At 39.8% G+C, this 57,671-nt stretch carries 52 protein-coding genes and 2 tRNA genes (2 of these 54 only partly in view); 42 read left to right on the top strand and 12 right to left on the bottom strand.

The window, feature by feature from the left end; genetic code table 11:
* The 3 genes in view from AOM43_RS05555 to menA are tightly spaced (at most 53 nt apart) and all read left to right on the top strand, a layout consistent with a single transcriptional unit that may run on beyond the window.
* Positions 1-421, top strand: partial view of an alpha/beta fold hydrolase gene (locus tag AOM43_RS05555; RefSeq protein WP_013925312.1) — the 3' portion only. Its footprint begins 305 nt before the window's first position; 421 of the gene's 726 nt are visible here — the last part of the coding sequence; its start codon lies off the left edge, out of view; its stop codon occupies positions 419-421.
* 13 nt (positions 422-434) lie between these two features.
* On the top strand, positions 435-1,265 hold the full coding sequence (gene menB, locus AOM43_RS05550; RefSeq protein ID WP_059359352.1) for a 1,4-dihydroxy-2-naphthoyl-CoA synthase: 831 nt from the start codon (positions 435-437) through the stop codon (positions 1,263-1,265).
* A 53-nt stretch (positions 1,266-1,318) separates the two neighbouring features.
* Positions 1,319-2,227: a 1,4-dihydroxy-2-naphthoate octaprenyltransferase gene (gene menA, locus AOM43_RS05545; RefSeq protein ID WP_059359349.1), complete on the top strand. Its 909-nt coding sequence runs from the start codon at positions 1,319-1,321 to the stop codon at positions 2,225-2,227.
* Here the strand turns inward: menA and AOM43_RS05540 are convergent.
* Positions 2,224-3,675 (bottom strand): sodium/proline symporter, encoded by a 1,452-nt coding sequence (locus AOM43_RS05540; RefSeq protein WP_013925310.1) that lies wholly within the window; start codon positions 3,673-3,675, stop codon positions 2,224-2,226. The genes menA and AOM43_RS05540 overlap by 4 nt on opposite strands.
* A gap of 441 nt (positions 3,676-4,116) precedes the next feature.
* Here AOM43_RS05540 and AOM43_RS05535 point away from each other — a divergent pair, with 441 nt between their 5' ends.
* From AOM43_RS05535 to AOM43_RS05525, 3 genes are all read left to right on the top strand, one after another.
* Entirely contained in the window at positions 4,117-4,572 is a 456-nt protein-coding gene (locus tag AOM43_RS05535; RefSeq protein WP_006340031.1) for a hypothetical protein, read from the top strand.
* A 326-nt stretch (positions 4,573-4,898) separates the two neighbouring features.
* Positions 4,899-5,849, top strand: coding sequence for a thioredoxin-disulfide reductase (trxB, locus tag AOM43_RS05530; RefSeq protein WP_013925309.1), 951 nt, complete (start codon positions 4,899-4,901; stop codon positions 5,847-5,849).
* A 2-nt stretch (positions 5,850-5,851) separates the two neighbouring features.
* Entirely contained in the window at positions 5,852-6,676 is an 825-nt protein-coding gene (locus AOM43_RS05525; protein WP_006340034.1) for a hypothetical protein, read from the top strand.
* A gap of 5 nt (positions 6,677-6,681) precedes the next feature.
* Here AOM43_RS05525 and acpS read toward each other — a convergent pair whose 3' ends face one another.
* Together acpS and AOM43_RS05515 are read right to left on the bottom strand one after the other, a co-directional pair.
* Positions 6,682-7,086 carry a holo-ACP synthase gene (gene acpS / locus AOM43_RS05520; RefSeq protein ID WP_006340035.1) on the bottom strand — a complete coding sequence of 135 codons (405 nt, stop codon included), beginning with the start codon at positions 7,084-7,086 and terminating at the stop codon, positions 6,682-6,684.
* Positions 7,087-7,112: 26 nt separating this feature from the next.
* Positions 7,113-8,204 (bottom strand): PIN/TRAM domain-containing protein, encoded by a 1,092-nt coding sequence (locus tag AOM43_RS05515; RefSeq protein WP_006340036.1) that lies wholly within the window; start codon positions 8,202-8,204, stop codon positions 7,113-7,115.
* Between the two features lie 574 nt (positions 8,205-8,778).
* Here AOM43_RS05515 and AOM43_RS05510 point away from each other — a divergent pair.
* Positions 8,779-9,270, top strand: a complete 492-nt coding sequence (locus AOM43_RS05510; protein WP_006340037.1) for a hypothetical protein — start codon at positions 8,779-8,781, stop codon at positions 9,268-9,270.
* Here AOM43_RS05510 and AOM43_RS05505 read toward each other — a convergent pair whose 3' ends face one another.
* Both AOM43_RS05505 and smpB read right to left on the bottom strand, forming a co-directional pair.
* Positions 9,271-9,774, bottom strand: coding sequence for a 23S rRNA (pseudouridine(1915)-N(3))-methyltransferase RlmH (locus AOM43_RS05505; RefSeq protein ID WP_226987410.1), 504 nt, complete (start codon positions 9,772-9,774; stop codon positions 9,271-9,273).
* Complete coding sequence (gene smpB / locus AOM43_RS05500; RefSeq protein ID WP_006340039.1) at positions 9,701-10,159, bottom strand: SsrA-binding protein SmpB; 459 nt, start codon at positions 10,157-10,159, stop codon at positions 9,701-9,703. The genes AOM43_RS05505 and smpB overlap by 74 nt, the downstream gene beginning before the upstream one ends.
* A 241-nt stretch (positions 10,160-10,400) precedes the next feature.
* On the opposite strand from smpB, the gene dnaN reads away from it, so the two are divergent.
* Both dnaN and recF read left to right on the top strand, forming a co-directional pair.
* The gene (dnaN, locus tag AOM43_RS05495) at positions 10,401-11,531 is read left to right on the top strand and encodes a DNA polymerase III subunit beta (protein WP_006340040.1); all 1,131 of its coding nucleotides are present in this window, start codon (positions 10,401-10,403) and stop codon (positions 11,529-11,531) included.
* A gap of 5 nt (positions 11,532-11,536) precedes the next feature.
* Positions 11,537-12,607 (top strand): DNA replication/repair protein RecF, encoded by a 1,071-nt coding sequence (recF, locus tag AOM43_RS05490; protein WP_013925308.1) that lies wholly within the window; start codon positions 11,537-11,539, stop codon positions 12,605-12,607.
* Here the strand turns inward: recF and AOM43_RS05485 are convergent.
* Entirely contained in the window at positions 12,604-13,998 is a 1,395-nt protein-coding gene (locus AOM43_RS05485) for a hypothetical protein (protein WP_006340043.1), read from the bottom strand. The genes recF and AOM43_RS05485 overlap by 4 nt on opposite strands.
* Before the next feature lie 389 nt (positions 13,999-14,387).
* Between AOM43_RS05485 and AOM43_RS05480 the strand changes: the two genes are divergently transcribed.
* A complete protein-coding gene (locus AOM43_RS05480; RefSeq protein ID WP_006340044.1) occupies positions 14,388-14,633 on the top strand; it encodes a hypothetical protein in 246 nt (81 codons plus the stop codon).
* Positions 14,634-14,653: 20 nt separating this feature from the next.
* Complete coding sequence (locus AOM43_RS05475; RefSeq protein ID WP_006340045.1) at positions 14,654-15,148, top strand: SycD/LcrH family type III secretion system chaperone; 495 nt, start codon at positions 14,654-14,656, stop codon at positions 15,146-15,148.
* Here the strand turns inward: AOM43_RS05475 and AOM43_RS05470 are convergent.
* The gene (locus tag AOM43_RS05470; RefSeq protein ID WP_059359345.1) at positions 15,140-17,101 is read right to left on the bottom strand and encodes a cytochrome c biogenesis protein; all 1,962 of its coding nucleotides are present in this window, start codon (positions 17,099-17,101) and stop codon (positions 15,140-15,142) included. The genes AOM43_RS05475 and AOM43_RS05470 overlap by 9 nt on opposite strands.
* 127 nt (positions 17,102-17,228) lie before the next feature.
* On the opposite strand from AOM43_RS05470, the gene AOM43_RS05465 reads away from it, so the two are divergent.
* From AOM43_RS05465 to AOM43_RS05385, 16 genes are all read left to right on the top strand, one after another.
* Positions 17,229-17,492 carry a hypothetical protein gene (locus AOM43_RS05465; RefSeq protein WP_006340047.1) on the top strand — a complete coding sequence of 88 codons (264 nt, stop codon included), beginning with the start codon at positions 17,229-17,231 and terminating at the stop codon, positions 17,490-17,492.
* 255 nt (positions 17,493-17,747) lie between these two features.
* Complete coding sequence (locus tag AOM43_RS05460; protein WP_059359343.1) at positions 17,748-20,009, top strand: NfeD family protein; 2,262 nt, start codon at positions 17,748-17,750, stop codon at positions 20,007-20,009.
* Entirely contained in the window at positions 20,006-20,506 is a 501-nt protein-coding gene (locus AOM43_RS05455; RefSeq protein ID WP_006340050.1) for an NfeD family protein, read from the top strand. Before AOM43_RS05460 ends, AOM43_RS05455 begins: the two co-directional genes overlap by 4 nt.
* Entirely contained in the window at positions 20,503-21,528 is a 1,026-nt protein-coding gene (gene floA, locus AOM43_RS05450; protein ID WP_006340051.1) for a flotillin-like protein FloA, read from the top strand. The genes AOM43_RS05455 and floA overlap by 4 nt, the downstream gene beginning before the upstream one ends.
* A 3-nt stretch (positions 21,529-21,531) precedes the next feature.
* A complete protein-coding gene (locus tag AOM43_RS05445) occupies positions 21,532-21,948 on the top strand; it encodes a hypothetical protein (protein ID WP_006340052.1) in 417 nt (138 codons plus the stop codon).
* Between the two features lie 90 nt (positions 21,949-22,038).
* Complete coding sequence (locus tag AOM43_RS05440; RefSeq protein ID WP_013925303.1) at positions 22,039-22,779, top strand: hypothetical protein; 741 nt, start codon at positions 22,039-22,041, stop codon at positions 22,777-22,779.
* A gap of 176 nt (positions 22,780-22,955) precedes the next feature.
* Complete coding sequence (locus AOM43_RS05435; RefSeq protein ID WP_059359341.1) at positions 22,956-23,633, top strand: YggS family pyridoxal phosphate-dependent enzyme; 678 nt, start codon at positions 22,956-22,958, stop codon at positions 23,631-23,633.
* A 30-nt stretch (positions 23,634-23,663) separates the two neighbouring features.
* A complete protein-coding gene (locus tag AOM43_RS05430; protein WP_059359339.1) occupies positions 23,664-24,233 on the top strand; it encodes a phosphatase PAP2 family protein in 570 nt (189 codons plus the stop codon).
* Positions 24,234-24,237: 4 nt separating this feature from the next.
* Positions 24,238-24,489, top strand: a complete 252-nt coding sequence (locus AOM43_RS05425; protein WP_006340056.1) for a DUF1653 domain-containing protein — start codon at positions 24,238-24,240, stop codon at positions 24,487-24,489.
* Between the two features lie 960 nt (positions 24,490-25,449).
* Positions 25,450-26,703, top strand: a complete 1,254-nt coding sequence (locus AOM43_RS05415; RefSeq protein ID WP_006340058.1) for a dicarboxylate/amino acid:cation symporter — start codon at positions 25,450-25,452, stop codon at positions 26,701-26,703.
* A 123-nt stretch (positions 26,704-26,826) separates the two neighbouring features.
* Positions 26,827-27,858 carry a pyruvate dehydrogenase (acetyl-transferring) E1 component subunit alpha gene (pdhA, locus tag AOM43_RS05410; RefSeq protein WP_006340059.1) on the top strand — a complete coding sequence of 344 codons (1,032 nt, stop codon included), beginning with the start codon at positions 26,827-26,829 and terminating at the stop codon, positions 27,856-27,858.
* Between the two features lie 24 nt (positions 27,859-27,882).
* Positions 27,883-28,875: a pyruvate dehydrogenase complex E1 component subunit beta gene (locus AOM43_RS05405; RefSeq protein ID WP_013925299.1), complete on the top strand. Its 993-nt coding sequence runs from the start codon at positions 27,883-27,885 to the stop codon at positions 28,873-28,875.
* A gap of 14 nt (positions 28,876-28,889) precedes the next feature.
* Positions 28,890-30,182, top strand: coding sequence for a pyruvate dehydrogenase complex dihydrolipoamide acetyltransferase (locus AOM43_RS05400; RefSeq protein WP_059359337.1), 1,293 nt, complete (start codon positions 28,890-28,892; stop codon positions 30,180-30,182).
* 101 nt (positions 30,183-30,283) lie between these two features.
* Positions 30,284-31,303: an alcohol dehydrogenase gene (locus tag AOM43_RS05395; protein ID WP_006340062.1), complete on the top strand. Its 1,020-nt coding sequence runs from the start codon at positions 30,284-30,286 to the stop codon at positions 31,301-31,303.
* A gap of 255 nt (positions 31,304-31,558) precedes the next feature.
* Positions 31,559-32,089, top strand: a complete 531-nt coding sequence (locus AOM43_RS05390; protein WP_059359335.1) for a FliO/MopB family protein — start codon at positions 31,559-31,561, stop codon at positions 32,087-32,089.
* Positions 32,090-32,200: 111 nt separating this feature from the next.
* Positions 32,201-32,371 (top strand): hypothetical protein, encoded by a 171-nt coding sequence (locus AOM43_RS05385; protein WP_161792755.1) that lies wholly within the window; start codon positions 32,201-32,203, stop codon positions 32,369-32,371.
* A 99-nt stretch (positions 32,372-32,470) separates the two neighbouring features.
* Here the strand turns inward: AOM43_RS05385 and AOM43_RS05380 are convergent, their stop codons facing one another.
* A complete protein-coding gene (locus AOM43_RS05380; RefSeq protein WP_006340066.1) occupies positions 32,471-32,818 on the bottom strand; it encodes a hypothetical protein in 348 nt (115 codons plus the stop codon).
* A gap of 175 nt (positions 32,819-32,993) precedes the next feature.
* On the opposite strand from AOM43_RS05380, the gene infA reads away from it, so the two are divergent.
* The 12 genes from infA to rpoC all read left to right on the top strand — a co-directional run bounded on the left by infA (position 32,994) and on the right by rpoC (position 46,351).
* Complete coding sequence (infA, locus tag AOM43_RS05375) at positions 32,994-33,212, top strand: translation initiation factor IF-1 (protein ID WP_006340067.1); 219 nt, start codon at positions 32,994-32,996, stop codon at positions 33,210-33,212.
* A 99-nt stretch (positions 33,213-33,311) separates the two neighbouring features.
* Positions 33,312-33,383 (top strand) — tRNA-Thr (locus AOM43_RS05370).
* A 51-nt stretch (positions 33,384-33,434) separates the two neighbouring features.
* Positions 33,435-34,622: an elongation factor Tu gene (gene tuf / locus AOM43_RS05365; RefSeq protein WP_006340068.1), complete on the top strand. Its 1,188-nt coding sequence runs from the start codon at positions 33,435-33,437 to the stop codon at positions 34,620-34,622.
* Between the two features lie 70 nt (positions 34,623-34,692).
* A tRNA-Trp gene (locus tag AOM43_RS05360) sits at positions 34,693-34,765 on the top strand.
* 174 nt (positions 34,766-34,939) lie between these two features.
* A complete protein-coding gene (gene secE, locus AOM43_RS05355) occupies positions 34,940-35,203 on the top strand; it encodes a preprotein translocase subunit SecE (RefSeq protein ID WP_006340069.1) in 264 nt (87 codons plus the stop codon).
* 49 nt (positions 35,204-35,252) lie between these two features.
* Positions 35,253-35,801: a transcription termination/antitermination protein NusG gene (nusG, locus tag AOM43_RS05350; protein WP_006340070.1), complete on the top strand. Its 549-nt coding sequence runs from the start codon at positions 35,253-35,255 to the stop codon at positions 35,799-35,801.
* 57 nt (positions 35,802-35,858) lie between these two features.
* Complete coding sequence (gene rplK, locus AOM43_RS05345) at positions 35,859-36,287, top strand: 50S ribosomal protein L11 (protein ID WP_006340071.1); 429 nt, start codon at positions 35,859-35,861, stop codon at positions 36,285-36,287.
* A gap of 10 nt (positions 36,288-36,297) precedes the next feature.
* Positions 36,298-36,999 (top strand): 50S ribosomal protein L1, encoded by a 702-nt coding sequence (gene rplA / locus AOM43_RS05340; RefSeq protein WP_006340072.1) that lies wholly within the window; start codon positions 36,298-36,300, stop codon positions 36,997-36,999.
* Positions 37,000-37,014: 15 nt separating this feature from the next.
* Positions 37,015-37,554 carry a 50S ribosomal protein L10 gene (rplJ, locus tag AOM43_RS05335; protein ID WP_006340073.1) on the top strand — a complete coding sequence of 180 codons (540 nt, stop codon included), beginning with the start codon at positions 37,015-37,017 and terminating at the stop codon, positions 37,552-37,554.
* A gap of 20 nt (positions 37,555-37,574) precedes the next feature.
* Positions 37,575-37,961 (top strand): 50S ribosomal protein L7/L12, encoded by a 387-nt coding sequence (gene rplL, locus AOM43_RS05330; protein WP_006340074.1) that lies wholly within the window; start codon positions 37,575-37,577, stop codon positions 37,959-37,961.
* A gap of 278 nt (positions 37,962-38,239) precedes the next feature.
* The gene (gene rpoB / locus AOM43_RS05325) at positions 38,240-41,995 is read left to right on the top strand and encodes a DNA-directed RNA polymerase subunit beta (protein WP_006340075.1); all 3,756 of its coding nucleotides are present in this window, start codon (positions 38,240-38,242) and stop codon (positions 41,993-41,995) included.
* Between the two features lie 210 nt (positions 41,996-42,205).
* Complete coding sequence (rpoC, locus tag AOM43_RS05320) at positions 42,206-46,351, top strand: DNA-directed RNA polymerase subunit beta' (protein WP_006340076.1); 4,146 nt, start codon at positions 42,206-42,208, stop codon at positions 46,349-46,351.
* Between the two features lie 80 nt (positions 46,352-46,431).
* Here rpoC and AOM43_RS05315 read toward each other — a convergent pair whose 3' ends face one another.
* A complete protein-coding gene (locus AOM43_RS05315) occupies positions 46,432-47,976 on the bottom strand; it encodes a hypothetical protein (RefSeq protein WP_059359331.1) in 1,545 nt (514 codons plus the stop codon).
* A 195-nt stretch (positions 47,977-48,171) separates the two neighbouring features.
* Here AOM43_RS05315 and cheB point away from each other — a divergent pair, with 195 nt between their 5' ends.
* The 3 genes from cheB (at position 48,172) to AOM43_RS05300 (ending at position 52,759) form a co-directional block, all read left to right on the top strand.
* Positions 48,172-49,212: a chemotaxis-specific protein-glutamate methyltransferase CheB gene (gene cheB / locus AOM43_RS05310; protein WP_059359329.1), complete on the top strand. Its 1,041-nt coding sequence runs from the start codon at positions 48,172-48,174 to the stop codon at positions 49,210-49,212.
* Positions 49,205-50,410: a SpoIIE family protein phosphatase gene (locus AOM43_RS05305; protein ID WP_006340080.1), complete on the top strand. Its 1,206-nt coding sequence runs from the start codon at positions 49,205-49,207 to the stop codon at positions 50,408-50,410. Before cheB ends, AOM43_RS05305 begins: the two co-directional genes overlap by 8 nt.
* A 156-nt stretch (positions 50,411-50,566) precedes the next feature.
* Positions 50,567-52,759 (top strand): hypothetical protein, encoded by a 2,193-nt coding sequence (locus AOM43_RS05300; protein WP_059359327.1) that lies wholly within the window; start codon positions 50,567-50,569, stop codon positions 52,757-52,759.
* A 20-nt stretch (positions 52,760-52,779) separates the two neighbouring features.
* On the opposite strand, the gene AOM43_RS05295 is transcribed toward AOM43_RS05300, so the two are convergent.
* The 3 genes from AOM43_RS05295 to AOM43_RS05285 form a co-directional block, all read right to left on the bottom strand.
* Positions 52,780-55,377: an ATP-dependent Clp protease ATP-binding subunit gene (locus AOM43_RS05295; RefSeq protein ID WP_013925291.1), complete on the bottom strand. Its 2,598-nt coding sequence runs from the start codon at positions 55,375-55,377 to the stop codon at positions 52,780-52,782.
* A gap of 66 nt (positions 55,378-55,443) precedes the next feature.
* Complete coding sequence (gene gnd, locus AOM43_RS05290; RefSeq protein ID WP_013925290.1) at positions 55,444-56,895, bottom strand: decarboxylating NADP(+)-dependent phosphogluconate dehydrogenase; 1,452 nt, start codon at positions 56,893-56,895, stop codon at positions 55,444-55,446.
* A 154-nt stretch (positions 56,896-57,049) separates the two neighbouring features.
* On the bottom strand, positions 57,050-57,671 hold the 3' portion of the coding sequence (locus tag AOM43_RS05285) for a tetratricopeptide repeat protein (RefSeq protein ID WP_059359325.1). 2,003 nt of this gene lie beyond the right edge of the window; only the last 622 of its 2,625 coding nucleotides appear in the window; its start codon lies off the right edge, out of view — the gene reads right to left on this strand; the stop codon is at positions 57,050-57,052.

Below are 57,671 nucleotides of genomic sequence, written 5' to 3'. Positions count from 1 at the left end.
GCACAGTGAAAATGAAAGAACGAGTCGAAGAGAAGCGGATTTGCGTTGGGCCGAAGATTTTAAGGTAGGACAATGGGAAGATTTACTACTCAAATGGAATGCTCAGTCTGCTTTCGGAGGCTTTCCTTCCCATTTTAGAAGAAACGAAGAAGCATTTTCTCGTGAACAGCTCGTAGATGCTCTGATGACTTGGTCTCTAAGCAATCAGGACAATTTGAAAGCTCAAATTCAATCCCTGAATATACCGATATTGTGGATTGTTGGAGAAATGGACGTTAAATATGTGCTCATGGCTCAAACACTGAACTTAAAGCATCCCAAATCGATAGTTTTGACTATTTCTGAGGCTGCCCATCGTGTTCCCTGGGAAAGGCCTGTAGAATTTGAATCACATGTCGTCAATTTTTTAAAAACATTATAACGTAAGGATCATCATGCCAATAGAAACTATGCTGTGGAAAACAGTTAAAACGTATGAAGATATTAAATTTGAAATGACGGAAGATGGAATTGGAAAAATAACCATCAACCGTCCACATGTTAGAAATGCCTTTCGTCCAGAGACCATCATGGAGATGCAAGAGGCTTTTGAATGCTGCCGTAATCATCCCGATATTGGAGTCATCATTCTGACGGGTGAAGGTAAAGATGCATTTTGCTCGGGCGGCGACCAAAAAATTCGTGGAAGCGAAGGATATGTGGGCAATGATGGAGTATCTCGCTTAAACGTGCTCGATTTACAAAAGCAAATCCGCTCAATACCAAAACCGGTCATTGCAATGGTAGCGGGTTATGCTATTGGGGGGGGACATGTTTTACATGTGGTATGTGATTTAACGATTGCTGCAGATAATGCCAAATTTGGACAAGTCGGTCCGAAAGTAGGATCATTTGACGGAGGTCTTGGAAGTAGCTATCTGGCACGAATTGTTGGACAAAAAAAAGCGCGTGAAATTTGGTATCTGTGCCGTCAGTATGATGCACAAGAAGCCTTAGATATGGGATTGGTGAATCATGTCGTTCCTTATGAAGAATTGGAAGAGGTTACAGTGGAGTGGTGTCGAGAAATTCTTCAGCATTCACCTTTAGCTTTGCGTTGCTTAAAGAGTGCTTTCAATGCAGATTGCGATGGTCAAATTGGTTTACAAGAGCTTGCTGGGAATGCGACGTTGCTCTATTACATGAGTGAAGAAGCTCAAGAAGGCAAAAATGCTTTTCTAGAGAAAAGAAAACCTGACTTTTCACAATTTACACGTCTCCCTTAACCTATCGATAGGGCATAGCTTGTCTATGCCCTGCAAATTGAGGAATATTTCTTATGTCTAGTAAAAATTTGGCTGCGCAACTGGAACAGATGCGTCCTTGGATTTTGACGGCACGTCCTAAAACCTTGGTGGCATCCTTTGTTCCGATGTTTGTTGGCACATCTTTAGCTGTAGGGGTGACAAAATCTTTTGATGGGTGGATCGCTTTTTTTGCCCTTCTATCTGCAATTTTTATTCAAACAGGAACAAATCTCGTAAATGATGCGTTAGATTTTCAAAAGGGTGCAGATAATGAAACTCGTTTAGGTCCTGTGCGGGTCACACAATTGGGGTTATTAACCTCTCAACAAATTTTATGGGCGGGATTATTGAGCTTTTTTTTAGCTCTTCTTGTGGGGATCCCTTTGGTTTTAAAAGGAGGCTCTATCCTTTTGCTAACACTGATGGTTTCAGCCATTTGTGGTTATTTGTACACGGGAGGTCCATTTCCTTTGGCTTATACAGGATTGGGGGATTTGTTTGTGGTCATCTTCTTTGGATGGGTGGGAACTTGTGCTGCCTTTTATCTGCAAACTGGGTATTTAAGTGTGCTAGCTTTGCTTGCCGGAACTCAAGTCGGATTCCATTCTACGGTGATGATTGCGATCAACAACTTGCGAGATGTTGTGGGTGATGCCAAAGTCAATAAACGGACATTAGCTGTTCGATTTGGAAAAGCATTCGTCCGAAAAGAGATTATTTTTTTGGTTTTTTGTCCGTTTATTTTGAATCTTGGGTGGGTAATTGCAGGATTTTACGTGGCAGCGATTTTGCCTTTGATTCTGTTGCCATTGGCCGCCCGTCTTATTCAGGATGTCTGGAAGACAGAACCTAGTTCTGTCTATAATGGATTTTTAGCCCGAGGAGCTTTGCTGCATTTGCTTTTTGGCACGCTCCAAGGAATCGGATTACTTTTATCTTAAGGCTTTTCATTCACTTCTGTAAGAGCAGGTTTTGCTGTCAGGTACGAAAAGAGTGCGATGCTTAGTAAGCTGGCGGCGAATCCTGGGACCATGGGAGGAACAGGGAGCTCAAATAAATGGCGATTGATTAAAGGCCATGTTCCTGCCGTGACACCTCCAAATATGATTCCTGCAATAGCTCCCTGTCTATTCGCATGCTTCGAATACAATGCGGCTAAAACAAGCGGCCCAAAAGAGCATCCTAATCCAGACCATGCATATAATACTGTGTCGAGAATCGATGAGTTATTGCTAAATGCAATGCTCAAAGAAATAAGAGAAATGACGACGACTCCTATTCTTGAAACAAGTAACAGTTCTTTCGAAGATGCGTGTGAACGGAACATGTGCTTATAGAGATCTTCACTCAGAATTGAACCACAAACCAAGATTTGAGAGTCCATTGTGGACATATTAGCCGCTAGGATGGCGCAGATAATAAAAGAGGCTGTAAATGGATTAAATAAGCTTTGCACAATGTCAATAAACACAAGCTCAGAATTGTCTAATGGATCATTAAAAAAGCCGATGGCGATAAATCCAATTGCAACAGAACCGGCCAGGGCGATAATTTGCCAAGACATTCCTAAATATTTGGATTTATTGATTTCTTCAGGATTTCTAATTCCCATAAATTTAGTTAAGATATGAGGCATTCCAAAGTATCCTAATCCCCAGCCTAAAACGAGAAAAATAATGCTGAAATAAGATTCCGTCGAATTTTTATGAAAGAAACCTAAATGAATATCTTGAGCAGCTGCTGCCTGAGCGATCGTTTCTAGTCCATTCGGTAATTGTAAATATGCCATGATCGGAACAAGTACGATGATGAAGAGCAAGAATAAAGCTTGAAAAAGATCAATCCATGCAATGGTTGTAAAGCCACCAAAGGATGTATAAAAGACAACCACGAACATCGCAATGGTCAAGCCAACGTAATAATCAATTCCAAAAACGGATTCAAATAAACGGCCCATAGCGATCATTCCTGCCGATAAATAGCATGTCAGGAAGATCAAAGCCATAGAGGCTGTGAGAAGACGGATAATTCCACTGCGATCATTAAAGCGACTTTCAAAGTAACTCGATAACGTAAAGCTATTATATTTTTCCGTTTCTTGGCGTAATTTTTTGGCGATATACTGCCAATTTAAAAACATTCCAAGTAAAAGTCCAAATGCAATCCAGGATTGAGATAAACCGCCAAGCATAATGGCCGCGGGCAGTGCCATAAAAAGCCACGCACTCATATCACTGGCATGTGCAGATAAGGCGGTTAACCAAAAGTTTAAAGAGCGATTGCCTAAAATAAAGTCAGCAGAGGTTCGCAGCCTTTGGTGTGCGACCACACCGATTGCAGCAAGAATGACGAAGTAGGTAAGAAAGGCGGATAAAGCGTATAAGTCCATAAAATTTCACGTTAGAGTATTGGTATCTTAATTTTTCAAAGCTTAAAGGGTGCATTTTTTTGCATTTGAAGGAAAAAAGACACCAACTTTGAAAGTTATATTTTTGATAATTGTTATGGATTATTTACACAAAGTCAAGAGATATTTCTTTTTAAGAAAAATAATTTTATGTGTTTGCGTGTTTAGTTATTATATTTATATGTTTTTAGTGTGTTGTTTATTAAAAACAAAAACTTTTTATGTTCAGAATAAAAAATGATTCTAAATATGATTGAAAATTGCTTGCCCAAAACCAGGTAAAAAAACATTTTGTTTGGCTGAGAAGGACTGCATCCGGTTGACTGATTCTCGTTTTAAGTTTTTGAAATGGTAATATTGAGGTCATTTTGATACTATCATCACAAAATAATGACTTAAGATATTTAAAGTTTGGAGTCCAAAATGCCCCTAAGTGCAGTGCGACAAGCTTTTCAAAATCCAGATAATTTCTCATCTCATGGCACGATTGTTTATCAGCGCAATGGTGAAAAAGTTTTGCCGGTTGGAGAGCCGCCTCTTCTGAAAAGTGAAAAAAAAATTTCTGCTGCAGCAATTTTAAGTACGATTCAGAAAAATATGCGAAATCTATCCCTGGAAGATGCGATCTTGTTTCGGGACATTGCAGCTTACATTGCACGTCAAAAAAATCAAAAAATAGATCAAAATTCGACACATCCCCAAGCGATTAAACGCATTTTCTCTCGTTTGCAAAACTTTTTTTGGGGATATGGCTTTCGAACATCCAATGAAATAAACGAAAAAATCCAGAAGTATATGGGAAATCAGATAAAAAATTTAGAAGAGCGAAAAAAAACATATGAAAATCCAATGTTAAGATCGATTCATTTAGCGAGATAGTTACTTAAAGTATTTAATAATAGATTTATAGAATACATTTGTGGTAAACTAGTTGTAGTAATAACTCTTCGGTTTAAAAAGAAACCTTGAGCGTAATGGACTAGCTTTTACAGCCTGGAATGGCTTTTTCTGTTGCTTCAATTTTGAGCGCCATTCAAAAGAATATACAGAATCAATCTCTGGACGATGTTGTTTTTTTTACATTGCATATCAAAAAAAATAAGAATCCAATGCTAAGCATCGATTTCCTGACTTTCTTTAATTCAGGTGATTTTGTACCATAAATAAGGAATGAATTGCTATTCCCTGTAATCCTAGGAGAAATCATGAACAAAGCAAAAATTGTAATCATTGGCTCGGGTCCTGCTGGATATACTGCAGCCATTTATGCTGCCCGTGCAAATCTACAACCCGTTCTATTTGAAGGGTTCTATTCTGGTGTTGCGGGAGGGCAATTGATGACGACGACTGAAGTCGAGAATTATCCTGGATTTCCTCAAGGCATTACAGGCCCTGCTTTAATGGACAGTTTTAGGAAACAAGCACTTCGGTTTAATACGACTTTATTAAGTGAAGACGTCGAATCTGTTGATTTTAGTCAACATCCTTACGTCGTGCGTGGAACAAAAACGACTTATCATGCGGACGCTGTCATTATTTCAACTGGTGCTAGCGCCAATCGCTTAGATATTCCCGGTGCTAATGAAGGGGAATTTTGGCAAAAGGGCGTCACAGCTTGTGCGGTATGTGATGGAGCAATGCCTATTTTTAGAAATAAGGACTTGTATGTGATCGGTGGGGGAGATTCTGCGATTGAAGAAGCCTTATATCTGACAAAATTTGGAAGTAAAGTGTACATCGTGCATAGACGTGACGAATTGCGTGCTTCCAAAATCATGCAACAGCGCGCAAAAAATCATTCGAAAGTTGAAATCCTTTGGAGTAGTGTCATTGAGCGCATTGAGGGTGATGATATCGTTAGGCATGTCATTTTAAAAGATTTAAAAACGAATCAAGAAACTAAGCGAGAAGCTGGTGGCGTTTTTTTTGCTGTCGGGCACACTCCCAATACAGCCTTTTTAAAGAATCAAGTCGATCTTCATGACAACGGCTATATCAAAGTGAATCCAGGAACTTGCCAAACGAGCAAGGAACTTGTTTTTGCGTGTGGAGATGTGCAAGATCATGTGTATCGACAAGCGATTACAGCTGCCGGATCAGGTTGTATGGCTGCCATTGAAGCAGAGAGAGAACTTTCAGCACGGGAGCATATCTAAAAATGCGAAAACTAGTTGTTTTCTCATTTTTCCTTTTGTGTTGTTTTTCTATTTCGATTAGCGATGCGTTGGATTTTTCTCCTTGGTATGGTCGTAATTTGGAAATTCAAGGCCGTCTGAATAACCGTATTCAAACGTATGGCTCTGTCAATGCAAAAGGCTCCAGTCACTACTCTTCAACCGATTACTTTTTAGATGGGAGTTTATCGATTCCTGTTCTAGATCATTTGAGCGGTGAGATTGAGTGTGGCTTTCTAACAACACGCCGTCATAGTTTTAGCTTTGATCATTTGAGCTTGCTCGCCCGTTATTTATGGTGGAATGATGCCATTGGCGATCGGTTAAGTCTCGTGACTGGAGTGGTGATTACACAAGTTTTTAAGCAGGGTTTACACGACATCAGTGTTTTCCATCATGGTGGTTTTGAGATAGAGCCAAATATTGCATGGGGAAAAGAGATGAGCTGTGAAGAATTTTGGACGTCTCGTTGGTGGGGATTATTTGGCGTCGGAATTGCTGACCATGGGGCGCCTTGGATTCGTGCAAATCTGCAATGGGAAAATAATCATTGGGATCAACATCAGTGGATCGTTTTTGTGCGGTCTTTGTGGGGGTTAGGACCTGGCAATTTACATGTGGATAGATTTCACGGATATGGAGGTGTTCAGCATCAATCCGTTGATTGTGGCGCTAAATATCAATATCTGTTAGAGTCCTCAGCCACGGTTGGTCTAGAGTATGCGATTCGAGCATATGCTCACAACTGTCCGAGTGCGGCAAGCCAATTTGTTCTCTCCATTTTTTATCCTTTCGGCGTCGGAATATAAGAGCATTAGAGGCCAAACCAACTGTGTTGTTTGGCTTCATCCGTCCAAATCGCAACAGCTGTTGCGTATGCTTTGCAGTGACTAATGGAAATGAGAATTTGTGTGTTTGGTGGAAGCTGGAGCTCCAATGCTGCGGATAAATGCACGTGGGGTTTTCCAGAAGCATCATTCAAAATTTCAAGATCTGTCCATGAAACATGTGCGCCGAAGCCTGTGCCAAATGCTTTGACAATCGCTTCTTTAGCGGCAAAACGTCCGGCAAAATTGCGTGCCGATTCTCGGTGTTTTAGGCAGTAAGCTTGCTCTTGAGTGGTGAAGATACGGTCAAGAAATTTTTGACCGTATTGCTCAATATTTTTTGCAATGCGCTGAACCTCAATAATATCATTCCCAATGCCCAGAATGGCCATTTTTCAATTCTCCGCAAGCAAGAACTTTACACAGTAAAGTAGTTTTTAGGCTTAATTTCAAGGTCTGCAAGATTGTGCATCGGAAGATCTGGTGTTGCCAGTTGATCGTCAGATGCGTTGCAAAAGATCATGCGGCCAGATGCCGTGTGCTTAACTGATAAAACGTAGGCTTTAATCTCTTCCCCAATAAATTCTGCCCCTCCATTAACCACCACCATTGTGCCATCCTTTAGATACCCAACTCCTTGGCGGGGTTCTTTTCCGTATCTTTGAATTTTGATTGTGAGGCATTCGCCTGTTTGTGTCATAGGCTTCAAAGCATTAGAAAGGAAATGCATATTAATGATGGGTGTCTCATCGGGGGACTGCTGTGTACGATTCATATCAGCAGTTAAAATTTTGGCTGAAAGTGTTGTTGCAAGCTGATTTAATTTTGTACGTGTATCAATATCAGAAAAATCCATCTCGGAATGACGGAGATTCAAATGGGGGATAGTCTCTAATTTTTTGATGATTTCCAGAGCCGTGCGTCCTTTTGCTTTGCTTTGTTCATCGATTTGATCGGCAAGCTGTTGTAGGTCGCGCAAAATAAAAGAAGGGATGATCAGATGGTTATCTAAAATACCGGATGCGGCTAGGTCGATGATTCTTGGGTCCATGAGGGCGGAAGAATCAATTAAGATGTTAGATGTGTAGCTGATGCTTTCTTCTTTCTTTTTCCATAAGGACTGTAGTTGGAATTTGGAAGCCGTATGAAAAAGGGTGCTTATGCTAAAATAAATTGAAATTAGAAGGAGGCTGGCTTTAAGTAGTATGGCTGTGTCTGCAGTCATGTAATGAGAAAGCAATGGATGGAGAATTGTCCACAGGGATTCACCCATGAAATTTCCGAGTACAACACCCGCCAGAGCAAGGGCAAATTCAATGATGCCAAAACGTTTTAAAGCTATTTCAAGTCCAATTAAAATGAAGCTAGCTGCAAGGCCTCCTAGAATTCCTATGGATGTATTGACGAGTGGTGAAGAATTAAGGGGGTGGGTTGTGACATAAACTAGGGCAATAAGAACAGAGAGTGCCATAAAAAATGCGCGGATACATACGTGAGAAATGCTCATCATGTTAATTAAGTCCTCTTAATTTGTCAGTCAATCTTTTGTTGTATTCTGATTCACTATGTTGTTACGGCTTTGCTAATTTTTTTCTGATTTTTAGTTCTCCATATTAAGGCGAAAATGAAAAATCGAATCTCAAGCATTACTCGCACCAAAAATACGCTATTCCCATGTGGTTTTTGAAATCTGGTTTTCTTATGAAAACGAGGTGGGCACGAAGAATAGCAGAAGGCTAAGCGGTTTTGCGGATAAGTCTAATGTGTTTTAAGATTAAACAATTGACTTGATGATGGCAGCCAGACCATCATCAACATGGTATAATTGAAGGCTCTATTTTTTGTCTATATATTTAAAAAAATAATAGGCTGGAAAATTATAAATAAAACTTTGTGGATTGGTAGAGAAGAGCTTTACCCAATCATTGGTTATTTGAAAGGAGCTTTTTCAGGTTGTTTTTTGATGAAACGTAAAATGCTTTTCTACTTGTTGTCTATTTGCGAGTCATCTAACATCGCTATAGTATTCAGGATTCAACGACTTTATATCGTTGATGTATGTTAAAACCTATTTAAGGAAGATTATGTTTAAAGTCAGCCATAAAACTTTAATTGTTATTTCAGGTTCAATGTGGATCGGAATTGGAGTTTTTTTATTGCAGTTAGGATTGGGGTTTTTAATGGACGCTGTACAATCTTTGCTTTTGCAAGCCGACGAGGGATATCCATTAATGAGTCAATTAAGTGTTTTAGGGGAAGTTAAAATCGCCGCTTTGGTGCTTGTGCTATTGAGTCTTATCACAGGATTCTTTAAAGGTCGAATGGTTTTAAAAAAGACTGTTATGCGGAATTTGCTTAGAATTAAAAACTTTCCTGATCCAACAAGTCTTCTCAATATGTATAGTAAGGGTAATTTATTCTTGATTGTCGGAATGATGGGCCTTGGAGTTCTGATGCGTCTTTCAGGAATTTCTTCAGATGTGCGTGCTTTCATTGACATTGCTGTGGGATCGGCTCTCATTCAAGGAGGCGTTTACTACTTAAGATCGGCCCTTCCTCGCATGGAGCACATTTGATTACTTATGATAGCGAGAGCCCTTGGCTATTTCAAGGGCTCGATAAATTTGCTCAATCAAAACAAGACGCGTAATTTGATGTGTAAAAGTTAAAAGAGAGAGGCTAATGGCCTCTTTATTTTGTTTAAGGGAAGCGGGGAGTCCATCAGCTCCTCCAATGACAAAAGCTAAGCGGCTTCCTCCTTCCTCCAGCTTACGCATGAGAAATGTAGAGAATTGCTCACTAGAGAAAACCTTTCCATTTGGATCTAGGCAAATGACAAGAGGCTCTCGGCTAACGAGTGCAACGAGCTGCGAGTCATCTTTAGCCCACACCCATTCAATTTCAGCTACACCTTGCAATCTTTTTTGGTATTCTTCAATTGCGGCGTGCAGCCATGTTTCTTTTGTTTTGCCAACAGATAAAATTTTGATTTTGAACATGGGACTATTAAGTGGCGTTTTTAAGAGCTCTTTGGATTTTGCGCGTATCTTCTTTTTCCCGAATCGAATCGCGCTTGTCAACGTTCTTCTTTCCTTTGGCAGTGGCAATGCGTACTTTAACTCTTCCATTTTTTAGAAAAAAAGCGAGAGGGATAAGAGTTAGTCCTTTCTCATGTGTCGCTTCTTTTAAACGTAAGATTTCGCGCTTATGCATCAATAGTTTGCGTTGGCGCCTTTCTTCGTGATTATGCACGTTCCCATAGCGGTAAGGGGCGATGTTGCATCCGATGAGCCAGATTTCATTATCGAAAATTTTGACATACGCTTCTTGAAGGCTTCCTCCGTTATCGCGTAATGATTTGATTTCGGTCCCCAAAAGGACGATGCCTGTTTCAAAAGTTTGTAAAATTTCGTAATTAAATGTGGCGCGACGATTGGAAACGAGGTCTTGCTTTTGGTCACTCATAAAAGACTCTGCTTTGGGGCTTGGTTAATGGCAGGAAGTTTAATGGGACGAGTAAGCTTGTATTCTTTCTCGGTATTTAAAATTCTGCCTTAAATGCTCATTTAGAATTTTTGCGTTACTTATAAATACTATAGGACAAAACAGTAAATAATGCTATGATTTCCTCATTTGAATGTTTGTCCATAAAACTTGTCCCATTAATCGTTTGTAGGGACTTTAGAGCTTAAGTAAGGAAAAAAACATGAAGTTTGTGATTTCTACGCAGGAACTGAATTTTTTGATCAATAAATGTCTAAACATCGTTTCACAAAAAGCGACTATTCCCATTCTTTCCAACTTTCTGATGGAAGCAAAAAATGGGGAATTGATTTTAACAGCTACAGACTTAACCGTCGGTATTCGTTGCCATACTGAAGCGAAAATCCTTGAAGAAGGGGCAACGGCATTACCTGCAAAGCGATTTGCGCAATTGATTCGAGAGCTTACAGCTGTAAACGTTGAAATTGCAACGAATGATAATGAAACGACTCAAGTGAGTGCGGACAGCTCTCGTTTTAAACTGCATGGAATGAATAAAAGTGAGTTCCCGTCTCTTCCACAAATGGATGGAGCTGTGCAGTTTAAGATCCCAGAGGGGGATTTAAAAGACATGCTTTTCCGCACAGCTTTTGCAGTCTCTCGAGATGATAATCGCTTTGCTTTAACGGGTGTGTTTATGCAAATTATGGAAGGAAAGGCTATATTTGCTGGAACAGATGGAAAACGTTTGTCTCGAACCCATCTTTCTTTGGGTTTGGATGTGGCATTTAATGGAAATTATATTATCCCCATAAAAGCTGTGGAAGAAATCTTAAAAAATCTTTCTGATAATGGGGAAGCCACCGTTTATTTGATGCATGATAAAATTGCGATAGAAGCTTCTAATACCATGTTGGTTACAAAGTTGCTTTCGGGAGATTATCCAGATGTCAGTCGTGTGATTCCTAATCAATTAGAAACCGTTCTAAGCCTTCACCGCGAAGAGCTGATCACCCTTCTTCGCCAAGTCTCCCTGTTCACGGCCGATACGTCCCATTCCGTGCGATTTACTTTTAACGAAGGAGAGCTTCGCTTAGCTGCCAATACCATGGAAATTGGAGAGGGCAAAGTCAGCATGCCGGTGAATTATACAGGGCCTCGTTTAGAAATAGCCTTTAATCCGATTTATTTCTTAGATATTTTGCGACATAGCAAGGGAGAAACTGTGACGATGGGATTAACAGATCCTTTCAATCCAGGTGTAATCACGGATAAAGAAGGCGTTTCGCAAATTAACTCATCAGTGAGTCCTTTGTTTGTTTTGATGCCGATGCGTTTAAATGAAGATGCATAAGTGGCATGTTTTTACATACACTCCATTTGCATCAGTTTCGCTCTTATCGAGAAGCTAAGTTTACATTCTCTCCATCCATAAATCTGATTTGCGGACCTAATGCAATTGGAAAGACGACCATTTTAGAGGCCATTCATTTTCTAATGACTGGCCGTTCTTTTAGAACCTCACAAATCAATGATTTGATCCAAAAAGGAACCTCTTATTTTTCCATCGAAGCCAGTTTTATCAAGCAGGGAATAGAGCAAAAGCTAAAGATTTTCTACAATGGGAAAGAACGAAAGATCGTTCTAAATCAAACACCCTATTATTCTTTTACTCATTTATTAGGAATGTTTTATGGTGTTTGCATGAGTCCTGATGATTCTGCCCTTATTAAAGGGGCGCCTTTAATGCGACGCTCTTTTTTGGATTTGCAACTTGCTCAGAGTGATCCCTTATATGTACATAAATTAACCCGTTTTACTCGCGCCATGCGCCAGCGTAACTACCTGTTAAAAGGGAAGAATTTAGCCACCATTGAAAGTTGGGAATATGAAATGGCGCATGCTGCCTCTTACCTTACTTTTAAACGCGAAGTCCTTGCAGCTCAATTGCATCAAAATGGTCAGCAAATCTACGAGCAATTAAGTGCTGGTCGGGAGAAGTTAGGTGTTGTCTACAAAACAACAGCTCCGCGAAGTGCTTCTGAGGAAATTTTAAAAAATTATTATTTAGGACAATTCCAAAAACTTCGCAAAAGAGAAAGTGAATTGGGCTGTACTTTAATTGGTCCACACAAAGATGATCTCAATTTATGTTTAGATGATAAAGAAGCGCGCTATTTTGCGAGTGAGGGACAGCAGCGGAGTTTTGTTGCGGCTTTGAAATTAGCAGAATGGAGTTCTCTTAAAGCTGTTACAGAGGAAAATCCTTTAATGCTAATTGACGATGCCGGAATGAGTTGGGATGCATTTCGCAAAGCAAAGTTGTTAAAATACATTGAGGGATTGCATCAAGTTTTTTTAACCACGACACAAGATTTGCCAGATGACGAAGCCCCGGCATCCCTCAAACGTATTATTCGCTTAGCTTAGGCGTAATCATCGAGAATATGATAACCGTAAGAAGTAATACAAAAACAGCGTTTGCCCGCATGTGTTCCAGTTGAAACAATGCCACCTTCTGCCAGATGGTGGAAAATAAATGTTTCTAGAAAATGGATTTCTTCGTCAGAGTAAGTTGGAAGCATGTACTTCCATCTTTTTCCTTTTGGGATAAGTTCGATATTCTCTGCGTGACCAATCGGAGCAATAAAGCTTTTTAAGAAATCTTCATAATAAACCCATCCATTTTTACGGACCGATTTCAGGAATTTAAGTATTTCACGTGTATCTTTGTCGAAAAAATGCGATTGTGTGTCAAAAAATCGGATGAGAGACGTTTGATACACGACTAAAGCTTGATGTTCGAGATCTTTTTGCAGCCATTCGATCGATTTAGGATGTTGACGCAAAAATCCTTCATCTTCAAAAGCAAGATCTAATTGAATGATTTTTTCTAAAAGATGCGAAAGATAAGTTTTTGAGGTCACAAGGGACGGAATGTGAGGCAATAATTCGATCACTTTATCGTGTAATGCAGAGAGGGAAATTGGATTTTGGCCTAGATAACGTGTCAAAACAGTTAAATCGTGCACAAAGCCAAAGGGGCAGGGATGGCGATTCTGAATTTGGTCGACATCTTTAATCTGAGGAGGATTGGTGGTCTGTTTAAATGAAAGAAGCTCACTCCACTCATGGAATGGGATTAACATTTCTTCCCAGTTGTTTCCTTTTCGTTCATATTTCGAGCAGCATAGAAGATTAAATTCCAGCCGCATGACACATTCTGCAAATTCTTTTTCTTGCAGTTGGTACTTATTTTTTAGAAATGAACTGGAAAGAGAAAGAGAGGGCGATGCAAAAACCTCAGAGGCGATGGCATGGAGAAGAGGTTCTTCCACTTCAAGCTCACTCACATATTTTTCGTAGATTTTAGGGGTAAGTAAGTGTTTATCGATAATTGAATGAATAATATGGGTGGATGTTTTGGGAATAGTATACCACACCGGGAGTAGATGAATTGGAACTTGATTTAATAGACCTTGTAAAAACTCAATGGAAGGTTCAAAATCTGTGCTAAAACGAGAAATATGCAATTCATAGTATTTGCGCATTTCTTTATTAATGAGAATTTTTTTCCCTTGAATCTGCAGCAATTTTAATCGTGCGAATTTTTCGAGAGAAAGAATCATGTCTTCTTCAAGAATATCTAGTTCATCTTCAATATCTTGAAAATTCATGGTCAAAGAACCATTTAAAATCACATCTAATAGATCGATTTCTAATGGAGAAAAAGAAGCCATCTGTAAGCGGTTTTCTAGGTCTTTTTCGTAGGAATAATCATTTAAACTTACTTTAGCTTTTTTTGGCTGTGGCTTTAACATAAATCAATCCCGCTTAATTAGGCATTATTAATGCAGTTTAAATTATTATCGTTGGTCTCTTTTGCGTTTTGTTTCGATTGTTGGTTTTGTTAGTGTTTAATTTAAATCTGCTCTGTGGTTTATTTGAAAGTTTAAAACAGAATTATATTAAAAACAACAATAAATGTAAGTAATTTAATCAAATTATTTATTATTAAATCGTGTTTTATTTATAATAATAAAGAGAAGGAGGCTCAGAATCATTTTTAGACGGGTGGGAAGAAAATTAAGAAACATTCTATTCATGCTTTTTTGATCCTCGCTAAAAAAGATACGAAAAGAATCGAGAAATTGGTAAATATAATGAAAGGAATGCATTCTTAGAATAGATTAAAAATTTGGAGGTTGTCATGTCAGACATGCGCAAAAGAAAAAATACTTCAAGTGGCCAAGCAGAAATGAAATACGAGAAAACAGTTGAAGAAGTTGCGAATGCTGTTGCTGACAGTATGAAGGATGACTATCAAAATGATTTAGAGCCTTTTGAGCTTTATGCAGAAAGAATCAAGGCTAAAATTCATTCTGAAATGGATGATTTTCGAGAAAGATTAGCAAAAGGCTATCAAGTTTTGCTTGATGAAGTTAAAAAACAATAAGTTTTAAAAATGGTTGGCATATGGATCGAATGGAAGAATTTCAAATCCCGAAAGATGTGATCAAAAAATTGAAAAATGTGGATCTCATACGCCAAGAAATGTCTGAGGGGAAAAATTTAAAAGACATTATCGGTTATACGGATGAAACCATGGAAAAATTCTATGGTGCAGCATACCGTCTTTTTCAGGCAAAAGAATATGAAAAAGCATCTGATGCTTTTTTATTTTTAACAACGTTAGATCCCCAAGTCCATAATTATTGGTTGGGATTGGGCATGTCTGAGCAGTTAAAAAAGGAGTATGAAGGAGCCTTAGTGGCTTATGGGATGGCTGTAATGACTGAAATGAGTAATCCCGTGCCTCATTACCATTCTGCTTCTTGCTACTTGGCAGTAGGAGATGATGAAAATGCCAAAGCATCCCTCTTACTTGCCATTGAATATGCTGGAGAACAGGAGCATTTTTTCAAAATTAAGCAACAAGCCGAAAGTGCGCTTACTCAGCTTTCAAAATGATTTAAGTGTGCGCGATTTAAGCTGCATGTATCTCAATGCTGCAGCTCCTAGCACGCAAAAATCGATCACAACAAATAAGAAGTAATAGAAATTTCCTCCCGATCCAAAACCATAGCTGTGAAGTCCTGTTCCAAGTATGTAATTCACTCCATACCAGGTAAAAATAATCGATTGCATGCCCACTATTGAGCCAAAGGCAAGACCGAATCCGCCGATATGATTAAAACGATGGAGATGAATCCAAAAAATATAAACACAGCTCGAGATAAAAGCCCAAGATTCTTTGGGGTCCCAGTCCCAAAAACGGCCCCAGCTTTCAGCTGCCCATACCCCCCCAAGTAAAGTTCCTGGAATTAAGAGAGCAGTCCCGACATACATAGAGTTTAGAATCAAAGGCTCCAATTTCTTAGCCCAATCTCTGTTTGTAAATTGAAAAGAGTAGGCATACAACGAAAGATGCCCTAAAATGCCGCAAAGAAGGAAAAAACTATAGCTACCTACAATCATGAGCACATGAATAATAAGCCAGTATTGGGAGTCGAGAACCGCTTGCACATTTTCTAGCCCAATATTCATGCGTGTGGTGGAAAGCAGAATAAGGAGAGGGATTGCGACGAGGCAGGATCCAACCATCATGACATAGTTGCGGAAGAATTGGTAAAAGAAAAAACTAGATAGGACTGCGATCCAAGGGACATAGAGTACCGTTTCAAACATATTCGAAACAGGGGGTCTTTGTAAGATATAACAGCGTAAAGCTAGAAGGCTTGTATGACAAATCAAGCCCAAAATTGTTCCTCCCAAGGCGATTTTTGTCACTCGTGTATTCTTTAAAAAATACGCCAAGAAAAAACAAAAAATAGAGCTTGCATAAAAAAAGACGGTCCATTCAAGCAGAGGAAAAGAATAATAAAAGGATTCGGCACGCAAATGTTGAAGGGAAGGGTAAGAGAGCTGTTTATCGGAGCCCTTGCGATAGATGGTGTTTTCGATGCTGGAGTAGCCTTCACCTAAGCCATTCGCTAATTTTTGAAGGTCATTGGTAAGATAAGCCTCTTGAATATTTTTAAATATCGAGTCGGAGTAAAGTGTAAAATTGGGAATCGGTTTTAAAAGACCTGTTTCAGAATCAAATACTTGCAAACCTAATGCAGTAAGAGATACCCATGTTCCTTTTGGTGTTTTTAAAGGTAGCATTTGAAATTCGTTTCCGCTCTCAAGCACTCTATTTAATAAAGGGAATTTTTCCTCCAGGAACAGGGTGATTTCTTGTGAGGTTAGATGATTGTTTTGCAAGGTCTGGATGATAGGTGCCAAAGATTGTCTTTCTTGTCCAAATTTAGCATATCGATCCAATCGTTTAAACAAGTCTAAAGCCTCATCGGCAATTTGGGGATCGATAGATTCCCCAGCATTCAAGATCAATCCTTCTGTCAGATGTTGCCAAGGAGCTTGCTTGGGTGCTGACATCACGAGGATATTTTTTCCTTGCTGCTTGACCCATAATCCCTGTGAAAGCGAGGTCAATTCAATCGAGGTAGATTTGTTGTTGCTTTGAGCATCACGATAAATTTTGGGAATTAAATGTCGCATAACTGCTAAGTTGGTCTCTGCGCGTTGAAAAAGGGCTTGATTGATTTCTTCGTAGTTAAATAGAGTTGTTTTAGACGAAAGACCAAGTGCTGTTTTGAAGGCAGAAGAATCTATTTTGAAGAGGGATTGTTTATCGAAACTTGAGTGGCCAGAAACGAAAAGATTCCAGAGCATTTCTTCTTTTGGGCTCTTGTGAAATAGATCGAGCTGTGAGAGAATTGTATAAGCTTTTACGGGACGAAAGCGGCCCTGATATAAAACCGGAAGTTCTTGAAAATCAAACTGGTTAATATTCGTGGCCCCAATATGAGTTGTCATGCAGATAAAAAGTAACAAATATTTAACAAATTGAAGTTTCACAACTCTCTCCTTTTAAAGCTTTTTCAAAATCTAGTGTTCTTTAAAAAAAATGTAAAGATAAGTTTGTTGAAAATATTATTAAAAAAAAATGAGGTTTGGTATAGCTAAGGAATAGGAGGAAGTAAAGATGCTTAATCAAAATCAATCTCAAAATGAAAAGAAATTAAGAGAAAGACAACAGAAAAATTTACCCAAAATTGTTTTAAATTTATCTGCTTTAATGAAAAAAAAGAAACATGCAAGATATACACAGGCTCCAAAAAAGCAGGCAGCTATCGCGCATCAATCCTTAGAAAAAATGGGTAAATTTTGGAAAGACGTGCGTGACGCAACAAAATTTCTCATGGAAAAATCCAAAATGCTTGCAAATTTAAATAAAAAGAATCGCTAGCTTCCAAGCATTTTTGGCATCCATTCATTGGCATCTGTATGATTGCCCTCGCAGTCAGCATCAATGAAGAACATCCTTTATAACCCTTTGCCTTCAGATTGACTTTACATACAAAAGTTTTTGTGGTCTTGAGGATAAGTGCAAAATCCACATTTTCTTTTCTTTTTTTTAATGATTTGCTGTGCTAAAAAGGGCTGAAAGTCTAAGTTTAGTGTTTTTTTGAATTCTAAAAGGGACTCTAGGAGAGTATGCAATATGGTTAAGTTCAAATCCCTTTTTTCATTTATCTTGATCTTTTCCGTATTTTCTTTATCTATTTTTGCTGATGAGGCCCAGACACCAACCTGGGTCTGGTTGAAAGGGCATTTGGATAAAGATGTTTTAGATCAAAGAAAAACTGCAATTGATCAAGCTGTTCAGGAAGGTAAGCGGCAATTTATCTTGCTTGTTGATTCTTCTTCTGGTGATTTGGTTGAAGCTTTTAATTTAGCCAAACGTTTTTACGAACTAAAAGTCGAAAAAAAGATTTCCATTACTGTTTATATAGAAAATAGTGCACTTGGACCCGCTGCCATATTTCCGTTCTTGGCTGATTCAGTCTATTGTTCTTTCTTTACATCTTGGGGAGATGTGGCTTTAGGATCGGAATCTGTACTTCCCAAAAATATCCTTAGAAATCGTGTTGTCAGTCTTGTGTTACCAGATAATCCCCATTTTCAGATTTTGCAAGTACTTGCTTTAGGGATGTCAGATCCATCCATCCAAATTGTGGACGAGGCAGGATGGAAGCTTGCGGAAGATGCCAGAGGGGATAAAAGCAATCTGATTTCTTCTCCCGGTGAAGCGTTGGTTGTCAACCAAAATCAATTGCAAGTTTTGGGATTATTGCAGGGGATTCTTTCTCCGGAAGCCTTTAAGCAAAAAATGGGATGGAAAGAAGTTTCCAGTCATACATCTGATCCAAGTTCTATGACAATCTCTCCTTTAGAGATCTCGCCTCAATCTTTTGAAGAAAGTCTTAAGCAGCATATTCAAGTTAATGCTAACGGAACGAATCAAGTGGGTTTGATTACGATTGATGACCGTACAAATGGGATTAATCAATCTACATGGATTTATGTGAAAAATGCTTTAGATCACTACAAAAAGAGTCGACCTAGCTTTATTATCTTGGAACTGAACACTCCTGGAGGAGAAGTTTTTGCGGCACAAAAGATTTCGGATGCTCTTAAAGAGATGGATACCCAGTTTGGGATTCCTGTTATCGCCTATATCAATAACTGGGCGATTTCAGCTGGAGCCATGTTAGCGTACTCGTGTAGATACATTACTGTGGTAAAAGATGGGAGCATGGGCGCTGCTGAACCCGTAATGGCTAACGAAAGTGGACAGATGCAGACAGCCTCAGAAAAAGTGAATTCTGCCTTGCGTGCAGACTTTGCTAATCGCGCCCGCTTTTTTGATCGAAACCCCTATATAGCAGAAGCGATGGTTGATAAAGACATTATCTTAGTTTTGCGACATGGAAAAATCACTAAACTGGATCAAGAAAATCAAATTCGAACCACGGGAACAGATCCAGATCGTGTCATTAGCCCTAAGGGAAAGCTCTTAACGCTCAATTCGAATGAATTAATTGAGTTTGGTGTTGCGGATTTGCAATTATTGCCACAAAAACTTCCAGAGGTGACGTACCATGAGAAAGAGATTGGACAATGGCCGGCTTCCAAAATGTCGCTTTTCCAATATCCGTTTTTTTCATCAATTCCTCAGGCCACAATTGATCAGTACCACATGGATTGGAAAACGCAACTCTTTGTTTTTTTAAGTAATCCAGTCGTCTCATCAGCCTTATTTTTAGGGTTGTTAATGGGCGCCTATATGGAGTTCAGTACTCCAGGCTTTGGTCTGCCGGGATCTATTGCGTTGATTTGCCTATTTTTAATCATTCTTTCAAGCTTTGCCTTGGAAATTGCGAGCTGGCTTGAATTGTTTCTCCTTTTAGCTGGCGTGGGAATTGTTGCTCTTGATTTATTTGTGCTTCCCACGTTTGGTTTAATTGGCATTTTTGGAGTTATTTTGTTTTTGGCGGGCCTATTTGGCTTAATGCTGCCCGGTGCAGGATCGATGGATTTTGAATTAGATACAGGAACCTTTAATGCAGCAGGCGAAGCTGTTATGAATCGACTGGCCTGGCTTTCCGGAACTCTTGTGGTTGGAATAGGGCTAATGATTCTTTTGGCTAGGTATGTGACACCCTCATTTTCTGGATTTAATCGATTTGTGCTGAAAGGGCATGAGCAAGAGGGATATCAAGCTTTCAGTTCCGAGCTTTTACCCCAGCCTGGTAAAACGGGAAAAGCAGAGACCACTTTAAGACCTGCTGGCAAGGTGATCATTGATGGGAAATATTACGATGCGATTTCTAGTGGTTCATTTATAGAAAAAGGAAGCCCGATTCATGTCATTGGTTTTGACAGTGGGACCCTTTTGGTAGAAGAAGAGAGTAAAACATGATTTCGATTTTGCTTTTATTGATTGGCCTTTTCTTAATTGTTTTAGAATTTTATCTCCCAGGAGCAATCATGGGGATCTTAGGTGCTATTGCCATCTGTATTAGTATTGTCATGTTTGCGGTATCCTCACAATCGACATGGGAATCACTCTTATTTTTGATTGGAGCTGCCGCTCTAGTTGTGGGAGTTTGCAAGTTTATGTTATGGAAAATCCCACGCAGCCAATCGGGCTTCAGCATTTATTCCGATCAAGATCAATCAGGTTATCAGGCCTCCACCTATGACAGTAGCTTATTAGGAAAACGCGCGATTGCGTTTACAGACTTAAAACCGGGGGGATTAATTATCCTTGAAGGAAAACGTTTACAGGCCATTTCTCAAAGTGGGTATTTGATAAAAGGAACCGATGTCTTAATTATCGGTGGTGAAGGAGAAAGTTTAATGGTCAAAGTTTTCAACCATACCCCTCTAAATCCAATGACACATAAGGAAGTATGATTATGCACCTTTTAGCAGCAGATATTAGTCTTGAACTCTATATCCTCTTTATTTTTTTAGGTATCGTTGCCTTCATTATATTGGGGATTTTGGGAAAATTTATTAGCCTTTGGTTTCAGGCGTTTGTTTCTGGAACTCCTATTGGCCTTTTCAACATTATTGGAATGAGCTTGCGTAAGATTCCTCCAAAGTTAATTGTTAATGCACGTATTAATGCTTATAAAGCAGGACTAAAGGATATTTCTGTGGCAGATTTGGAGACGCACTTTATGGCTGGTGGCCATGTTGCAGAAGTTGTTGAAGCAATGATTGCTGCCGATAAAGCAAATTTAAATTTGGATTGGCGTCGTGCAACTGCTATTGACTTGGCTGGACGTGACCTTAAAGCTGCCGTTCAAACATCTGTGAATCCTAAGGTAATCGACTGCCCAAGTCCAGGTGGCTATAGTGTTGGGGTCGCAAAAGATGGAATTCAAATTAAAGTGCGTGCTAGGGTGACGGTTAGAACAAACATTGCCCAGCTTGTAGGTGGGGCAACTGAAGAGACAATCATCGCACGTGTGGGTGAAGGAATTGTGAGTGCTATTGGTGGATCGGATACACATTTACAAGTTTTAGAATCTCCACAAAGAATTTCTAAAGTTGTGCTTGAGAAAGGATTAGATTCTTCTACTGCCTTCCAAATCTTATCTATTGATATTGTAGAAATGGATCTGGGAGAAAACATTGGAGCTAAACTGCGTGCAGCGAAAGCTCAAGCAGATATGCAAATTGCTCAAGCAGAAGCTGAAAAAAGACGTGCCATGGCTGTTGCGCAGGAACAAGAGAATATCGCCAAAATTAAAGATATGGAAGCCAAGCTTGTGGAAGCTAAAGCTTCAGTCCCTCTTGCTATGGCACATGCTTTTGAGAAGGGAAATTTGGGGATTATGGATTATCAACGCATCCAAAATATTCAAGCCGATACAGATATGCGTACCTCTATCGCTCAACCTGAAGAAAAAGACAAACCAATAAGATAACATATGAATTTCATCGAGTTTCTTGGATTTATCATTGCGCTGTTTGCGATGACTTTTCTCTTTGCGAAAAGAGTCTCAGAAGAGAGAAGGCGTCGCCTGCACCCTGAAGAGTTTCAATATGAACAAGATGAACAGGAACGAGCGGTTCAAGAATTGCTGGAGTCACTAAACATTCAAGTGGAGACTCCAGCAAAAAAAACTCCGCCCAAGCCTATACCTGCTCCAAAAATCCATAAAATTAAAGCAGCTCAAACTCAGGCGAGTGAAAATTTAAGAATAAAAGAGTTGTTATCTTACCACCCCCACCTAAAAAGAGAGGCCTCGCTGGCTCAAAAATTAGTCCAGCAGGTTCCTTCAGCAAAAGATATGGTGATCTATCATGAAATCTTGAGTGAACCAAAAGGGTATAAGAAATTTTAAGCATAAAATCTCTTGAGGTTCAGGTGCTTTTCTTAGTATAACAAATGGGGTTTCCTATAGTTGACTAACTTGATTATCTGGAATTTAACCATGCGCAAATTTTTATCTTTTTGCTATTTACTCACAATTTGTACTTTTCCCTTTCTTTGCGTTGATACGTATGCGTCTGAATCACATGCCGAATTGATTATAAATCGACAGATAATCAATCACAGATTTGGACTTCATGCTATAGGCATCCACCTTACGATTGATGGAAAAGAAGTTCCGTCTCCCAAGATGATTAAAGATGAAATTAATATTTTTTTAACCAGCTATCCAAACCAAGAGGATTATTGGGAAATCGTCAATAAAAAGCTGGTCATTTATCTAGCAAATAAATATTCAAGCATCGAGCAAATGCAAAGTATTTTCTCTGTGGAACCTGATTTAATAAAGCCCTTCAATCGAAAAAGTATTGTTTCATTAAAAAATCAGCAGGTTGAGCGAGAAGCTTTTTTATTTACTATTGCCAATCAGACAATTCAAAATGATCTTGCATCTATTGAAGTTGAGATGGAGTATAAGCCAGAGGTGACAGTAAGCGATTATATTAATTTTTTTGCTGTAAAAGATGCTATCCAGGCCTATTTTAGAGAAAATTCTTCTTTAAATGCTTCGGAATTTGATTTGTCCGAAAGACTTGCAAAGCACTTGTTGATAATTTTTCCCAATGTTCAAAGCTTTGGCATTTCTTTAAATCGGGCATTCGATAGCAATGATTCCGCAAATTACTTATGGAAAACCAAAGTTTTTCACTCAGATTTGGATCTTAACAAATTTTTGGAGTAACTTATAGTGGGGTTAGCTACTGATAGCCAAAATTGACTATCAGTAGCTAAAACTCGTTATATTTTTAATCTCGAAATCGTCCAAAAATTTGAATAGATGTTTTCTCCAGAAGTCTTGCTTATAATGAGTAAAATTGTAAAAATCTCAGGAGCAATTTATTGAAAGAGTAATCTTAAATGACGTCTGTTCAAGACAATTATCTAAAAATTAAAGTACGCATAGAGGAATATGCTCGCAAATATGGTCGTGCTTCTGACGAGATCTCTCTCATCGCAGTTTCAAAAACCTACCCTGTAGAATCGATCCAGACCGTGTATGAAGCGGGTTGTCGCAATTTTGGTGAAAGCCGTGTTCAAGAAGCCTTACAAAAGCAACCCCGTTTGCCTTCCGATATTCAATGGCATCTGATAGGCTCTTTGCAGCTTAATAAAGTTTCTAAAATTGTGGGGAAATTTACACTCATTCATTCTGTCGATAGCTTTGAGTTAGCCAAAAAAATTTCTGAGACAAGCTTAAAGCTGGGCGTTCAAACTTCTATTCTTCTTCAGGTCAATACATCTGGTGAATTGACAAAGCATGGATGGTCGGGCGAAGCGTGCCAAAAAGATTACGAGCACATTCTTTCTCTTTCTGGAATTTGTGTAGAAGGACTCATGACAATGGCTCCTTTCTCTAATGACGAACAGGCAGTGAGAAACTGTTTTCAAAAGTTGCGCCTATTGAAAGAGCGGTTGAGCATTTCTGGCGGGCGGCTTCTCCCTCATTTATCAATGGGAATGTCGAATGACTTTGGTTGGGCGATTGCCGAAGGGGCTACGTTGTTGAGGATTGGAACTGCCATTTTTGCTAATTGAAAAAGAATATCTTTAAAGGATAATGGTATTGTGACCACTTTAATAAATTTTGAATCTTTACATTTTTTAGAATTAGAATTGATTCGATCCATTCATGCATTCAGAGCACCGTTTATGGATAATTTCTTTACGCCCTTTGACTTTTTTGATCGAAAAGAATTTTTCTTGATTTTGATTCCTACGATGTGGTTCTTAAGAGGGTGGAAAGCAGGTCTAAGCTTAATGTCTATTTTGTTAATCAGTGGTTTGACGAATTCAGCATTAAAGGAATACTTCTCATCACCTCGGCCTTTTCATATAGATCCTAGCCTGGGAATTATTCAAGTAAGCGGCTATGGATTTCCAAGCGGGGCTGCTCAGACAGTTATTTTGCTATCAGGCATTTTATTAAGTTATTGGAAAAGTTCTTTGATGTGGTTCATTGCAACTATTTACGTTTTATTCGTGTCCTTTTCTCGTGTGTATTTAGGTATTCACTTCCCCAGTGATATCATTGTCGGATGGCTTGTCGGTTTATTTTTGTGGAAATTTTATACGTATATGCAGCCTCTTATTGAAAGATGGTTAACAAACTTTCAATCTCACTTTCTAATTAGGTAGAATAATGAACGAAACCTTGCCCTGTTTTTCAGCTTTAGCCCAGACCATTGCAGTGGGAAATGTTTATGTGCATTACAACAAGGGGTTACGATATAAAATTCTTGGAATCGCCCGCCACAGCGAATCACTTGAAGAACTAGTCGTTTATCAGGCTTTGTATGGGGAAAATGCCATTTGGGTTCGTCCTCTTGGAATGTTTCTAGAGAATGTTGTCATAAATGGACATTCTCGCCCTCGATTCAAATTAGACAGCTAATTATCTTTTCATTTTATCTGCAATCAAAGTTTTTGAACCAGCAGCTTTAATAAGAGCATTTTATATACTTAATTTTCGACAATGTCTCTTATGAATTTTTCTGCTTATGGATCAGAAATTTGATCTAATGAAGGTAGATGCTGAAGGTAGATGCGTGCCATTTTCTTTGATATTTTCTAAAATTTTTTCCCAGTACAGTTGCTCCTTAACATTTCCTGTAGATTTGTACAGCCCCTTAATAATTCAACAGCTTCGATGTATGGGACTATTGCTATGGCTTGTTTAACAAGTGATATCGCTTCTTTTTCTGTTATCGGAGGCTTATCGGGTGCAATACAGCATCTGGCCATAACAACTAATAATTGAGGTGGAGGTATTTGTACTTTTTTAAAAGTTATAAGCAGCATATCTTTCATCGTATTTTAAAATAATATGATAAGCATATCCAAGCAGGGCATCATATTCCAGCTTGAATTCCATTCCTTAGGATATTTTTGTCTTAATTCCTCTAAACAAATGCTGCGTATTTTTGCAGGGATTCATCCCATTCATCGTTGTTCAGCATGTTACAAGCCATATGTAAAGCTTCATTGATATCAAATCAAAGGGGCTATGTGCACAAGCCATTTGTTTTAACTTTGAGTATTCTGTTTTTATTCATTATTTTGTTATCACCTAAGCATCTTTTAAAAATGTTAAATTGGCTTCTAAATATGTTTCAAATCCCATTCTAATGGGCTGCTATCTTAGCTTTGTATGGGTAATGAAGAAGCTTTTAGAACGAACAAGTAAAACTACGAGAAAATGACATCGATCAAATAGTTAAAAAAAGTATTGTGTGAATGTCCAGGTCAAATAAATTCCTCATTTTGACAGATAATGGATATTGCCCTATAAAAGCCTAATTAATTGAATGAATTAAAAACATTGCATCAACGACTATCTCGAGGTTATCTCATCATGGCGCAAAAAAGAAAATATAATGCGAACATAGGCTTTGCTATTGCTGTGCTCGCTGGACTCTTGGCAGGTTATATGAATTTGCCGTGGATAGATCAAGGAGCTTCCATTGTTTCAGAGATTTTTATTAATTTACTTAAACTTGTCAGCCTTCCTATTATTTTTCTCTCTATTGTAGCGACAGCATCAGGTATGAAGAGTGCGCATGACATTCGTTTTATGGGATTAAAGGTCCTCAAATATACCTTAATGACAACCATTTTTGCCGCGACTGTCGCACTCATTTTATACGTTTTAATTGATCCAACAAGCTCTCAGATAGCTGTTCAGTTTACTGATGCTCCGAAGACTAATCAGACTGGTTACTTAACCTATTTGCTAAATGCTATTCCAAGCAACATCGTCCAGCCATTCAGTGAAAACAATGTGATCGGGGTCCTTTTCTTAGCCATGCTATTCAGCTTTGCAACACTAAGTTTACCAAATGATAAAAGAGAATTACTCCATTCCTTCTTTTCAGGTCTTTATGCAGCGATTATGAAAATTACGACTTGGATTGTATGGTTAATGCCTTTTGCAATCTTTGCTTTTTTGACATTGTTTATTCGTGATATGCGTGAAGGACTTGAAATCAAAAGTTTAGCACTTTATCTGTCTTGTGTTGTGATCGCAAATCTTGTACAAGGATTGCTCATTTTACCTGTATTTTTAAAGATCAAAAAGATCTCTCCTTTTCAAACAGCTAAGGGAATGTTTCCGGCGTTATCCTTGGCATTCTTTTCAAAATCCTCAAGTGCAACATTGCCTTTAGCAATGAAATGTGCGGAAGACAGACTCAAAATATCCAGAGAGGTTGCTGGTTTTAGCTTCCCTTTATGCACGACAATCAACATGAATGGTTGCGCGGCCTTTATTTTAACGACTGTTTTATTTGTCTCGATGAATGCTGGAGTTGTGTTTACGCCGATTGAGATGATTGCATGGATTTTTATTGCGACAATTGCTGCTGTTGGGAATGCAGGAGTTCCAATGGGATGCTATTTTCTTGCGAGTGCGTTCTTAGCAACGATGAATGTTCCTTTAAATGTATTAGGGGTTATTCTCCCTTTTTATACGTTAATCGATATGCTTGAGACTGCAATCAATGTGTGGTCGGATTCTTGTGTGACAACGGTTGTCCATCATGAAATCGCTGAATTGGCTGCTGCAAAAAATGAGCAGGGCACGCCGTTCCCAAATTTAGTGCAAGGTTAATTTAAAGAGGCTTTCTGTAGAATAGGCATTGAGACAGGGATGTCATTCAAGGTCTTCTTGCTTTATTCTGCATGTATGCTAAAATGACGCTTCATTTATATTAGTTAAATTTTAGGTAATCCAGTGAACGAGACAACTCAATATTCCTTTTTTCCTTCGGATAAAAATGAAGTAATTGCACTTCTTGGAAAAGATTTACTTCTGAAAGCACTCACACATATGCTGGCAATTCGCAATTTTGAAATTCGGGCAGAATCTGCTTATCTGCAAGGCAAAATTGGAGGTTTTTTCCATTCTTATATCGGGCAAGAAGCGATTCAGGTTGCCGCTGTTCAAGCTTTGGGACAAGAAAACTGGTACATTACTTCCTATCGTTGTCATGCACTTGCTCTTCTACTGGGAGCAACACCAGAAGAAATTATGGCAGAGTTATATGGAAAAGCAACGGGAAATGCACGTGGCCGTGGAGGTTCAATGCACCTTTATGCGAAAAGGCTGTTAGGAGGTTTTGGAATTGTTGCTGGGCAAGTGCCTATCGCGACAGGGGCGGCTTTTCAAATCAAATACAGTGGACATAAAAATGAGGTGGCGATCTGCTTTTTAGGCGATGGGGCTGTCGCGCAGGGGGCTTTTCACGAATCCTTGAACCTTGCTTCTTTATGGAGCTTACCTTGTATTTATGTGATTGAAAATAATTTTTGGGGAATGGGAACGGCTGTAAATCGCGCTATTTCATTTAAAAAATTAGCTGAGGATATCGCTCCAACCTATAATATGAAAGCCTATACTTTTGATGGGATGGATTTTTTCAATTGTTACGCGGGATTTTCGCATGTTTATAAGGAAGTTGTGGAGACTGGACGTCCTGTCTTAATCGAAGTTTTAACAGAGCGTTTTCGTGGTCATTCGATTTCTGATCCTGGGCTTTATCGTACAAAAGAACAATTGCAAAAGTCGATGCAAAGGGATCCGATCTTATTGATGCAGCATGCCTTGGAAGAACATCATCTGATTGATAGTGAAGAATTCAAAAAAATTGATAAAGAGTACCGCGAAAGAGCGATTGCAGCGATGAAATATGCCGATGAAAGTCCGTGGCCGAATCCCTTATCAATTGAGGAAGATGTGTATGCCCCTTCCGAAACTCAAACTTAAAAGCATTTACAGGAATTATTCTGCATGAATACCCCGAATACTCAAGTAATTGAAATGAGAGAGGCTTTAAGGCAAGCTCTTGATGAAGAAATGGCGCGAGATCCAAATGTCTTTATTATGGGTGAAGAAGTCGCCGAGTATAATGGAGCTTATAAGGTCACAAAAGGTCTTTTGGATAAATGGGGAAGTAAGCGAGTGATTGATACACCCATCTCCGAACTAGGATTTGCAGGCCTTGGCATTGGAGCAGCCATGACTGGATTACGTCCCGTTGTTGAATTCATGAGCTTTAATTTTTCATTTGTGGCCGCTGATCAATTGATTTCGAATGCCGCAAAAATGTATTACATGTCCGGAAATCGTTTTTCGGTCCCGATTGTTTTCAGAGGGCCTAATGGGGCTGCTGCACAAGTTTCTTCTCAGCATTCACATTGTGTTGAAGCGCTCTACGGAAATTTACCTGGTTTCATCGTGATTGCGCCCAGTAATGCTTATGACGCAAAGGGGCTTCTTAAATCTGCCATTCGGTGCAATAATCCTGTCATATTTTTAGAAAGTGAACTGGATTATGGAGATAAAATGGAAGTTCCCATTGAGGAATATCTAATTCCGATTGGGAAAGCACGCATTGACATTCCTGGAAAAGATCTGACTATTGTTTCGCACAGCCATACGGTGAAGATATGTCGCGAAGCTGTGCGAGAATTAGCCAAAAAAGGAATTCGTGCAGAATTAATCGATTTAAGAACAATTAAGCCGCTAGATATTGGATTGATTGCGGAATCAGTAAAACGAACCAATCATTGCGTGTTGGTTGAAGAGGGCCACATTTTTGCTGGAATTGCAGCAGAAGTTGGATTTCAGATCATGGAGCATTGTTTCGACTATCTCGATGCTCCCATTGAAAGAGTTTGCCAACGAGAAACTCCCATGCCTTATTCGAAAGTCTTGGAAAAAGCGACATTGCCGTCTGTTGAGAGGGTTTTGGCGGCTTCTTATAAAGTGATGAACCTGTAAAGAGGAAAAAACAAATGCCATTTACTTTGACTATGCCAAAACTTTCACCAACTATGGAAGAAGGAATGATTGTTAAATGGCATAAAAAAGAAGGGGATCGCGTTAACGCTAATGATGTGTTGCTAGAGGTAGCAACGGATAAGGCAACGGTTGAGCACGGGGCTTTAGATGAAGGGTGGTTACGCAAAATTATCGTGAAAGAAGGGGAAGAAGCCAAAGTTAACCAACCTATTGCTATTTTCACAGCAGAACAAAATGAAAGCATCGAGGGTTACAAGCCCGAGGGATTGCAGCCGGAAACGAAAGCTGTCCAAGAAGAATCGAAGGCTGAAGAAAAAACGGACGTTCCTGCTGAGGCTAAGGGGGGTGTGGGATCCATTAGACAGCCCTCATTTGTGCCAGAGCCTCCGCTTGAACATTATGAATTTGAAGGTGTCACAGAAAATTCTAAACGTGTTTTATCATCACCTCTTGCTCGCAAGCTTGCGAAGGAGCGTGGGCTAGACCTGACGACGGTTAAAGGAACAGGGCCCAATCAAAGGATTATGAGCCGTGATTTGGAAAGAGCGCAATCCACGGGTGTGGTCGCTTTTGGAAGACGTGTGCAGCCCACTAAAAAGCCGGGATCGTATCATGAAGAATCTTTGACGCCTATGCGAAAGGTAATTGCTCAGAGACTTCAAGATGCCAAAACATTTATTCCGCATATCTACGTGGAGCAAACCGTAAATGCTATGCTTTTAGATCAAACACGTGACCAATTGCGTAACGTCGATGTGAAGGTCTCTTTTAATGATTTTGTGGTGAAGGCCTGCGCTTTAGCGCTTGTCGAACATCCAAATGTCAACAGTGGTTTTAATTCTGCAAATCAAACGATTATTCGTTTCGATACGATCGATATTTCCATCGCTGTGAGTGTTTCAGGTGGACTAATTGCACCCATTGTACGGCATGCGAATTATAAAAATTTGGGAGAGATCTCTCTGGAGATTCGACAGTTAGCCAGAAGGGCCAAAGATGGCAAGCTAGACGCGTCAGAATATAAAGGTGGATCTTTTACTGTTTCGAATTTAGGCATGTATGGCGTAACTGCTTTTAAAGCGATTATTAATCCACCCCAAGCGGCTATTTTAGCTGTAAGCGGTATTCAAAATGTCCCTGTGATTCAGAATGGGGTAGTTGTTCCTGGAAAAATCATGAATATTTGCCTGTCAGCTGACCATCGAGTGGTGGATGGTGTGGCAGCAGCTGAATTTGTGAAAACAGTTCAAAAATATCTAGAAAATCCAGCGTCCCTTCTTTTTTAATGTCAAAGCCTCAAATTATCTTGATTTGAGGCTTCTTTTTCTTGAAATCTAATTCTTTCTCCTGTAACTAAAAGTGTAAATAATTTTTAGGAGGAAGCTCTATGGCAAAAATGCGCGCAATTCAAGTCAGTCGTCCAAATGGTCCTTTTGAGTTTGTTGAGCGAGATATTCCAGAACCGGGTGAAAGAGAGGTTCGCATTAAAGTCCAGGCATGTGGGATTTGTCATAGCGATTCTTTCACTAAAGAAGGCACATTTCCAGGTGTGACTTATCCACGTATTCCCGGTCATGAAGTTGCTGGTATTATTGATGCTCTTGGTTCGAAAGTTAAAAATTGGAAGGTGGGTGAACGTATAGGGATTGGATGGTATGGAGGGCATTGTGGTTACTGTGAGTCTTGTAGAAGAGGCGATTTTGTTACGTGCAGTCAGCTTTCTATATCTGGTGTGACTTATGATGGGGGATATGCAGATTATATGATTGCTTCTGTGGATGCTTTGGCCTTAATCCCGGAGGAACTTTCACCTGTAGAGGCTGGTCCTTTAATGTGTGCTGGGATTACTACCTTTAATGCATTAAAGAACAGTGGAGCGCGTGCAGGAGAGCGTGTTGCTATTCTTGGTGTTGGTGGTCTAGGGCATTTAGCGGTTCAATTTTCGGCTAAAATGGGATTTCATACTATCGCGATAGCGCGAGGAAAAGACAAAGAGGCTTTAGCCAAAAGATTAGGGGCACATGATTATATTGATAGTTTAGAAAAAAATCCCGCTAAGGAGCTTGTGAGTTTTGGGGGAGCGAGGGTAATCTTATCGACGATAACCGATGCTAAGGCAATCGAATCAACTCTTCCAGGACTCAGCACTAATGGAAAATTCATCATCGTAGGAATCCCTCATAGTCCTATTTCAATAACTGCTGGAGCGCTTATTTCCGGAAGACGTTCTATCGCAGGATGGCCCTCAGGTACTTCGATAGATTCTCAAGATACAATGTCATTCAGTGCTCTAACGGGAGTGCGCTCCATGAATGAGATCTATCCCTTTGAGAAGGTAGAAGAAGCCTACGAAAAAATGATGAGCGGAAAAGCTCGTTTCCGAGTAGTCTTAACAACCGGACATTAAGAAGTCAAGGTCTTGAGGCCATACTAGGATATAACTCTTCAGCGGTTGGGGCTGAAGCCATAACTTGTTGAAGACGTATTATAAATCATAAATGGTCATTTTTGTATCAAAGTAAAGGGGTTAGAAACAAAATGATGGGGTAATCTTTTTTTATGAATGAGGAAATTCAAAGGGGAGAATAAGAAAATTAATTCTTAATGGAAATTGAGTGAATCCTTATGCTTAAGCTTTATCCATCTACCCATAGGGGAACGCATGCGCTTGTCTACCTTGTATATGATTTTTTTATGCCTGCTTTTTTCAATCTCGAGTTGGGCTGACGAGGCCTCAAGCTCAGATGTAAAGCTTCACGTCCCAGCTAATTCATCTGCTTCTCAAAGTAAAGCAACGGAACCTTCCACTTTTGATGAGGTTTTCCAGCAAGAGTTAAAAAAAGATGAGGGAGAAGGGGATTCTCATTTTTGGAAAAATTTTATTTACATGCTCTTTGTCCTGGGGCTTCTTGTGTCGATGCTGCTATTTCTCTCATGGGCTATGAAAAAAATGGTCTACACGCGTCTATTGCAGGATAATGCGACAAGTATGATTAAAATACTAGATCGTCGTTCTTTAAGTCCAAAATCGATGCTCTATGTTGTGGAAGTGGAGGGGAAGCAGCTCATTCTTGGGGAATCTTTACACGGTGTAACCAAATTGGCTGAGAAAAATTTGGCCTCCGATTTTTCCATTGCGGATGAAGAAACTCAAGAGTCTTTGAAAAAATTAAGTGATAAAAGAAATGGGTGAAACTACAAGATTTTTCTAATGCTTTTTTTAAAAAAATATAGGGATAGGGCAATCCCGCAAACGCCAGCTAAAAGGAGGCCTAGCCCTAATAAAATCATGGATACTCCTGGAATGATTCCAACAATTGTGATGCAGGAAACGATCCCCAATTTAAATGTGCTGACTGCTGATGAGATGAGAAGGCTCGATCCGATTAAACTAGCAAGGCCGGTAACTAAAAAGAAAGTGCGTGTCTTTTTCGAAGGGTGTGCATCCTTGGGGAAAGAGTGGTGCGTGGAGTAGTTAAAAGATTTTGATGATGGAAAGAAAATAGACATAGGCTGAAAATAAGTATCCCGTTTTAAGGAATCTATATCTATTTTTCTTCAATCCTGTAAAGAGTTATTTGCAAGGCCCGAAGTAATGAACTCGACGTTCATCAAACCAGTCATAACATTTAACCCCTGTCATCCCAGCGGAAAAAACAGAAAAGCCTACAAAAACAAATGTGGCGACATAACTAGCCGCGAAAACAATTGCCAAAGGAATTGTTAAGGGGAGTCCGACTGAAATGACAAATGCGGTTCCTCCTGCCACTGCTGAAGCGATGAATGCCGTTGCAAAAAATACAGTGGCAATTGTCGAGATTGTTGTAATCACAGCCCAAAGAGCGGTCTGGACTTTAGGTGTTTTTGGGAGGTTCATAATGAAGTCAAAGGGGGCTTTGAGATTCAATTTAAACTTGTACATGGTATCTACTTTCTTTAAATATGATTGCCTGATGGTAGCTCGTTCAAAAAATATTGGCAAGACCTAAAAAAAATTGGAGAATTCAAAAAAAGTTGAGTTGCGCTTGACATTTAATGAATTTGTGTTACTCTCATTCTCAGTAAATTTCGTTTCAAAAAAAGCAACCCAAGAAACTATGCCAAAAGAAGATACCCTTAAACTAGAAGGTACAGTAGAAGAGCTACTGCCTAACATGACATTTCGCGTAACTTTAGAAAATGGATTGGTCGTGATCGCTCATTTATGCGGAAAAATGCGAATGAAGAATATCCGTGTCCTCGTAGGGGATAAAGTGAATGTTGAAATGTCTCCTTACGATCTAACCAAAGGGCGCATTGTATTTCGTCAAAAATAAGGCAAATAAAAAAGCGTAAAAATGGTGTTGATTTTTTTTGTCAGAAGCCCTAAACTCACAAGCTTTCGAGTTTAGAAAGAAGCAAGACAAGTTTGACTTGCCCAGATAGCTCAGTGGTAGAGCACTTGCATGGTAAGCAAGCGGTCGTAGGTTCAATTCCTATTCTGGGCAGAAAGTAAAGATTAAGTATAAAAAGCACTGTAGCCAAATGGAGGAAATCAAATGGCAGCAAAAGAATCCTTTAAACGTAGCAAGCCGCACGTCAATATCGGGACAATTGGCCACGTTGACCACGGTAAAACAACGCTAACAGCCGCAATCACCAAAGTATTAGCTGAAAAAGGTGGAGCGATTTTTAGAAGTTACGACTCAATTGACAAAACGCCTGAAGAAAGAGCTCGTGGTATTACAATTAACTCAACTCACGTTGAGTACGAAACAGAAAACCGTCACTATGCGCACGTAGACTGCCCAGGACACGCCGACTATGTTAAAAACATGATTACGGGCGCAGCTCAAATGGATGGTGCAATTCTCGTTGTGGCAGCGACAGACGGTGCGATGCCTCAAACTCGCGAACACATTCTTTTGGCGCACCAGATGCAGGTTCCTGCGATTGTTGTGTTCCTTAACAAAGTGGATATGCTTAGTGAAGGTGATGAAGAGCTTTTAGATCTCGTTGAAATGGAGATTCATGAGCTTCTCGAAGCAAAAGGTTATAAAGATGCTCCAGTTATTCGTGGTTCCGGACTAAGAGCGCTTGAAGGCGATCCTAAGTATGTGGAAGCGATCCATAAATTAATGGATACTGTAGATGCGTTTATTCCAGAGCCTGCTCGCGAAATCGACAAAGCGTTCTTAATGCCTATCGAAGACGTGTTCTCTATTTCTGGTCGTGGAACAGTGGCGACAGGTCGTGTTGAGCGTGGGATGGTTAAGTTGGGCGATAAGCTTCAGCTCGTTGGTCTCGGCGATACGCGTGATGTTGTTGTAACAGGCTTGGAAATGTTTAACAAGACTCTTGATGAAGCTAGAGCTGGTGAAAACGTGGGTATCTTGCTTCGTGGTGTTGATAAAAACCAAATCCAGCGTGGTATGGTTCTTGCTGCTCCAGGTGCTTGCACGCCGCACACTAAGTTTAAAGGGCCTGTTTATATCCAAACTAAGGAAGAGGGTGGACGTCATAAGCCATTCTTTACAGGATATCGTCCTCAGCTTTACATTCGCACAACGGACGTAACAGGAACTGTTGAGCTTCCTAAAGACGTTGAAATGGTGATGCCTGGCGATAACGTTGAGATGATTATCGAGTTGATTCAGCCTGTTGCAGTTGAGAAAGGGATGCGTTTTGCGATTCGTGAAGGTGGCCGAACAATCGGTGCTGGAACAGTTTCCGAAATCATTAAATAATTCAACTGGAAATCATTTCAGGTTTCTGATTAAATTTACAGAAGACCATCTTTTAGATGGTCTTCTTTAAGGGTGTGTAGCTCAGTTGGTAGAGCTGCGGTCTCCAAAGCCGCCGGTCGGGGGTTCGAGTCCCTCCGCACTCGTTTGTTTTTTTTATTTCGAGTTGGATTAGATCGATAAGATAAGTGAGTCGACTGAAAGAAAATCAGTTGATTTAATTCTTTCGAATCGAGTAAACTTAATTTCTTCCCGAAACCAAAAAAGACGTGTATTAAGCAATTCATAGCGAAAACTTTTCGGGGGTAAATGTGAACACCATGGAAGTCAAAAAAACGCAACATGTGTCTGAGGCCTCTCCGAAAGAAATTCCTGTCAGCAGTAAAAAAACTCTCAGTTTTTTAGATGACATAAAAGCGGAATTTCAAAAAATTACCTGGACGAGTCAAGAAGAACTTCTCGCGTACGCAAAAATCGTAGTTGGGGCAACCTTTGTTTTTGGGATCGGAATTTATATGATGGATGTACTCATCCAAAGTTTTCTCGCGGGTTTGGGAAATGTTGTGCATTTAATTGCAGGGTAACGCTAAGTCAAACTAAACATTTCAACTGGCAAGGATTACGGTAAAAACAATGCATAAATGGTACGTCGTTCAGGCAATCTCTTCGCAAGAAAAAAAAGCGAAAAAAAACCTTGAAGAACATCGTGAGCACAAAGGGATGAGCGAACTCATTGAACGAGTCGTTTTGCCCATCGAAAAAGTCTCAGAAGTAAAAAATGGCTTGCAAAAAGTCGTCGAAAAACGTCTATGGCCCGGATATTTACTGATTAAGATGACACTAACAGATGAATCTTGGAGCTATGTAAAAAATACAATCGGTGTTGTCGACTTTTTGGGTGGTGATCAACCCGCTGCTTTAACTGAAAAAGAAGTGGACGAAATTCTTAAAGACCTTGAAGACAAAAAACAAACCGTTACTCAGCGCCACAAATTTAATGTGGGCGACCGCGTAAAAATCGTAGATGGTGTGTTTGTTAACTTTATTGGAACTGTGACGGAAGTCTTCCATGATAAAGGGCGTTTAAGTGTTCTCGTTTCCATTTTTGGTCGTGATACACGTGTAGATGATTTGGAGTTTGTTCAGGTTGAAGAAATTTCACCGGATGCAGAAAACACATAAAAAAGATGCGTTAGCAGTTGCCTCGCTGTAAACGCCTAATATAGAGATTGAGGGTTTATGTCTAAAAAGATTGTTAAAGTGATTAAGCTGCAAATTCCTGCAGGCAAAGCAAACCCAGCACCACCAATTGGTCCGGCTTTGGGTTCTGCTGGCGTCAACATCATGGCGTTCTGCAAAGAGTTTAATGCGAAAACACAAGCGATGGCTGGAGATATCCTGCCAGTAGTGATTTACGTTTATCATGATAAAACGTTTACATTCATTTGTAAAAAGCCTCCTGTTGCTGAAATGCTTAAAAAAGCAATGGGCATTGAAAAAGGGTCTGCTATTCCTAACCGTAACAAAGTAGGTAAGATCACACGTTCGCAAGCAAGAAAAATTGCCGAAGCAAAAGTGCAAGATATGAATGCTAGCGACCTAGAAGCTGCTACAAATTGTGTATTAGGAACAGCACGTTCTATGGGAATTGAACTCGTCAACGAGTAAAGAAGGTAAAATGGGTCGTCCAAGTAAAAGAATTCGGGAGATTGCAAATACATTTGATGTTCGCAAGACATACAGTGTTACAGAAGCAATCGAGATGTTAAAGAAATGCCCAACGGTTAAATTTGATCAGTCCGTTGACATCTCTTTAAAACTAGGCGTTGACCCTCGCAAATCAGACCAAAGCGTTCGCGGAACTGTGTCACTACCGAATGGCACAGGTAAATTAATGAAAATACTTGTTTTTGTTAAGGGCGATAAGGTTAAAGAAGCCTTAGCTGCTGGTGCTGACTTCGCGGGTAACGAAGAACTTTTTGAAAAAGTTAACGGGGGCTGGACTGATTTTAATGCAGTGATTGCAACCCCAGATATGATGAGAGATGTAGGTAAATTAGGTAAAGTTCTCGGGCCCCGAGGCTTAATGCCTACTCCTAAAGCCGGAACTGTCACAAACGACATTGTTAAGGCGATTAATGAACTCAAAGCCGGTAAAATTGAGTTTAAAATCGACCGTCATGGTGTTGTGAACTGCATGGTAGGGAAGCTTTCATTTGCACTCGATAAGCTAGAAGAGAATATTCAAAGCTTTCTCAGTGCAGTGCAAAAAGCTAAACCAGCGGCAGCTAAAGGGGAATTCCTAGCGTCCATGGTCATTTCTTCCACGATGGGACCTGGATTTAAAATCGATCTACGTAAAGCCGTTGGTTCATCATAAAGGAGTAAGTGAAAGATGAGAAAAGAAAAGCAACTTCTTTTGGATGAAATCAAAGGGCAAATCGAAAATTTTGATTCCTTTGTGATCATCAATTACATGGGATTAACTGCAAACGCAGCTGCCGATTTCCGTCGCAGGGTATCAACACTTGGCGGAAACCTGGAAATGGTAAAAAAGCGTGTTTTAGTACAGGCTGCCGACTGCGTAGGAATCAAATTAGATCTTGAAGCTCTTCCAGGTCACATTGGAATTGTCTTCGCAGGTCAAGATCCCATCGAAACCGCAAAAGTTGTCTTCAAATTCAAAGACGAAAACAAAACCATTAATGTAATGGGTGGTCGTTTTGATGGAAGAATGTACAACAGCGAAGATGTTGAGAAATTATCCAAATTGCCATCTATGGATGAGATGAGAGCACAGTTACTGAGTGTCTTCGAAGCACCACTGTCGCAAACCTTATCGGTGATGGAAGCCATCGTAACAAGCGTTGTGTATTGCTTAGACAACAAATGCAAGCAAGAAAACGACGAGAACAATTCATTAACAGAAGCTTAGTAATTTAGTGAGGTAATATCGTGAGCAATAAAAAAGAAGAACTCGTGGAGCAGCTCAGCCAATTGACAGTTTTAGAAATGGCGGAGTTGAAAACTGCCCTAGAAGAAAAATGGGGAGTTAAGGCAGCAGCAGCGGCAGCAGTTATGGCTGTAGCGCCAGCAGCAGCAGCTCCAGCAGCAGCTGAATCAACAGATTTCCAAATCACACTTGAAAAAGTAACTGATGACAAGAAAATCAGTGCAATTAAAGTTGTGCGTGAAATCACAGGTCTTGGATTGAAAGAAGCAAAAGAACTTGTTGAATCAACTCCAAAAGTTATAAAAGAAACAGCTCCTAAAGCTGAAGCTGAAGAAATCAAGAAGAAAGTCGAAGCAGCTGGTTGCAAAGTTACTTTGAAAGGTCTGTAAGATCTACTTCTAGTATGCAATAACCCAGAATCATGGCCATAAAAAGCTATGATCCTGGGATTTCGGCATTTAATCAAACGGCCATAAGCCCGTAAATAAATAATGTTCCAATTCAGATCTTCTTCGCTAAGAAGAAAATCTCAATTGTTATAGTATTTCCTTGCAAACGCTCATTTAATAAGATAGTGAACACGGAGGCATGCCCCCAAATTCACCTGTGAGTAAAGTTTTGCCAAGGTCAATGTCCTAATTCAAGCTATACCAGGGAGTCCTTCATCATGTTGCAAAGGCCGCCGCATCGGGTGAGTTTTGTTGAAAAGGAAGAAATTATTGATCTTCCCAACCTCATTGAGATTCAAGTCAAGTCATACAATCAATTCTTACAAGCAAACTTGTTCCCAAATGAACGGGAAAATATTGGTTTACAAGAAGTTTTCAACGAAATTTTTCCTATTAAGTCATACGACGAAAAAACGACCCTGGAATTTTTGTCATATAGCCTGGGAGTTCCAAAATATATTCCTGATGAATGCATCAGAAGAGGAATCTCCTATAACGTAACTTTGAAAGTTAAGTTTCGTTTGACGGATGAAACAGGGATTAAAGAGGAAGAGGTCTATATGGGGACCATTCCTGTTATGACCGAAAAAGGAACGTTCATTATCAACGGCGCTGAAAGGGTTGTTGTCTCCCAGTTGCACCGTTCCCCAGGGATTTGCTTTGAGCAAGAACGCCACATGCGCGGAAATTGGATTTATTCCTTTAGAATCATTCCTTACCGTGGTAGCTGGTTAGAAGGTGCTTTTGACTCAAACGATTTGATTCATATTTACATCGATCGTAAAAAGCGTCGTCGTAAAATTTTGGCAACAACATTTATTCGCGCATTAGGTTACTCAACGAATGCAGACATTATTGAAGAATTTTTCAGTACGCGCAAAATAAAATTGAAGAACGACAAAGATCTTTCCGATTTAGTTGGAAAAATTTTGGCGCAAGATGTTCTCGATGAAGAAAGTGGAACTGTCTTTGGAAAAGCGGGTGAAAAACTTACAACAGCTATGCTTAAACGCATGATTGATGCCGGAATCGATGTAATTCGTATCGCAGAAGATGCTGACGAAGCAAGCCCTATTATTAAAATGCTTTCCAAAGATCCAACAGATTCATACGAAAGCGCGCTTAAAGACTTCTACCGTAAGATTCGGCCCGGTGAACCCGCGACATTATCTAATGCACGTTCTGCGATTATGCGCCTTTTCTTTGATCCAAAACGCTACAATTTAGGACGTGTTGGTCGTTATAAACTCAATTCCAAATTGGGTCTTGAAATTGGTGATGAGCAGCTTAAAACTGTGACATTGACGAAAGAAGATGTGATCGGTGCTTTAAAATATCTCATTAGTTTGAAACAGAACAAAGAAGATACGTATGTCGATGATATCGACCACTTAGGAAATCGTCGCGTCAGATCAGTTGGTGAATTGATTCAAAACCAATGCCGTATTGGATTGGCGAGAATGGAGAAAATCATTCGTGAAAGAATGAACTTATTTGATTTCTCTTCAGATACTCTCACCCCAGGAAAAATTGTTTCAGCGAAAGGCCTATCTGGAGTTTTGAAAGACTTCTTTGGTCGTTCACAGCTTTCTCAATTTATGGACCAGACGAACCCTATCGCCGAATTGACGCACAAACGTCGTCTATCCTCTCTTGGACCAGGTGGTTTAAATCGCGATCGTGCAGGCTTTGAAGTACGTGACGTTCACCCGAGCCACTATGGACGCATTTGCCCAATTGAAACACCGGAAGGACCAAACATCGGTTTGATCACCTCCTTGTCCTCTTTTGCAAAAATTAATGAATTTGGATTTATCGAAACTCCTTACTTAATCGTGAGAGAAGGTGTTGTCACAGATGAAATTGAGTACATGACAGCTGACCAAGAAGAACGTTGTGTAATTGCACAAGCTTCGGCTGTTCTCGATGAATTCAAAATGTTTGCTGAACCGATTTGTTGGGCGCGTTGGAGAGGTGAGCCTTTAGAGATTGAATCCTCTAAAATCACGCATATGGACGTTTCCCCAAAACAATTAGTCTCAATTGTAACGGGGCTCATTCCGTTCCTCGAACACGACGATGCGAACCGAGCTTTGATGGGTTCTAACATGCAACGCCAAGGTGTGCCATTGTTAAGACCGCAAGCTCCGATTGTCGGAACAGGTTTGGAAGCACGTGCTGCACGCGATTCGGGTGCTGTTGTGATCGCACATGAAGACGGGATTGTTGAATACGTAGACGGCCTGAAAATTGTGATTTCTCCAACAGACAACCGTTTGGATAAAAAGACTTACTACCTGAAGAAATTTTTGCGTTCAAACGCGGGAACTTGCATTAACCAGCAACCTTTATGCAATATTGGCGATGAAGTGAAAGCGGGTGATGTGATTGCGGATGGGCCAGCAACAGATAAAGGGGAAGTCGCTCTTGGAAGAAACGTACTCGTCGCTTTCATGCCATGGTTTGGATATAACTATGAGGATGCGATCATCATCTCTGAAAAGCTATTGCGTGAAGATGCTTATACTTCGATCTACATCGAAGAATTTGAACTGACAGCACGTGATACAAAACTTGGAAAAGAAGAGATCACACGTGATATTCCAAACGTATCAGATGAAGCGTTGCTAAACCTAGGTGAAGACGGGATTATCCGCATCGGTGCAGAAGTTAAACCGGGTGATATCCTTGTCGGAAAAATTACACCAAAATCAGAAACAGAACTCGCTCCTGAAGAACGTCTATTACGTGCGATCTTTGGTGAGAAAGCGGCGGATGTTAAAGATGCTTCCTTAACTGTTCCTCCTGGTACAGAAGGGGTGGTCATGGATGTAAAAGTGTTTAGTCGCAGAGACCGTTTATCCAAAACCGATGATGAACTTGTTGAAGAAGCTTCTCGCTTAAAAGATATTCAAAAAGAATTCAAACAAAAGCAATCTGAACTTCGTACTGAGCGTCGTGAAAAAATTGGAGCTCTCCTCCTTAACGAAACAGCACCGGGAACAATTGTTCACCGTAAGACTGCTGAAGTGGTTATTGAAGAGGGAATGCTGATTACACAAGATTTGATCGAAGAACTTGAGAAAGAGAATGTTGAAGATCTCTTAATGCCAGACAATCAAATTTATAATGCACTTAAGCAATTCTTGCACGACTATGAAATTGCAACGCAAACTCTTGAGACGCAATATAAGACTGAAGTTGAATTCATGCGTAAAGGAGATACAGATCTTGATCCAGGCATCATTCGACAAGTGAAAGTCTACGTAGCCTCAAAGCGTAAATTGCAAGTTGGGGATAAAATGGCTGGCCGCCACGGAAACAAAGGGGTCGTTTCTAGGATTGTTCCAGAAGCTGACATGCCTTTCTTGCCAAATGGTGAGTCAATCGAAATTATTCTTAACCCGTTAGGCGTGCCTTCACGTATGAACATGGGTCAGCTTTTTGAAACCCACCTTGGCTTTGCTGCAAAGAAACAAGGAATCAATGTGAAGAGTCCTGTTTTCGAAGGATTCCCCGAAAATAAAATTTGGGAAATGATGGAAAAACAAGGGATGCCATCAGATGGTAAATTTTACCTACATGATGGTTGCACAGGGGATCGATTCGATAGCTCCGTAGTTGTAGGTTACATCTACATTCTTAAACTCAGTCACCTTGTCGCGGACAAAATCCACGCAAGAGCGGTTGGACCTTACTCGCTTGTGACACAACAACCATTGGGTGGTAAAGCTCAAATGGGAGGTCAGCGTTTCGGGGAGATGGAAGTGTGGGCTGCAGAAGCTTACGGTGCTGCGCACTTGTTGCAAGAATTGTTGACAGTGAAATCCGATGACGTCTCGGGTCGTACGCGTATCTATGAGTCGATTGTAAAAGGAGAAAACCTCCTACAATCCGGAACTCCAGAATCCTTCAATGTATTAATTAAGGAAATGCAAGGTCTAGGCCTTGATATTCGTACAGAGACGGTCTAACACTAATGTATATCAAACGATGTGACGTGTGAAATTTATTCACCACAGAGGTCACAGAGTACACAGAGAACTACTACCGCAAATTATGAGCCGCAAAGCTCTGTGTAGTCTCTGTGCACTCTGTGGTTAAATAGACACACATCGCGACTGTTAAAAAATAAATGCCTCTTTAATGCCTGTGCATACGGCCAATTTATATAGGAGACATGCATGTCAGAAAATAATCAGCAAGACGGGCAATTTGACAAGCTGACAATTAAGATTGCCTCCGATGAGGTCATTCGGAATCAATGGTCTCACGGCGAAATTAAAAAGCCTGAAACAATTAACTATAGAACTTTTAAACCTGAGAAAGGTGGTCTTTTTTGTGAAAAGATTTTTGGACCTACTCGCGACTGGGAATGCGCGTGTGGTAAGTACAAAAAAATTAAGCACAAAGGGATTGTTTGCGATCGTTGTGGTGTAGAAGTGACTCTATCAAAAGTGCGCCGCGAAAGAATGGCACACATCGATTTAGCAGTACCTGTTGTTCATATTTGGTTCTTCAAAACAATGCCTTCACGTATTGGTAACGTTTTGGGAATGTCTTCTACAGATCTCGAGCGCATTATTTATTACGAAGAGCATGTGGTTGTCGATCCAGGTCAATCAGATTTGGAGAAAAAACAACTCTTAACAGATGCTGAACTTAGACAAGCGCAAGAGAAATGGGGAAGAGACGCTTTTGTGACCATGATGGGTGGTGAAGCGATTCGTGAATTACTGAAATCTGAAGATTTGCATGGTCTCCTCGTCGATTTGAAAGAGAAATTGCGTAAATCCAAATCTCTACAAGCTAGAATGAAGCTAGCAAAACGTTTGAAAATTGTGGAAAGCTTTCTTTCCTCAGACAACAGACCCGAATGGATGGTGATGTCCTGTGTTCCCGTGATTCCACCCGAACTCCGTCCTCTCGTTCCATTAGATGGTGGTCGTTTTGCTACTTCTGACTTAAACGATCTGTATAGACGTGTCATCAATAGAAATAACCGTTTGAAAGCAATTTTAAAGCTTAAAACACCAGAAGTTATTGTTCGCAACGAAAAGCGAATGCTGCAAGAATCTGTAGATGCGTTGTTTGACAATGGTCGCCATGGTCATCCAGTAATGGGTGCTGGAAACCGTCCTCTAAAATCTCTTTCTGAAATGTTGAAAGGGAAGCAAGGGCGTTTCCGTCAAAACTTGTTGGGTAAACGTGTAGACTACTCTGGTCGTTCGGTTATTATTGTTGGTCCAGAATTGAAGTTCAATCAGTGCGGTTTGCCAAAATTGATGGCTCTTGAACTATTCGAACCTTTTATTGTTAAACGTTTGAAAGATTTAGGATATGTTTACACAATCCGTTCAGCTAAAAAAATGATTCAAAGACATGCACCAGAAGTTTGGGACGTGTTAGAAGACATTATTAAAGGTCACCCTGTACTGTTGAACCGTGCACCTACTTTGCACCGTCTTGGTATCCAGGCGTTTGAACCTGTTTTAATTGAAGGTAAAGCGATTCGTATTCACCCTCTCGTTTGCTCTGCGTTTAACGCTGACTTCGACGGTGACCAGATGGCTGTTTACGTTCCTCTTTCTGTAGAAGCTCAGCTAGAAGCTAAGTTGCTCATGATGGCTCCTGATAACATCTTCTTGCCATCCTCTGGACGTCCAGCTGCTGTTCCTTCTCAGGATATGACTTTGGGCCTTTATTACTTAATGTGCGATCCTCTTTACATTCCAGAAGATCACGGATATAAAACACGTGTTTTCCGCGATTCTCAAGAAGTATTGATGGCATTGGCATCTTCTGAAGCTCGTCAAGACCGCAAAGGTGCTCAAGGTTCAGATCAGTATGGTCTACATATTCATGAGAAAATTAGGCTGCGTACAGAAAATGGAATTATTGAAACAACACCAGGTCGCGTATTGTTTAATACAATTGTTCCTCCTGAGCTTGGTTTCCAAAACTATAGTATGCCCAAAAAGAAAATGGGCGACTTGGTCATGCGTTGCTATAAAAAAGTGGGCTTGGAAGCGACAGTTCGCTTCTTGGATAACTTGAAAAACCTTGGATTCTTAGAAGCAACTAAAGCGGCTCTTTCGATGGGTGTTTGCGATGTCAGAATTCCTGCGAATAAAGAGAAGATTTTAGAGGAAGCCCACCAACGTGTTGCTCTTGTTAAAAAGCAATATGAAGACGGTATTATTACAGATGGTGAGCGTCAATCTAAGACAATTAGTATTTGGACAGAAGTTTCTGAAACACTATCCGAGGAACTCTTTAAGCTGATTAGTGAAATTAACGACTCCCAGTTAAATCCATTATTTATGATGATGGACTCTGGTGCGCGGGGTAACAAATCCCAGATTAAGCAGTTAGGTGCTTTGCGTGGATTGATGGCGAAACCTTCTGGTGCGATTATCGAATCTCCAATTACCTCTAACTTTAGAGAAGGTTTGACTGTACACGAATACTACATCTCTTCTCACGGTGCGCGTAAAGGTCTTGCGGATACTGCGTTGAAAACGGCGGACTCCGGTTACTTGACACGTCGTCTTGTTGACGTTGCTTCTGACGTGATTATCACAGAAGAAGATTGTGGAACTTTGAATGGAATTGAAGTTTCCCCAATTAAGCAAGGTCAAGAAGAACTCCTCCCGTTGAAGGATCGTATCTTCGGCCGAACTGTTTGTGATGACGTTTATCTTCCAGGAGATAGCACAAAGCTTCTTGCTAAGATAGGCGATACATTGACTATTCTGCAAGCTGAAGCAATTGACGACTCTGGTATTGAAAGCGTTAAAATTCGCTCAGTGCTCACTTGCGAAACTAGACGTGGTGTCTGTGCGAAATGTTACGGTGTTAACCTCGCGAATGGACGTCAGGTCAGCATGGGTGAAGCTGTCGGTATCATCGCAGCTCAGTCCATTGGTGAACCTGGAACGCAGTTGACGATGAGAACGTTCCACTTGGGTGGTATCGCTTCTGCAAGCTTAAGTCCTGAGATTGTATCCGAATTTGAAGGGATTGTTGTTTATACAGACCTAAGAACGGTGCAAAATGATGATGGCCATTGGGTTGTTCTTAATAAGAATGGATCCTTGAACATTGTTAGAGACGAAGGCCGATCCTTAGATGAGTATAAAAAGTTACTCTCTACAAAATCGATTGAGTCACTTCAAACCTTTACGTTGGAATTGGGAACACGTATCCTTGTTGCTGATGGAAGTAAAGTTAAGCCTCATACGAAGATTGCAGAGTGGGAACAACACAATATCCCAATTATTTGCGATCGCCCAGGTTTTGTGAAGTACGAAGATCTCGTAGAAGGGATCTCAACAGAGCGTGATACAAACAAGCAAACTGGTCAGGTAGAGCTAATTGTAAAACAACACCGTGGCGAATTGCATCCACAGATTGTGATTTATGCGGACCAGGAATGCAAAGAGCTAATTGGTACTTACCCAATTCCATCCGGGGCGATTATATCGGTGGTAGAAGGTCAGTTCGCAACGGCAGGTACATTGCTAGCACGTCTTCCTCGCGGAGCTTTGAAAACAAAGGATATTACGGGGGGTCTTCCTCGTGTAGCTGAGTTGTTCGAAGCACGTAAGCCAAAAGATTCTGCTGAGATTGCCAAAATGAACGGGGTTGTTGACTTCCGCCTCCACAAGAATAAGCGTATTCTTGTAGTAAGAGATGAGTCAACAGGTATGGAAGAAGAACATATGATTCCTCAGACTAAACACTTAATCGTTCAACGTGGCGACCATGTCATTAAAGGTCAGCAGTTAACAGATGGTGTGGTCATTCCACATGAAATTTTGGAAATTTGCGGTGTACGTGAGCTTCAAAAATACTTGGTTAATCAGGTTCAAGAAGTTTATCGTCTACAGGGGGTAGACATTAACGACAAGCACATTGAAATTATCGTGCGTCAGATGTTGAAAAAAGTACGTATTGTCGATCCAGGTGATACAAGCTTGCTCTACGGTGAAGAAGTGGATAAGAAAGACTTTGAGAACGAGAATATGAAAGTTGCAAAAGAAGGTGGAAAACCAGCTCAAGCAGCTCCTGTCTTGTTGGGTATTACAAAAGCTTCCTTAGGAACAGAATCCTTCATCTCAGCAGCATCCTTCCAAGATACAACACGTGTCTTGACAGAAGCCGCTTGTGCAGGAAAAACAGACTACCTGTTAGGGTTCAAAGAAAACGTCATTATGGGACATATCATTCCTGCGGGAACAGGTTTCGAACGGCATAAGCGCGTGAAGAAGTTTGTTGATAAAGACCATGAAGAAGAGTTAGTCTTTGATTTTGAAAGCGTATTTTAACTGTGTGTTAAATTAAGTTGAAAGGCCGGGCAAAACCCGGCCTTTTTATTTTAAGAGAGAGTGAGAAATTTGATAAATCACTAACTGGGAACCACAAATTTTTGAAAATGGAGCCTATGAGTAGACTCACCCTTCACAGCAAATGCTGTTACATCTGGTTCTGGTATCAGGGCTAAATGTTTTTCAAATTGTTCAACCGTATGTCTTGCGTCTTTACAACGAATCTGCGCTCCAATCGAATCAATAATGTATCCCTCTGACTCGTCCACCTTTATATAGTTTATCAAATGAAGACCTGTTTTGTGTGCAATCGAAACCGAATAGACTCCGGGTTCCAGATTGGAAATGTTTTGAAGATAGGAGTGATCGCTCGAGTGTGCCCAGCGGGATCCCATTATCATATTGACGGATTCTAATTTCAATCCTCTAGCGCGTACCACTGCATGGTATCGCTTATCCTTAAAAAGTTCTTCAGTCAGAAGGCTAAAAGTTGAGCTAATAGAAGGATTGGATATCGCGGTGTAATGAGTTATCGGAGAAGGTGATTTTTTAGTAATTCTTCTAAATACCCCTCTTTTTTTTGAATTATTTTCTGTTTGTTTCGAATTAGGGGGCAATTTTTTTGCCTGGCAAGATTGTCTATATTCTAAAATAGAGAAGACCCACTGAAAAGTATGAATATCCCTCAATTTTTTTTGATTCAATTGATTAACTGTTTCCGATGTTGCTTTTTGTATTCTTTTCTCATATTTTTGATCAATTGTATCGAGCATGTCTTTTTTAAATGCTTCTAAATTTTTTATATGAAAAGGATTCCCCTTTTCGTGACTTAACCATGCTGAATTTTCACGTCTCAATCGATATTCTTCAGACATAAAAGCTGCAAATGTCGCATTAAAACTATTGGAATTAGGTGTCTTTGATAAAGAATATTCGGCGGCATAAGGGCTAGAAGATAAACTTAAAGCTGGATCTAAGTAAAGCAAGGCTTGACCAACATCATCAAAATTCACTTGAAAAAGTGGGTTTTCCACTTCTGTTTTAGCGATTTCTTTCAAATTTTTAATCAGATCTAAAAAAATAACAGAATAAGGAAGCTTGGCATCAATAAACGCATAAATAGCTTGATTCGCCGCGGCTTTAGCAGAACCACCTTTTTTATTTTTTTCAATAATATCGGCGATGTTTTGTCGATTAATTAAATATTTAACCGCAATATCCAAAGTCATTCCGGCACAAATTCCATCCAAAATGCGCGATTCGGGAGTTTTTATTGGATCTATGTGGATACTTTTATTTTCTCCGTTTTCCAAAAGCTTTCGCAATTTTTCCGTTGCTTTAACATCTTTTCGCTGAACTAGTACGGAACGTCTTCCAATATTTCGCGTACTTGCAATAAAATCTTTGTCAAAAATAGATTTCAATTGACTTTCGTGAGCATCTTTTTTTAGATGTATCAGTTTTGCTTTAAATAATTTAGAGGTATTTCCAGTGGTAAGTTTGTTGCCTATATGATAGAAAATTTTGAAAATAAAATATTTGAGCTTGTTTACTTTAACTTTAGGGAAAGAAGGTGCATGAAAAATTGGAGATTGATTTGATACGGGAATATGATTTGTTTTCATAAAAGCTCTTTCTTAACTAAATATATGTTTATTATATCAAAATAAATAGTATATATCAATTATTAGTGAATTAATTATCTTTTTAATATGGTTTTTTAGAAAGAAGGGGTAAAGGGCAACTTAAAAAAAAGTATAAAAAAAATAGTTAATGTTTTAAGTATCCAATTAGAAAACCCAAAGATAAGGATAGGGGAAATGAGAATTGGGATCGCCTATGGGGATGAACGGATCGCACAGGTGCTGAATCGACTCATATTAAATCATTCAGATCATGAAGTGGTCTGGATTGCTTGCTCTTCGACCCAAGTCTTTGAAAAATCTATAGATGAAAAGCCGGATCTTATTCTTTTAGATTTAAACATTCCTTCTACGGGTGGCGTAGAAGCCACTCGTCGTATGATGAAACAGGCTCCATGCGCTCTTTTACTTTTAGTTCAAAGTGTGAATTGGCGTTCTGCTGAGATTTTTGAAGCAATGGGATATGGTGCTTTGGATGTTTTAGCTATGCAAACTTCTATTGGAGAAATTGAAAAAGAGGCCTTACTAAAGAAAATTGAAACGATAGGCCTGTTAATTGGGCATCATTATAATCGAAAAAAGAGTGGCATAAATATTCATGGCAAAAAAGCGAGTAAGCTCCCTCATTTAGTTTTAATTGGGGCTTCAACAGGAGGACCATTGGCACTTGCTAAACTTTTAGCTGATTTTCCTCAACATTCTTCTCTCGCTATAGTGGCTATTCAACACGTAGATGAAAAGTTTGCCGCCGGGTTTGCGAATTGGTTAGACAGGCAAATTTCTCTTGAAGTAAAAATTGCGGATCAGGGCACTCAACCAGAAGAAGGCTTTGTGTTAGTTGCAGGGACTAATCATCATCTCATTATGAATCAAAAATTAGAGCTTGTCTATGCTCCAAATCCGCTTGATTCTCCCTATCGACCATCTGTCGATGTTTTGTTTAATAGTGTTGCTGAACACTGGCCCAACCGAGGAGTTGCTGTATTGTTGACTGGAATGGGCTCTGATGGCGCAAAAGGTTTAAAACGTTTGTATGATCTAGGGTGGCACACAATTGCCCAGCGTGAAGAAAGCTGTGTTGTTTATGGAATGCCTAAAGCTGCGGTTGATCTAGCAGCTGTGAGAGAGGCGTTGCAACTAGAAAAGATTGCTGATTCGATAAAGTCTTATTTTAATCTCAATCCTGTGACGAGAACGAAGAGAGGATTGTATGAATAAAAAGACTTTCATTTCTTTATCACAGCCCCCATCAAAAAAAATTACGGTGTTGTTAATTGATGACCAGGCAATTGTCGCTGAAGCCATTCAAAGTATGATCGGAGCAGAAAAAGATATTGATTTTTATTATTGCTCAGAACCCACTCAAGCCTTGCGTAAGGCGACAGAAGTGGCTCCTACAGTTATTTTACAAGATCTTGTCATGCCCGAAATTGATGGATTAATGTTAGTCAAATATTTTAGGGCTAATCCTGCGACAAGCCAGGTTCCGATGATTGTTCTATCTTCAAAGGAAGATCCCAAAGTAAAGGCTGAAGCTTTTGCGCTTGGAGCAAATGATTACATGGTCAAACTTCCTGACAAAGTGGAACTATTAGCAAGAATTCGGTACCACTCAAGCAACTACATTCGGCTGCTTGAAAGAGACGAAGCTTATGCTAGGTTGGAAGAAAGTCGAAATCTGCTAAATGCTGAATTAGCTGAGGCCGCTCAATATGTAAGATCCCTTCTGCCAAAGTGTTTAGAGAATCCCGTTCGAACCTCTTGGGAATTTATTCCTTCCATTGGCTTAGGAGGAGATGCGTTTGGATATTATTGGCTTGATGAAGATCACTTTGTCATGTATTTATTGGATGTATGTGGACATGGAATAGGGGCTGCTCTGCTTTCCATTTCGATAATGAACGTTCTGCAATATCAATCTCTAGCGAATATCGATTTCTGCAATCCTGCAACTGTCCTTCAGTCCTTAAATGAAACTTTCCAGATGGAAAAACACAATAATATGTTTTTTACTATTTGGTATGGGATATATTCAAAATCTAAAAGAGAGCTTTTGTACGCATCAGGAGGACATCCTCCTGGAATTTTGATTGTGCGATCGGGTGATCACATGGAGGATCCCATTGAAATTAAAACTCCAGGGATCGTAATTGGAGGAATTCCTGATGTTTATTATCAAAATGCGGTTTGTCCAATTCAGCCTAATAGTGTTTTATATGTTTTCAGCGATGGGATTTATGAGATCGTCAAATCAGAAGGAGGGGAAATGATGCGCCTTGAAGAGTTTGTCAAAATCTTATGCGAAGCTGAACAAAAAAAGAAAGGACTTGAATATATCATGTCCAAAATACGAAGTATAAATAAAGAAGAGAATTTTATTGATGATGTTTCGATCGTAAAATTTGTTTTTTCTTAAAGAGGTAGATTTGTGAAGACATGCAATTTGATTATAGATCCGATATATTTGCAGTCTAAACCATTTCTAAAGCCATTTTTATTGAAGATGTGAATGATTTGTTCTATACTGTATTTTCATTAATTAATCAGTCCTGAATACTTCAAGGAGAAGTGTGTGGATATCACAGAAAAAAAAGTTAATCGTCAAATCCAATTTTGGGCCCTTGTTGGACCATTTGTGACTCTTTTAACCTTTGCTGTATTATTAGCAAAAGGTTCCGCGAGTTCATTTTATTTACCTGTTTTAATTTTGATTGGTTTTCCCATATGCTGGAAATGGAAAATAAGAGGCTTCGCTATAGCTGTAGGAACTCTTTGCTTATTTTTTGCTATTTCTTATAGCTATATTCCCATAGAGGAAAGATTCTGGCAGTTTGGAATGGGAATGGCTATCGCCTTAGCATTTGCTGTTACAGCACTTTCTTTTGAGGAAGTGGAAGAATTAGTCCATTCTTTACAAGTGGAGTCAAGCAGCCGTTTAACAAATCTGTTACACCTGGATGAAAAATTTAAGATTTCAGAAGAAAAGTTGCATGAAGAATTTGAAGCTTTCAAAGGACAAGTCCAAGGGTATCAATCACAGATTAAAGAAAAAGATAGCCAAATCCAACGGCAGGAAAAACTGATTGAAGTGGTACGTAATGAGTTTTCTGCAACCCAATCTCAGCATGAAGGTTTGTTGAATGAGATTTTCCAAAAACGGCATGAAGTGGGATTGCTAAATGAAAGAATTCAAGCGTACCTTAAGCAGATCGAACAACTGACAGCACGTTCTTTAAGTAAAATATCTCCTGAAGAAATGGAAAACTTAACAGATACCATCCACAGTAGGGATGCTTCACTTGCGCAACTACACCAAGAGTTAAAAAAGGCGAATCAAGACTTAATCAGTATTGAAGCTGAAAAAGATCGGATCCAATTAGAGTTGATTAAGCAAAAAGCCCTTTTGGAGGAAAAAGAGAACGAATACCAAGACTCTTCTTATCAATTAAGAGAAAGTCTTGCGACGCTCAAGAGGGAAAAAAGTCTGCTTGAAATGAGCTTATCCAGGTTGCAGGCGGAGTTTGAAGATAATCAAGCTAAAGAATTAGGATACCAAGGAAATATTTCAGCATTGACTCATAATAATCTTCAATTTGAGCAAAAGCTTGAGTTGCAGAAAAAAGCGTTTGATGAGCTGCATGCATTAAAAGCCAATTATGAAGCTGATTTTGAAAATTTAAAAAGCCAACTTGGTGACAAAGAAGTTGCATTTAATCAATTGCAAAAACGTCTATTCCAGGCTGACGAAGAGATTAATCAGCTGAAAGCAGAAAATGTATCCCTTGCTGAATTAAAAAATTCACAAGACATTGGCTTTGAAACGTTAAAAAAACAAGCGATTGAAAAATCAACTTTTATAGAGCAATTGCAAAATAAAATAGAGGAAATTTCACAGCAAGTCACACATTTGGAAGGTGAGAATCAGGCTCTTGCTGAATTGAATGTTTTGAAAAGTGAACAAGAAATGCATGTTGAGGCACTAAAAAAACTGGCTCTTGAAAAAACGGCAATTGTTGAACAACTACAGGGCCAATTAACTCAGACCGATCAAAAGATGGCCCTTCTTCAAGAAGAGAATCAAATCTTGATGAGTGAGCTTAAAAGTCTTCAAGGAATTGATTTTGGTGCATTGCAAAAGCAAGTGCTTGAGAAGTCGACTGTTGTTGAAGAATTGCAATCTAAATTACGTATGACGGATCAAGAAATTGCACATTTAAAGAGTGAAAACCAATCATTGCTTGATCTAGGCGCCCAGAGTAGAGCACAAGAAGCTCATTTGGAATCGCTTAAGAAACAAGCTGCCGAGAATGAGAATGCGCTAAAGCAGATTAGGGAACAATTGGTGCTCGCTGAGAAAACCATTGTGCTTTTGACGGAAGAAAAGAAAACATTAACCGAGCAATTGGGTCAGGCTGCTGTAAGAGCGGATCAAGAGTCATTAGCGATTCCTCAAGAAATGCTAGAAGCAGATCGTTCTTTTAGAAGGATGAAAGGGTTGTATGAGCAACTTAAATGCCAATTTGCGGATAAGTCTGCAGTGCTAGATGAAACAAGGAAGCAATTGTTCCACCTAGAGGAAAAATTTATGCAACATCAAATCGATATGCAAGAAAGAGAAACCTTTGGGTATTCAGACATTGAAAAAGCTCTTGAAAAGCAGCTAATTGAAACGCAAAAAAACTATGCAAAAATGCATCGAGAAACAGTTCAGGAAGTTGAAGGTCTCTACGAGGTGATCGACAATCTTTTAAAACAGAACGTTTAAAAGGGCCTTTCGGCCCTTTTTTATTTCTTCAATTCAAATCCAAATTTATCATCTTTCCAGGTTAAAAGAAGCTGAGATTCCCCCGGAATTTTCCCTTCTAATATAGCCATTGATAGCATGTTGACAATTTCTTGTTGAATCAATCGTTTTAATGGGCGAGCACCATAATAAGGATCGTAGCCCATTTCGGCTAATTGAGAAACTACCTCAGGAGTCCACTTGAGTGAAACCTGTTTTTCAGCCAATCGTTTGGAGAGGCGCTGCAATTGGATGAGGACAATTTTTTGCATATCCTCTTTTCGTAGTGGTAGGAAAGGCAAAATGTCATCTAGTCGGTTAATAAATTCTGGGCGGAAGTGTGCTTTAATCACGGGGTCCAAGATGGCTAGAATCATCTCTTTATTAATCGCGGAGCTTGCCTGTTCCATTTTCTCTAAAAGCTGGCCTGAACCAAGATTGGATGTCATAATAAAGAGTGCATTTTTACAGTTGACGACCCGTCCTTTACTATCTGTAATGCGGCCATCATCAAAAATCTGCAAAAGAATGTTAAAGACATCGTGATGAGCTTTTTCAATTTCATCTAAAAGAACAACCGCATAAGGACGTCGGCGCAAGGCTTCGGTTAATTGCCCTCCTTCTTCGTATCCAACATATCCAGGAGGTGAACCAATAAGCTTAGAAACGCTATGTTTTTCCATGTACTCTGACATATCTAAACGAATAAGAGCCTCATCTTGATTAAATAGTTGCTCTGCTAAAGCTTTTGCTAATTCTGTTTTTCCAACGCCGGTTGGTCCTAAAAAGAGGAAGGCTCCCATCGGCCTTCCCGGATCACTTAAACCTGATCGTGAACGCCTAATAGCCTCACTAATGGCTTTTACCGCGATATCTTGTCCGACAACTCGTTTTTCAAGTTCTTTTTCAAGATGGAGAAGTTTTGCGGCTTCACCTTCCAACATTTTGTTGACGGGGATGCCAGTCCATTTGGATACAACTTGTGCAATCAAATTTTCATCCACTTCTTCCTGAAGCAAGCGGTTAGGTCTTTCATTTAATTTGTGTTCAACTTCTTGAATCTCTTTTTGAAGCTGGGGAATTTTGTTGTAGCGTAATTCTGCCACTTTATTGTAGTCTGCTTTCCGTTCGTATTCTTCTTCTTCAAAGCGCAGCTGCTCATATTTATTTTTTTTCTCTTTGATTGATTCAATGAGTTTTTTTTCTTCTTCCCATTGTTGTCTCAGATGAGAGAGCTCTTCTTTAATTTGAGCAATTCTAGCATCCATTTTTTGTGCCTCAGCCTGAGCAAGTGGGGTGTCTTCGCGTCGAATCGCTTCTTGTTTGACAATCAGACCAGCGAGTTCTCGCTCTTTTGTATCAATGGGAAGGGGGCGGCTTCCGAGTTGCATTCGGATCATGCTGGCTGCTTCATCAATTAAGTCGATGGCTTTATCAGGCAATCGACGATCGGTGATGTAACGATAGGATAAAAAAACAGCGGCGTGAATGGCGGATTCCGTGATTCTGACACCATGAAAGATCTCATACTTTTCACGTAGCCCTCTCAAAATAGCAATCGAATCTTCCAGGCTAGGCTCATTGATCATCACGGGTTGAAAGCGTCGTTCCAGCGCGGCATCTTTTTCAATGTGTTTTTGATATTCGTTAAGCGTAGTGGCGCCAATGCAATGCAAAGAGCCGCGTGCTAAGGCCGGTTTAAGTAGATTTGCAGCGTCCATAGCACCTTCGGTAGCGCCTGCACCAATTAAAGTGTGTACTTCATCAATAAAAAGGATGATCTTTCCTTCATTTTTTTCTACATCTTGAAGGATACCTTTCAGTCTTTCTTCAAATTCTCCACGATATTTTGTTCCGGCAATTAATGTTCCCATATCGAGAGCCAGCAGCTGCTTATTTTTTAATGAATCGGGTACATCCCCTTGGATGATTCTCTGCGCTAGGCCTTCTGCGATAGCCGTTTTACCGACACCTGGTTCTCCAATAAGCATGGGGTTGTTTTTTGTGCGACGACTTAAAACTTGCATGGTTCGACGAATTTCTTCATCGCGACCAATAACAGGATCTAATTTTCCCTCTTTGGCAAGAGCGGTTAGATTTTTGCAGTATTTTTCAAGTGTTTGTAAACTTGCTTCAGCCGTAGGTGAATCCATATGTCGATCTCCTCTGATAAGCTTGATCTGATCTTCTAGTTGCTTTAAAGAAATTCCTGTTTGTTTTTTCCAGCTTAGAAAAGGTTCTCCTCCATTTTTCCAGTAGGAGATCAGAAAGTGGTCACTACTTGTGTAGGTATCATTCCATTGTTGAGCAATGTTTTGTGCATCTAAAATGCGGCTTTGAAGACTTTGAGAGGTTCTTGGAGGCTGGATATTATCTCCACTATATGTGGGCTGGCTATTTAAATGGCGCCGTAACTCGCTTGTCAAGGAGTCGAGATTAGCATTTAAATGGGATAAAATGGAGTTAAAATAACCTTCAGGATCTGATAAAAAGGCCATCAAGAGGTTATTTTCTGTAACTTCAATGTCGTGCCTCTGCTGCGCATCGGAAAATGCCAGTTGAAGCGCTTGGGTGACAGATTCTGTGAAGTTTTGATTCATAGGTTTCCTCCGTTCGATAAATCTGTTTCAAAATTCACTTTTTCAAAAGAGGCCTAAAGGTAACCTTTAGGCGTTATAACTTCCTGCGCTGACTTTTCCTCCTGAGCCTGTCCAATCTGTATGAAAAAATTGACCACGGGGCTGATCGATTCTTTCGTAAGTATGCGCACCAAAGAAATCTCTTTGGGCTTGAAGAAGATTAGCCGGTAGACGAGCAGTCCTATACCCATCATAGAAAGATAGCGCTGTGCTGAAGCAAGGAACTGGGATTCCAAGTTCTGCAGCAGTCGCGACAGCTTTGCGCCAACCAGTTTGGGCTTGTTCGATCGCTGTATAGAAAAAGGGATCCAGCAAAAGGTTTTTGAGTTGTGGCGTTTTAGTATAAGCCTCTTTAATTTTACCTAAGAAAAGGCTTCGAATGATGCATCCACCTCTCCACATAAGTGCGATTCCACCATAATTCAAATTCCATTTGTAGTCTTGTGCGGCCTGGTGCATCAACATAAAACCTTGTGCGTAGCTAATAATTTTAGATGCATAGAGGGCGTGACGGATATTTTGAATAAATTCTTTGTGATCGCCTTTATAGGTCGTATTAGGACCCTTTAACACCTTGCTAGCTTCTACTCTTTCTTCCTTGATTGCAGAGAGACAGCGAGCAAAAACCGCCTCACTGATGAGAGTCAGAGGCATTCCTAAGTCGAGAGCATTGATGACAGTCCATTTTCCTGTTCCCTTCTGACCAGCGACGTCTAAGATCTTTTCAACTAAAGGGGATCCATCTTTATCTTTATAGGTGAAGATTTGGCTTGTGATTTCGATGAGATAGCTATCGAGTTCTTGTTTATTCCATTCGCTGAAAACTTCGTGAAGCTGATCAGCATTGAGTCCTAGCACATTTTTTAGAAGGGTGTAGGCTTCACAGATTAGTTGCATATCTCCATATTCAATACCATTATGGACCATTTTGACATAGTGTCCGGCTCCATCTTCTCCTACCCAATCGCAACAAGGTTCATTGTTGTCTACTTTAGCACTAATCGATTGGAAAATATTTTTAAGGTGAGGCCATCCATCTGGATTTCCTCCGGGCATAATGGAAGGTCCATGTCTTGCCCCTTCTTCTCCTCCGGAGATCCCAGCTCCAATAAAAATAATCCCTTTTTCTTTTAACGCTTTTGTGCGGCGTGTGCTGTCAGTAAAAAGACTATTTCCTCCGTCGATAATAATATCGCCTTTTTCCATGTGAGGGAGGCACAAATCAATAAAATGATCCACAGCATCCCCTGCCTTAACCATTAGCATGATCTTGCGAGGTCTTTTTAAATGGGCAAAAAAGTCTTCTAGTGAGTGAGCTCCATAAATTTGAGTCCCCTTTGCAGGGCCTTCGAGAAATTCATCCACTTTTGAAACAGTTCGGTTAAAGACAGCCACTTTAAAACCATGGTCGTTCATATTTAGAGCAAGATTTTGACCCATTACCGCAAGACCAATCAGTCCTATATCTGCTTCTGACATATTACCCTTCCTTAAATACTTTTGGGGAGTTTGGTGAGTTTAATTTCAATATTTTGGATCATAACAAAAGAGGATTATCTGCAATAGAGTAAAAAGGCAAAAAATACAGGGAAGAATAATCCTGTGTAAAGGAGCCATGTTCTAAACATGCTTGTTAAAATGCATTGCTGTTGAGGGCTTCCATTTGAGTAACTGGTTCTTTTACTTCATTTTCAATCATTTCCAGTTCACTAGAGCTTAGATCTTCTATGCGATAATTTAAGATGGCTGTCCCATATTTATAGACTAATTCTGTCATCACAATAGCCATGAGCTTAGGTGCATCGCTCATCATTTCGTAATAGGGAAGATCTATACTTTCGAAAATAGGATCAGTGTGTTCTAAATGATTGCGTAAAGTCACATAGGTAGGCAACCGCTCCTCTAAATCTAATTTCATATCGGGTCTAGCCAGATGCGCTCGAATTAATCCCTGATTCAACAATAAGAGAATTTGTCCAAGTAAGTAACTGCTACTTAAGAGAAAATTCATATCTTGAGTCAGAAAAGTATGTAATTCATCTTGTAAAGATTGTGGATCGCGACTTTCTAGCCCTTGTTCTTTCAATAAGGTATGAAAGCGATATAATCGATCTTTTAGTATTGCAAAAAGATTTTGAGAGGAAACGTCATGATTTTGATTGGAAAAAAGAGTTTGAATAAATGCGTTCAGGCTTGGATAAGTTTGTAGCATGATTTGATTCAGTTGCTGCTTGCGTTGCTCCTTTTTTTGTGTG

It is taken from the genome of Parachlamydia acanthamoebae, from assembly GCF_000875975.1.
GTDB lineage: Bacteria > Chlamydiota > Chlamydiia > Chlamydiales > Parachlamydiaceae > Parachlamydia > Parachlamydia acanthamoebae.
The sequence above is the reverse complement of the archived record's forward strand: the minus strand, read 5'-3'. Positions and strand labels throughout refer to the sequence as shown.

Excerpts from the sequence above, each read along its gene's own strand:
- menB (WP_059359352.1), top strand. The coding sequence starts at position 435 with ATGCCAATAGAAACTATGCTGTGGAAAACAGTTAAAACGTATGAAGAT.
- menA (WP_059359349.1), top strand. The coding sequence starts at position 1,319 with ATGTCTAGTAAAAATTTGGCTGCGCAACTGGAACAGATGCGTCCTTGG.
- AOM43_RS05540 (WP_013925310.1), bottom strand. The coding sequence starts at position 3,675 with ATGGACTTATACGCTTTATCCGCCTTTCTTACCTACTTCGTCATTCTT.
- AOM43_RS05535 (WP_006340031.1), top strand. The coding sequence starts at position 4,117 with ATGCCCCTAAGTGCAGTGCGACAAGCTTTTCAAAATCCAGATAATTTC.
- trxB (WP_013925309.1), top strand. The coding sequence starts at position 4,899 with ATGAACAAAGCAAAAATTGTAATCATTGGCTCGGGTCCTGCTGGATAT.
- AOM43_RS05525 (WP_006340034.1), top strand. The coding sequence starts at position 5,852 with ATGCGAAAACTAGTTGTTTTCTCATTTTTCCTTTTGTGTTGTTTTTCT.
- acpS (WP_006340035.1), bottom strand. The coding sequence starts at position 7,086 with ATGGCCATTCTGGGCATTGGGAATGATATTATTGAGGTTCAGCGCATT.
- AOM43_RS05515 (WP_006340036.1), bottom strand. The coding sequence starts at position 8,204 with ATGATGAGCATTTCTCACGTATGTATCCGCGCATTTTTTATGGCACTC.
- AOM43_RS05510 (WP_006340037.1), top strand. The coding sequence starts at position 8,779 with ATGTTTAAAGTCAGCCATAAAACTTTAATTGTTATTTCAGGTTCAATG.
- smpB (WP_006340039.1), bottom strand. The coding sequence starts at position 10,159 with ATGAGTGACCAAAAGCAAGACCTCGTTTCCAATCGTCGCGCCACATTT.
- dnaN (WP_006340040.1), top strand. The coding sequence starts at position 10,401 with ATGAAGTTTGTGATTTCTACGCAGGAACTGAATTTTTTGATCAATAAA.
- recF (WP_013925308.1), top strand. The coding sequence starts at position 11,537 with ATGTTTTTACATACACTCCATTTGCATCAGTTTCGCTCTTATCGAGAA.
- AOM43_RS05485 (WP_006340043.1), bottom strand. The coding sequence starts at position 13,998 with ATGTTAAAGCCACAGCCAAAAAAAGCTAAAGTAAGTTTAAATGATTAT.
- AOM43_RS05480 (WP_006340044.1), top strand. The coding sequence starts at position 14,388 with ATGTCAGACATGCGCAAAAGAAAAAATACTTCAAGTGGCCAAGCAGAA.
- AOM43_RS05475 (WP_006340045.1), top strand. The coding sequence starts at position 14,654 with ATGGATCGAATGGAAGAATTTCAAATCCCGAAAGATGTGATCAAAAAA.
- AOM43_RS05465 (WP_006340047.1), top strand. The coding sequence starts at position 17,229 with ATGCTTAATCAAAATCAATCTCAAAATGAAAAGAAATTAAGAGAAAGA.
- AOM43_RS05460 (WP_059359343.1), top strand. The coding sequence starts at position 17,748 with ATGGTTAAGTTCAAATCCCTTTTTTCATTTATCTTGATCTTTTCCGTA.
- AOM43_RS05455 (WP_006340050.1), top strand. The coding sequence starts at position 20,006 with ATGATTTCGATTTTGCTTTTATTGATTGGCCTTTTCTTAATTGTTTTA.
- floA (WP_006340051.1), top strand. The coding sequence starts at position 20,503 with ATGATTATGCACCTTTTAGCAGCAGATATTAGTCTTGAACTCTATATC.
- AOM43_RS05445 (WP_006340052.1), top strand. The coding sequence starts at position 21,532 with ATGAATTTCATCGAGTTTCTTGGATTTATCATTGCGCTGTTTGCGATG.
- AOM43_RS05440 (WP_013925303.1), top strand. The coding sequence starts at position 22,039 with ATGCGCAAATTTTTATCTTTTTGCTATTTACTCACAATTTGTACTTTT.
- AOM43_RS05435 (WP_059359341.1), top strand. The coding sequence starts at position 22,956 with ATGACGTCTGTTCAAGACAATTATCTAAAAATTAAAGTACGCATAGAG.
- AOM43_RS05425 (WP_006340056.1), top strand. The coding sequence starts at position 24,238 with ATGAACGAAACCTTGCCCTGTTTTTCAGCTTTAGCCCAGACCATTGCA.
- AOM43_RS05415 (WP_006340058.1), top strand. The coding sequence starts at position 25,450 with ATGGCGCAAAAAAGAAAATATAATGCGAACATAGGCTTTGCTATTGCT.
- AOM43_RS05405 (WP_013925299.1), top strand. The coding sequence starts at position 27,883 with ATGAATACCCCGAATACTCAAGTAATTGAAATGAGAGAGGCTTTAAGG.
- AOM43_RS05400 (WP_059359337.1), top strand. The coding sequence starts at position 28,890 with ATGCCATTTACTTTGACTATGCCAAAACTTTCACCAACTATGGAAGAA.
- AOM43_RS05395 (WP_006340062.1), top strand. The coding sequence starts at position 30,284 with ATGGCAAAAATGCGCGCAATTCAAGTCAGTCGTCCAAATGGTCCTTTT.
- AOM43_RS05390 (WP_059359335.1), top strand. The coding sequence starts at position 31,559 with ATGCGCTTGTCTACCTTGTATATGATTTTTTTATGCCTGCTTTTTTCA.
- AOM43_RS05385 (WP_161792755.1), top strand. The coding sequence starts at position 32,201 with ATGATTCCAACAATTGTGATGCAGGAAACGATCCCCAATTTAAATGTG.
- AOM43_RS05380 (WP_006340066.1), bottom strand. The coding sequence starts at position 32,818 with ATGTACAAGTTTAAATTGAATCTCAAAGCCCCCTTTGACTTCATTATG.
- infA (WP_006340067.1), top strand. The coding sequence starts at position 32,994 with ATGCCAAAAGAAGATACCCTTAAACTAGAAGGTACAGTAGAAGAGCTA.
- tuf (WP_006340068.1), top strand. The coding sequence starts at position 33,435 with ATGGCAGCAAAAGAATCCTTTAAACGTAGCAAGCCGCACGTCAATATC.
- secE (WP_006340069.1), top strand. The coding sequence starts at position 34,940 with ATGGAAGTCAAAAAAACGCAACATGTGTCTGAGGCCTCTCCGAAAGAA.
- nusG (WP_006340070.1), top strand. The coding sequence starts at position 35,253 with ATGCATAAATGGTACGTCGTTCAGGCAATCTCTTCGCAAGAAAAAAAA.
- rplK (WP_006340071.1), top strand. The coding sequence starts at position 35,859 with ATGTCTAAAAAGATTGTTAAAGTGATTAAGCTGCAAATTCCTGCAGGC.
- rplA (WP_006340072.1), top strand. The coding sequence starts at position 36,298 with ATGGGTCGTCCAAGTAAAAGAATTCGGGAGATTGCAAATACATTTGAT.
- rplJ (WP_006340073.1), top strand. The coding sequence starts at position 37,015 with ATGAGAAAAGAAAAGCAACTTCTTTTGGATGAAATCAAAGGGCAAATC.
- rpoB (WP_006340075.1), top strand. The coding sequence starts at position 38,240 with ATGTTGCAAAGGCCGCCGCATCGGGTGAGTTTTGTTGAAAAGGAAGAA.
- rpoC (WP_006340076.1), top strand. The coding sequence starts at position 42,206 with ATGTCAGAAAATAATCAGCAAGACGGGCAATTTGACAAGCTGACAATT.
- AOM43_RS05315 (WP_059359331.1), bottom strand. The coding sequence starts at position 47,976 with ATGAAAACAAATCATATTCCCGTATCAAATCAATCTCCAATTTTTCAT.
- cheB (WP_059359329.1), top strand. The coding sequence starts at position 48,172 with ATGAGAATTGGGATCGCCTATGGGGATGAACGGATCGCACAGGTGCTG.
- AOM43_RS05305 (WP_006340080.1), top strand. The coding sequence starts at position 49,205 with ATGAATAAAAAGACTTTCATTTCTTTATCACAGCCCCCATCAAAAAAA.
- AOM43_RS05295 (WP_013925291.1), bottom strand. The coding sequence starts at position 55,377 with ATGAATCAAAACTTCACAGAATCTGTCACCCAAGCGCTTCAACTGGCA.
- gnd (WP_013925290.1), bottom strand. The coding sequence starts at position 56,895 with ATGTCAGAAGCAGATATAGGACTGATTGGTCTTGCGGTAATGGGTCAA.